Annotated in this window: 30 protein-coding genes; 24 read left to right on the plus strand and 6 right to left on the minus strand. The window is 49.4% G+C overall.

The window, feature by feature from the left end; translation table 11 throughout:
• Nucleotides 1-90 precede the first annotated feature (90 nt).
• The 11 genes from PKO02S_RS18095 (at nucleotide 91) to PKO02S_RS18145 (ending at nucleotide 14,853) form a co-directional block, all read left to right on the plus strand.
• Entirely contained in the window at nucleotides 91-1,665 is a 1,575-nt protein-coding gene (locus PKO02S_RS18095; protein WP_281280440.1) for an FAD-dependent oxidoreductase, read from the plus strand.
• A 170-nt stretch (nucleotides 1,666-1,835) separates the two neighbouring features.
• Nucleotides 1,836-2,768, plus strand: a complete 933-nt coding sequence (locus PKO02S_RS18100; protein ID WP_127585251.1) for an ABC transporter permease — start codon at nucleotides 1,836-1,838, stop codon at nucleotides 2,766-2,768.
• Between the two features lie 14 nt (nucleotides 2,769-2,782).
• The gene (locus tag PKO02S_RS18105; RefSeq protein WP_127585252.1) at nucleotides 2,783-3,697 is read left to right on the plus strand and encodes a carbohydrate ABC transporter permease; all 915 of its coding nucleotides are present in this window, start codon (nucleotides 2,783-2,785) and stop codon (nucleotides 3,695-3,697) included.
• A gap of 86 nt (nucleotides 3,698-3,783) precedes the next feature.
• On the plus strand, nucleotides 3,784-5,454 hold the full coding sequence (locus tag PKO02S_RS18110) for a type 2 periplasmic-binding domain-containing protein (RefSeq protein ID WP_127585253.1): 1,671 nt from the start codon (nucleotides 3,784-3,786) through the stop codon (nucleotides 5,452-5,454).
• Between the two features lie 92 nt (nucleotides 5,455-5,546).
• A complete protein-coding gene (locus tag PKO02S_RS18115; RefSeq protein ID WP_127585254.1) occupies nucleotides 5,547-7,304 on the plus strand; it encodes a fumarylacetoacetate hydrolase family protein in 1,758 nt (585 codons plus the stop codon).
• A gap of 29 nt (nucleotides 7,305-7,333) precedes the next feature.
• Nucleotides 7,334-7,789 carry a NanQ anomerase/TabA/YiaL family protein gene (locus PKO02S_RS18120; protein WP_127585255.1) on the plus strand — a complete coding sequence of 152 codons (456 nt, stop codon included), beginning with the start codon at nucleotides 7,334-7,336 and terminating at the stop codon, nucleotides 7,787-7,789.
• Between the two features lie 65 nt (nucleotides 7,790-7,854).
• Complete coding sequence (locus PKO02S_RS18125) at nucleotides 7,855-8,925, plus strand: SGNH/GDSL hydrolase family protein (RefSeq protein ID WP_127585256.1); 1,071 nt, start codon at nucleotides 7,855-7,857, stop codon at nucleotides 8,923-8,925.
• A gap of 123 nt (nucleotides 8,926-9,048) precedes the next feature.
• Nucleotides 9,049-10,317, plus strand: coding sequence for an alpha-L-fucosidase (locus PKO02S_RS18130; RefSeq protein ID WP_127585257.1), 1,269 nt, complete (start codon nucleotides 9,049-9,051; stop codon nucleotides 10,315-10,317).
• A gap of 11 nt (nucleotides 10,318-10,328) precedes the next feature.
• A complete protein-coding gene (locus PKO02S_RS18135; RefSeq protein WP_127585258.1) occupies nucleotides 10,329-11,237 on the plus strand; it encodes an SGNH/GDSL hydrolase family protein in 909 nt (302 codons plus the stop codon).
• Nucleotides 11,238-11,271: 34 nt separating this feature from the next.
• Nucleotides 11,272-13,662 carry a glycoside hydrolase family 95 protein gene (locus PKO02S_RS18140; protein ID WP_174819923.1) on the plus strand — a complete coding sequence of 797 codons (2,391 nt, stop codon included), beginning with the start codon at nucleotides 11,272-11,274 and terminating at the stop codon, nucleotides 13,660-13,662.
• Between the two features lie 234 nt (nucleotides 13,663-13,896).
• Nucleotides 13,897-14,853, plus strand: a complete 957-nt coding sequence (locus PKO02S_RS18145; protein ID WP_127585260.1) for a sigma-70 family RNA polymerase sigma factor — start codon at nucleotides 13,897-13,899, stop codon at nucleotides 14,851-14,853.
• Between the two features lie 142 nt (nucleotides 14,854-14,995).
• Here the strand turns inward: PKO02S_RS18145 and PKO02S_RS18150 are convergent, their stop codons facing one another.
• Together PKO02S_RS18150 and PKO02S_RS18155 are read right to left on the minus strand one after the other, a co-directional pair.
• Nucleotides 14,996-15,412 (minus strand): VOC family protein, encoded by a 417-nt coding sequence (locus PKO02S_RS18150; RefSeq protein ID WP_127585261.1) that lies wholly within the window; start codon nucleotides 15,410-15,412, stop codon nucleotides 14,996-14,998.
• 351 nt (nucleotides 15,413-15,763) lie between these two features.
• The gene (locus PKO02S_RS18155; RefSeq protein WP_127585262.1) at nucleotides 15,764-17,869 is read right to left on the minus strand and encodes a transglycosylase domain-containing protein; all 2,106 of its coding nucleotides are present in this window, start codon (nucleotides 17,867-17,869) and stop codon (nucleotides 15,764-15,766) included.
• A 259-nt stretch (nucleotides 17,870-18,128) separates the two neighbouring features.
• Here PKO02S_RS18155 and PKO02S_RS18160 point away from each other — a divergent pair, with 259 nt between their 5' ends.
• Both PKO02S_RS18160 and PKO02S_RS18165 read left to right on the plus strand, forming a co-directional pair.
• Complete coding sequence (locus PKO02S_RS18160; protein ID WP_127585263.1) at nucleotides 18,129-18,689, plus strand: dihydrofolate reductase family protein; 561 nt, start codon at nucleotides 18,129-18,131, stop codon at nucleotides 18,687-18,689.
• A gap of 253 nt (nucleotides 18,690-18,942) precedes the next feature.
• Nucleotides 18,943-19,500 carry a DUF4234 domain-containing protein gene (locus tag PKO02S_RS18165; protein ID WP_127585264.1) on the plus strand — a complete coding sequence of 186 codons (558 nt, stop codon included), beginning with the start codon at nucleotides 18,943-18,945 and terminating at the stop codon, nucleotides 19,498-19,500.
• 861 nt (nucleotides 19,501-20,361) lie between these two features.
• Here PKO02S_RS18165 and PKO02S_RS32440 read toward each other — a convergent pair.
• The gene (locus PKO02S_RS32440; protein ID WP_164821528.1) at nucleotides 20,362-20,523 is read right to left on the minus strand and encodes a hypothetical protein; all 162 of its coding nucleotides are present in this window, start codon (nucleotides 20,521-20,523) and stop codon (nucleotides 20,362-20,364) included.
• Nucleotides 20,524-20,550: 27 nt separating this feature from the next.
• Nucleotides 20,551-20,913 (minus strand): carbon-nitrogen hydrolase family protein, encoded by a 363-nt coding sequence (locus PKO02S_RS18170; RefSeq protein ID WP_164821529.1) that lies wholly within the window; start codon nucleotides 20,911-20,913, stop codon nucleotides 20,551-20,553.
• A gap of 265 nt (nucleotides 20,914-21,178) precedes the next feature.
• Here PKO02S_RS18170 and PKO02S_RS18175 point away from each other — a divergent pair, with 265 nt between their 5' ends.
• From PKO02S_RS18175 to PKO02S_RS18185, 3 genes are all read left to right on the plus strand, one after another.
• A complete protein-coding gene (locus tag PKO02S_RS18175) occupies nucleotides 21,179-24,250 on the plus strand; it encodes a LamG domain-containing protein (RefSeq protein ID WP_164821530.1) in 3,072 nt (1,023 codons plus the stop codon).
• A gap of 820 nt (nucleotides 24,251-25,070) precedes the next feature.
• A complete protein-coding gene (locus PKO02S_RS18180) occupies nucleotides 25,071-26,486 on the plus strand; it encodes a sialate O-acetylesterase (protein WP_127585267.1) in 1,416 nt (471 codons plus the stop codon).
• Nucleotides 26,487-26,567: 81 nt separating this feature from the next.
• Nucleotides 26,568-28,445, plus strand: coding sequence for an ADP-ribosylglycohydrolase family protein (locus PKO02S_RS18185; protein WP_127585268.1), 1,878 nt, complete (start codon nucleotides 26,568-26,570; stop codon nucleotides 28,443-28,445).
• Nucleotides 28,446-28,486: 41 nt separating this feature from the next.
• Here PKO02S_RS18185 and PKO02S_RS18190 read toward each other — a convergent pair whose 3' ends face one another.
• Nucleotides 28,487-29,395 (minus strand): helix-turn-helix domain-containing protein, encoded by a 909-nt coding sequence (locus tag PKO02S_RS18190; RefSeq protein ID WP_164821531.1) that lies wholly within the window; start codon nucleotides 29,393-29,395, stop codon nucleotides 28,487-28,489.
• A 20-nt stretch (nucleotides 29,396-29,415) separates the two neighbouring features.
• Nucleotides 29,416-31,671, minus strand: coding sequence for a helix-turn-helix domain-containing protein (locus PKO02S_RS18195; protein WP_127585270.1), 2,256 nt, complete (start codon nucleotides 31,669-31,671; stop codon nucleotides 29,416-29,418).
• 243 nt (nucleotides 31,672-31,914) lie between these two features.
• Between PKO02S_RS18195 and PKO02S_RS18200 the strand changes: the two genes are divergently transcribed.
• The 8 genes from PKO02S_RS18200 to PKO02S_RS18235 all read left to right on the plus strand — a co-directional run bounded on the left by PKO02S_RS18200 (nucleotide 31,915) and on the right by PKO02S_RS18235 (nucleotide 44,101).
• Entirely contained in the window at nucleotides 31,915-32,826 is a 912-nt protein-coding gene (locus tag PKO02S_RS18200; protein WP_127585271.1) for an ABC transporter permease, read from the plus strand.
• A gap of 66 nt (nucleotides 32,827-32,892) precedes the next feature.
• The gene (locus PKO02S_RS18205; RefSeq protein ID WP_127585272.1) at nucleotides 32,893-33,771 is read left to right on the plus strand and encodes a carbohydrate ABC transporter permease; all 879 of its coding nucleotides are present in this window, start codon (nucleotides 32,893-32,895) and stop codon (nucleotides 33,769-33,771) included.
• A gap of 90 nt (nucleotides 33,772-33,861) precedes the next feature.
• Nucleotides 33,862-35,451, plus strand: coding sequence for an extracellular solute-binding protein (locus tag PKO02S_RS18210; protein WP_164821532.1), 1,590 nt, complete (start codon nucleotides 33,862-33,864; stop codon nucleotides 35,449-35,451).
• 141 nt (nucleotides 35,452-35,592) lie between these two features.
• A complete protein-coding gene (locus tag PKO02S_RS18215) occupies nucleotides 35,593-39,087 on the plus strand; it encodes a polysaccharide lyase family 8 super-sandwich domain-containing protein (RefSeq protein WP_164821533.1) in 3,495 nt (1,164 codons plus the stop codon).
• Nucleotides 39,088-39,164: 77 nt separating this feature from the next.
• Nucleotides 39,165-40,766 (plus strand): DUF2961 domain-containing protein, encoded by a 1,602-nt coding sequence (locus PKO02S_RS18220; protein ID WP_127585275.1) that lies wholly within the window; start codon nucleotides 39,165-39,167, stop codon nucleotides 40,764-40,766.
• Nucleotides 40,759-41,985: a hypothetical protein gene (locus PKO02S_RS18225; protein ID WP_127585276.1), complete on the plus strand. Its 1,227-nt coding sequence runs from the start codon at nucleotides 40,759-40,761 to the stop codon at nucleotides 41,983-41,985. The genes PKO02S_RS18220 and PKO02S_RS18225 overlap by 8 nt, the downstream gene beginning before the upstream one ends.
• 49 nt (nucleotides 41,986-42,034) lie before the next feature.
• Complete coding sequence (locus tag PKO02S_RS18230; protein ID WP_127585277.1) at nucleotides 42,035-43,297, plus strand: sialidase family protein; 1,263 nt, start codon at nucleotides 42,035-42,037, stop codon at nucleotides 43,295-43,297.
• 45 nt (nucleotides 43,298-43,342) lie between these two features.
• Entirely contained in the window at nucleotides 43,343-44,101 is a 759-nt protein-coding gene (locus tag PKO02S_RS18235; RefSeq protein ID WP_164821534.1) for an SDR family oxidoreductase, read from the plus strand.
• The last annotated feature ends 301 nt before the right edge of the window (nucleotides 44,102-44,402 follow it).

The following is a 44,402-nucleotide window of genomic DNA, read 5'->3' on the forward strand; positions in this document are numbered from 1 at the left end:
AATTGTTTCAGTTTGTTTTTTGGTCTTATAATGACGACAGAAAACGATAGGGGGTAGGACACGATAATAGAATATCAAACAGACATACTGATTGTAGGCGCAAGTTTCGGAGGAGTATCCGCGGCACTGTCCGCCGTCAAGATGGGAAAACGAGTTATCTTGACAGAAGAGACCGGCTGGATCGGCGGTCAGGCAACAGGGCAGGGCGTACCGCTGGATGAGCATCCATGGATTGAAAACTTCGGCCATACCCGCAGCTACTTGACATTTCGAAGCAAGGTCAGGGATTATTACCGCAGAAATTATCCGATGAATGAAAAGGCCCGGCAGGATTTAACCTTGAATCCGGGAGCGTGTTGGGTAAGCGCCCTCGGCTTTGAACCGCGGGTAGGCGAGGCCGTGTTGGAGGAAATGCTTGCTCCATACCGGTCGGCAGGACTTCTATCCATCTTCAAAAGACTTACTCCTGTCAAAGCCATGATAACCGGCGATATCATTCATGCACTGGAATTTCAATCAATCGATGGAGAAAATGTGACAATAGCGGCCCAATATGTTCTGGACGCTACAGAATTAGGCGATCTTCTGCCCATGTGCGGGGTTGAGCATGTCATAGGTGCCGAAAGCATCAGCCAGACAGGTGAACCTTTGGCTGTGGAAGGAGATGCCCAGCCTCTCAGGCAGCAGCCGTTTACACATCTTATCGCACTATCGCATCACCCGGAAAACGACTTCACGATTCCCAAACCTCTGTCTTATGAGAAATTCCGTCCCAAATTCGCTCATATTACGGCAACAACTGAACGCAGCGGCGCGATGGCCGGGCTATTTGCGAATAATGACGAGGAAGTGTACCGACAAAGTATATGGAATTTCCGCAGGCACTTTTGCCGGGACAATTTTGACCAGACCTTATTTACAAGTGATCTTACCGTTCTGATGAACGGGAATGAATACCGTGACGGCGTACTGGCCGGTGTTTCCCAGACGGAAAAACTAACTGCGCTTAAAGAGGCAAAAGAACTTTCCCGTTCACTGGTCTATTATCTGCAGTCAGAGCTTGGGTTCAAGGGGCTCTTGCCAAGATCCGACGTTTTCGATACTAGCGATGGTCTGGCCGCTCATCCATATATCCGTGAAAGCCGCAGGATAAAAGCCGAGTTTACTATATGCGAACAGGATTTCCGTATCGACATGCACCCTGACGGACCGGTTGATTATGCGGACAGCGTAGGAGTATCCGGTTACCGGATCGACATTCATGAAAAGGGAAGAGACGGGGGGCCAAACATTACAACAGCCGTCCATGGCAAGCATTGGGTGCAGCAGATTTCCCTGGGAGCACTAATACCCGTTCGTCTTCAGAACCTGATTCCTGCCTGTAAGAACATCGGTACGACCCACGTTACCAATGGCTCCTTCCGAGTTCATTCCACCGAATGGAATATTGGAGAAGCTGCGGGAGCTTTGGCCGCATACTGCCTCAAAACGGGGGAATCTCCCCGGGCCGTACGCAATACGAATACCATGCTGGAAGATTTTCAATTCCATCTCGACAGGCTGGGCATTGAAAGAGGCTGGCCCCGTCTAAGCAATTCCTATTCATATGCTAGTTATGCGGGAAAAAGGAAAAATTGGTATTTCGGTGAAGCTAAACGGCTTTAGCGAGTAACAATCGAATGGAGCTGTCGCAATCGTCATAAAACCATAACTTGCGGCAGCTCCTTTTCTTTAAGTTGCGCATTTCCTTTTTGAAGATTGTAGGCGCTTTCACGGCGGCGTAAAATCGGCCTATACTCATTCATCATAAATAAAAGAAAGGAAACGGATTCTTAATGACAAACACAACAAGTATATCCATCGCAAAAAAAGTAAAAAAAGGCTTTTTGTCAAATTGGGAATTATATGTCATGTTGCTTCCTGCCATAGCGGTGACTTTTGTGTTCTCTTACATTCCCATGTACGGGTTGCAGATCGCCTTCAAAACCACACGTCTCGGCGCTAATTATTTGAATGGCGATTGGATCGGTTTTGATAATTTTGTCCGCTTTTTTAACTCCGGCTGGTTTGGCATTATCATGAAAAACACGGTTCTTTTAAGCATCGTAAGCTATTTGATCACATTTCCGTTTACGATATTGCTGGCGCTTATGATTTTCAACTCAGTGAACAAACGAGTGGCTAAATTTACCCAGACATTTACCTATTTGCCTCACTTGCTTTCAAGTGTTGTGGTGATCGGTATCCTTAACCTGTTTTGTAACGGAGAAACAGGGCTTATCAATATCTTGCTAAGGATATTAGGTCTGGACCCGATAAGTTTTTTTGGGAGAAACGATTTGGTGCTGCCGATGTACACGATCACGAATCTATGGCAGCACGTCGGATTTTCGGCCATTGTGTATTTGGCAGCCCTGAATTCCGTCGACGTTTCCATCATCGAGTCAGCACGTATTGATGGTGCGAATAAATTCAAAATTATGATGAAGATTCAAATCCCATGGATTTTACCTGTCATCGTTACGATGCTGATCCTGCATATGGGTCATATGTTAAATGTCTCTGTGGATAAAGTGCTGCTCATGCAGACCGATTTGAATATTTCAGCTTCTGAGGTCATCGGTACCTATGTCTATAAGGCAGGAATAAAAAGCGCGCAATATGGTTTTGCTACGGCTGTGGGTTTGTTTATCAATTGCATTAATCTGGTTATGCTGCTACTAGTCAATTGGTTGTCCAAGCGTGTCAGCGATACGTCCATTTTTTAACGGGGGTGATGAATATGAGCGATACATCACTGAAAAGAAGCTTCAAGCCAAACTCGGGTTTGGATGATCGTATTTTTGATCTTACAGTAACAGTATTTTTACTGATTTTGGGGGTTATGGCGCTGTATCCGCTTTGGTTTGTACTGATAGCGTCCATAAGCAATCCTTCGGATATTCTTTTGGGCCGTGTCGTTCTATTTCCAAGCGGACTGAATATGGAAGCCTACGTTAAGCTTCTGCATACACCCAAAATATGGACAGGATACATGAACAGTATCATTTATACCACGGTGGGTACGTTTATTAACCTTGCGGTGACATTGCCGGCAGCTTTTGCCATGTCGAAGAAAACGCTTCCGGGCCGCAAAATCATCAGTATGTTCTTTATATTTACGATGATATTCAGCGGGGGTCTTATTCCGAGCTTCATGCTGGTCCGATCGCTGCATATGGTGGACACGATCTGGGCTCTGGTAATACCCGGCGCTTTATCCGTATTCAATATGCTCATCGCCAAAAGCTTTTTTGAGGAGGGCATACCGGAAAGCATTTATGAAGCGGCCATTATAGACGGAGCTAGTAAATTCCAGTTTTTTTTCCGGTTTGCTCTGCCTTTGTCCAAAGCGATGATAGCGGTACTTTTTCTCTACTATGCTTTAAGTCATTGGAATGATTACTTCACAGCGCTAATCTACATTAGATCCCCGGAGAAACAGCCGTTGACGATCATCATATCGCAACTGGTCGCTAACGCGGATTCAACACTGCTGGAGATGATGCCAAGCGAAGAAGCGTACCACTTACTTATGGAAAAATCACTGATGAAATACGCCGTCGTGCTTGTGGGTGCAATTCCAATGATCATTTTGTATCCGTTTCTGCAGAAATATCTGATTCAAGGGGTTATGTTAGGCTCAGTAAAAGGCTAAGGGTGATCATGTTTGATCGTGTTGCTCAGACGCAGCACGGGAAAACGTCACAATATAAACAATTATTTAATGGGAGGGTTTATTGTATGAGTTTGAAACGAATGCAAAAGTTGTTACTCCTGGTCATGGTTCCGGTTATTGGGCTGTCCATGACGGCCTGTACCGCAAATTCGAAAGATCCGTCTGCCAGTTCAACAGCAGAACCAAGTCCAACCGGAACAGAGAAGGCCGGCATCACCTTTCCCCTTCCGAAAGCCTATACATTTACAATTGCAGGCGTTAACGGCACGGATGGCGAAAATCCGGAGCAAACCGCGTTTTTTAAAAAATTGGCGGAAAAAACCAACGTCAACATCAAGTATATCAGCTTAGGTGCGGATATGGCCGGAGCCACTGAAAAACTGAATGTGCTTTTGGGTACGAAAGACGCTCCGGATGCGATTATGGGCGCATCTGCCATGAATGAAACCTTTTTGGCCATGTACGCAAAAGAAGGGTTTTTGGTTCCGATGAACAAGTACCTGAAAGATCCGAAGGTTATGCCTGTATTCAACAGCAGAATCCTCAAAGAAAATCCTGATATGCTGACAGGAATCGCATCGCCGGATGGCAATATATACTCGCTGCCCTATGTAAATCAGGTTCCCGGCACCTATTTGGAAAGTCCTATATGGATCAATAAAGTATGGCTGGATAATCTTGGGCTGTCTGTACCGAAGACACTTGCCGAGTTGGAAAATGTTATGGAGGCTTTCGCCACGAAGGACGCTAATGGAAACGGCGATCCGGCGGATGAAATTCCGCTGCTGGCTCGTAACGGTGCCGGGTTTGAACACCTGGAAGCCTGGCTCTCCTTATGGGGCATACCTACAAAAGACAGCACATTTGAGAATTTTGTATACGTGAAGGACGGAAAAGTTATTTTCGCTCCTACGTCGAAAGATTACCAGGCTTATATAAAAACCATGCAAAAATGGTATGCAAAAAAATGGCTGTGGAATGAGTATTTTACAGGCTCTTCTCAGACTTTCAGCGCGATCCAAAATGATGCCAACGCAGCAAAATACGGTATACTCACGTCAAAGAACCCTGCCGGGAAGTTCGCCAATCAGTACATTGCCATTTTGCCCCCGGTTGTAGAGGGCTACAAACCGAAATCCTATTTGAATCCGGCCTATTTATCCGGAAGTAAAGGTCAGTTTGAACTGACAAGCAATAGCAAAAACGCGGATATCCTGATGGCTTTCATTGATCAGTTTTACCTTATGGAGAATACGCTGGAAGCTTACAACGGAATCGCAAATGAAGACCCGAGGCTGTCTTTGAACAACAATGTTTATACGGTTAATGCCCTGCCTGCTACCGAACTAGGAAAATATGCAACAAATACGTTTAGAAACTTCTTTACAAACAACCTTCCAGGAGCCGTGCTTGAATCGGATTATAAGAATGGAAAAGTTGCCATGAGCGCGGCTGATAAAGTAAAGGGAGAAACCTACCAGTTGTATGATAAAGCAGGCGTAATCAGCACTGAAGTATGGCCGCGCCCTTATTTGGACCCGAATGACGCGACAAAGCTGAATGAAATGAGAACGGATATTTTCAATACAGTGAGCAAGTACAGAGCTTCCTGGATAACAGGGCAATCCGATATCGACAAAGAATGGGACGCTTATTTGAATGCCTTGAAGTCAATGAAGGTAAACGATTTAGTCAGCATTATGCAGAAAACATACGATAACTATAAGTCGCACTAGAGATTGAATGAATAGCTGGCAAAACAGATAGAGTTAAATCTATCTGTTTTTGCCAAGCCCATTGTGATACCCGCAGAATTGGAGGCTTTTCTATGAAGCTCGCAAGTTTTTTAGTTGACGGTCAGGAACGATTCGGCTTTGTACTGCTTCATCCGGTAACAGGCGATGAACTGCTAGTAGAGCCCGGCAAGGCCGAAAAAGATATCATCCATTACGCAGTCAGCAAAACGTCAGGTTACCAGTTCAGTGTGCCGCGCTTTCTCTCCCCGAAGCACTGGCCTTTGACGATGCACGGGTTTCTGGAGCTTGGCGAAGAAGGAATGGACACGCTTAGAAAGCTGGTTAGCTTCACAGAAAGATTTGTTGAGCAATCAGACGGTTTTTCAGTGCTGGCCAGAGCTGGTCATCTGTTAAAAGACGTGAAGCTCTTGCCGCCGGTTCCCGAACCGAGACTTCTGCTGGGGATTGTGGGCAACTGCCCTGGATTTAGTCGCAATCACGTCAATATCAGGCACATCAACCTGATACCGCAGGCACATCAACGACATCTGGGGAGCGCGATCGGGAATGGAGAGCCATTTGTCATTAGAAGACCTAAGGGACGAAGCGTGAGTATGTCTTTTAATGCAGAACTTGGCGTGATTATCGGTAAAGCCGGCAAGGACATACCCGTGGAGGAAGCTATGTCTTATGTTGCGGGATATACGGTGGTCACGGATACCGCGCACGGGTATTACAATGTGGACTACGGCGAGATGAGCAAACATAGCGATCCGATTTCCATTATGGCTTATGGATGGACACACAAAAACACCGACATCAGCTGTGCGGTGGGACCCTATCTCGTTACAAAGGACGAAGTCGGACATCCATACGATCTAATGCTCTACTCAAGGACGAACGGTATGCTTCGGGATCGAGCCAATACTTGTTCTACGCTGGTGGGCGTTGAGCGAACAATCGCTTATTTCAGCTCATTCATGGAACTGCTGCCTGGCGATGTCATTCATATGGGAGCAAACGGCAAGGACGGCATTGGGATTGATATGGATCATCATGTTGGCTGTGAGACGATCGAGGTGGAATGTGAGATAGAAAAACTGGGTGTTCTACGAAATACGGTCACTTATCTGGATGATGAAGAAATAGAGGAGAAACGTAGCGAAATCAGCGCTTCTACGCCAATGAAGGCAGAAGAATGGAGTCTGGGGAAAGCGCGCAACTTCGTCATTACTTACGCCAACACTCAAGCAAGCGTTCTGGATCATGGCTGCCAGGCGTCGCCAATCCCGCGTTATCTTTGGAGTGTCGCTTCCGCCCTTTCCAGCAGAACGTCCTACTTGCCTGATGAAAAGGAAGAACTGTACGTAACCGCCGAAATAGCCGTGGTGATAGGTAAGACAATCAAATGGGCGGACAAGGAAAATTTGTCGGACTGTATACTTGGCTATCTTCCTCTGGTTAGCGTTACAGATAAGCGACTCTCGCAGCAGGTCATACACCCGGCGCTTGCAAGGGAGAGCGAAATGCCGGAAATTTACGCAAGATGGGCCGACGGATGTAATATGACTTGCGATGCCGTTACGCCTCTTTCGAAAGACGAGCTGGCACAGATGACTGTGTTTCTTGAAATTGACGGAGAACGGGTGATGGATGCCAAGTACGAGGATTATATCTGTAAGGCGGAAGATGTGATAGAGATGATCGGTTATGGTTCAACACTGTTTGCGGGCGACGTCATATCGCTGGGCGGGCTGTGCGCGCCAGTAGTGATTCCCTCCGGACATACTGCCGTGCGCATTGCAATGAAATCGTCGGGAATGCCTGATCTATCGCTCGCTTTACAATAATCCGAAGGACGAAAGGCAGGAGTAACAACATGATAGTGGATAGTATCAAGCAACTAAAAAGTTATGAAAGTCTGATCCCGGGAATTACAAAAATAATGGAGTTTATATCCGGCTGCTCCGACCAGACGAAAAACGGTCGTTATGATATCGATGGGGATCGTATTTACGCCAGTGTATTTGAATATGACACTGTTGCGCCGGATGAGATGAAATGGGAAAGTCATCGGGAATGTATGGATCTGCATGTACCGTTGACGGGTGAAGAATGCATTTTTTGGGCGCCTGTCGAAGAACTTGCCAGCATAGTGGATTACAACCCTGACAATGATTGCGAATTTTATAAAGGAGAATACAGACAGCTATTGAAAGCGACGTTTGGACAGTTCCTTTTCTTTTTTCCTGCGGATGGTCATAAGGTTAAATGTCATTTGAATAGTTCCAGCCATGTTAAAAAGGTTGTTATTAAGATTAGAACTACATTCTAGTGATAGGATTAAACCGTTTTAGCTGGAGGAGGTAGGCGGAAATTTAGAGAGGAAGTGGTAGAGCAATGGAAAAGCCTTTATTTAATACATTCCATGCACTGAATGAAAGAAAAAAATTGACCATAGCCTATTTCGGAGGATCGATTACAGAAGGGAGCGGCGCTTCCGAACCATCAAAGAGTAGTTGGAGGGCCATGACTACATCCTGGTTCAGGCAGAGTTATCTGAATTGCGAAATTACTGAAATACAGGCTGCTATAGGAGGTACCGGCTCGGACCTTGGGGCTTACAGATGCCGGACCGACCTCCTGGGGGGAGAGCCTGATTTGGTATTCATTGAATTTGCCGTTAATGATAATAAGAAGGATGAAGAATGGATATTGTGCTCCATGGAAGGAATTGTGCGGCAGATTTGGAATCATAATTTCAATGCAGATATAGTATTCGTATATACAATAACCAAGGAAATGGCTAAGACATATGAGTTTGATTGTGCCCCCCGTACTATAGAATTGCATCAAAAAATAGCAGACTATTATGAAATCCCGTCTGTTAATTTGGGGAAAAAATTATGGCAATATGTCGGAACCGGTTTGAGTACGTGGGAAGAGCTTTTGCCGGATGCGGTACATCCTTCGGATAAAGGTTATAAAATATATGCGGATGAAATGCAGAGATTTCTTTCGGCATGCATAGCACCGGGGCAGATAGAAAGGAGTTTAGAATATTCAGTAACCTCAAGGGCTCTTGACAAGGGGAGACTTGTTGATGCTTGGGAGCTTTACCAGGAACCATGGGAAAAGGATATTAGCTCACTGGCAAGAAGATATCCGCATATGCTCGTATGCGGTACGCCAGGCGCGGAACTTGAATATAAGTTTAAAGGCAGATCAATCGGATTATATTGGTTAATCGCACCAGATTCGGGTGACATGGAGTGGAGTGTGGATGGAAACAAGCCGAGAAGACAATCAAGCTGGGATAAACATGCTCTGAACTTTACAAGGGCTGGTTATTGCATACTTGACCCTCATCTTGAAACGGGCGAACATGTGCTAAAGATAAAAGTGCTGCAGGAGAAACAACCGCAGTCTGAAGGAAATTGGATAAGAATCGGAGCCGTTTTAGTGGATTAAAAACCAAAGGACGGAGCGACTACAATCGAAGCGAAGGTTCGAGGCGGTCCATTCGCATCGTGAATGGACGAGCCCAAAGAACGTGCGAAAGATCTGAATCATAATCCGCCGGAGGTACAAAGAATGGAACAACAAGCGCAATCAAGAGATGTTAATCACGGATTCGGTGAACGAAGATTCGGTTTGTTCATTCACTGGGGACTCTACGCGATTCCCGGCTGGCATGAACAGATTCAGATGCGGCAAGGGATAGATAAGCCGCAATACCAAGCGCTGCAAGCGCAGTTCGATCCGCAGCGCTTCGACCCGGACGAGTGGATCGACTTGGCGGAGGAAGCCGGGATGAAGTACATCTGCTTCACGACCAAACATCATGACGGTTTCTGCATGTGGGATACGCAATACACGGACTTCAAGATTACCAATACACCTTACGGGCGAGACATACTAGCCATGTTAGCAGGTGCTTGCGAGCGGAGGGGGATGGGGCTTAGCTTATACTATTCGAATCCAGATTGGCATCACCCTAACGGCTACAATCCGCTAAGCTCCCACCAAGTGCCGCCCGTGCCGGGAGACGAGCCGGATATGGACCGGTATATCGATTTTGTCAAAAGTCAGATCGCGGAGCTATGCACGAATTACGGTAAGATCATCAGCTTTTTCTGGGACATTCCTCCGAGAATCTACGATCCGTCGCTCAACGCCATTATCCGGCGCTTGCAGCCCGGCATCCTGATTAACGACAGAGGCTTTGACGAAGGCGACTATTCCACGCCGGAGCGACACGTTCCAGAAGGGTGGAAATTCGAGAAGCCGACGGAGGCCGTCCAATCGATCGGCAGGCAAAGCTGGGGATACCGGACGAACGAGGATTATTATTCGCAGCAATTCCTGACTCAGAGCATCGCCAAGATCATGGCGATGGGCGGCAATTACGTACTCAACGTCGGCCCGAAAGCCGATGGCACGATTCCTAATATAGGTGCTCACATTATCCGGGAAGTTGGACTGTGGTATCAGTCGGTTAAAGAGGCATATGAAGGCGCGAAGCCGATCTCGGCCGTATTCGGAAGAGACGATTTGATGTTTACCCGCAAAGGAAGCGCGCTGTACGTGCATCTGGTGCCGACACCCAAGAGCTCCGGAATCATTCTGAATCCCGTTTCGGTTATGCCCCAAAGCGCGATCCTGTTAAATAATGGAGTCGATGTGAACGCGGACGTAGAGAAGATGCCCACATTGGCCCACGAGAAGGATTACTTGCATTTATCCGACATTCCGGTTAACGAATTCGTCTCGCAGGTTATTGTCATTAAGCTTGTATTCGATGATCTGGACGGTATCATGGGCAGCATGGAGAGCCGCGGACAGATGGAAAATAGATTATAGGGAGCTCCACAATGAAGCCGATTTATGAGGAGCCAACACAGTTATCGAAGGCCAAGAAGATTGTGTTCCTCGGGGATAGCGTAACGGACGAAGGCACATATATCTCTTATTTAGATGCTTATTTTTTACAGAACCAGCCAGACCACCCGATTACGTTCATCAACCTTGGCGTTAGCAGTGAAACAGCCTCTGGCTTAAGCGAGCCAGAGCATCCTTTTCCACGTCCATGTATCCATGACAGATTGGAACGTGCGTTGCAAGAAAGCCGACCTGATTGTGTCGTGATTTGTTATGGCATGAACGATGGCATCTACTATCCTTTTTCCGAAGAACGATTCGCAGCCTACCAGTTAGGCATTCACAAGGTAATTCGCAGCGTGCAACAAACGGGTGCTAAGGCCATCGTAATGACACCGCCTCCGTTCGATCCGCAATCGTTGCGAGGAGCTAACTTGCTCCCTGATGGGGAGAATCAGTACAGCTACTTGGAGCCCTATGTCCACTACAATGAAGTCTTGGGTCGATATTCCGAATGGCTGATGTCTCTGGGCTCAGTCGTTGACGGGATCGTTCCTATTTATGAACCGCTTTTGGAAAATATTAATAGGCAACGCACCAAGGATTCTTCCTATATTTCCGGTGACGGCATACATCCGAATTCAGAGGGACACTGGGTTATCGCCAAGTCGTTGCTAGCGCATTTATTTCATATCACTTTGGATGGAGTTCCTGAATACGTACTTCATCCGGAGCGTTCACCATTCTACTCGTTGGTTAGGGAGCGGCATCGCCTGTTGAGTTCTTCATGGAAAGAGCATGTGGGTCATACTAATGTGCACAAAGCAGAAGCATTGCCCCTAGATATAGCGATTCAGTGCGGAGAACAATTGAAACAACAGATTCTTGAACTGTCCCCATAATTATTGGGAGGAACAATTTTTTTCTGAGATGGGAATGAAGAGAGTGAAACTATCCTATCAGCACCCGGCCAATAAATGGACGGAAGCGTTACCAATTGGTAACGGTCGACTAGGAGCGATGATTTTCGGAGGAATCGGGTCGGAAACCATTCCATTAAATGAAGATACTCTTTGGTCGGGAGGGCCGAAAGAGTGGAATAACCCTAGCGCAAAAGAAATGCTTTCAGAGGTGCGGAGGCTCGTCGCTGAAGAAAAGTACGTGGAGGCCGACCAAGCAAGCAAGGAGATGCAGGGACCCTATACACAGTCGTATTTGCCGTTTGGTGATCTTACGATCACATTCGATCATGGTGACAATGCGCACTCGTACCGCAGGGAACTGGACTTACTGCAAGGGGTTTCCCGTGTCGAGTATACGGTGGGAGATACCAGGTACGTACGTGAGTGGTTTGCTTCATATCCAGGTCAGGTCATTGTGGCTAGACTCCATGCTAGTCATGACGGCATGTTGAACTTTACTGCGCGGCTGGATACCCGATTGCAGGGACGGACTTTTCAAGAAAGTGGTCAATGGATTGTTCGAGGTAAGGCGCCCGTGTATGCTGCTCCCCTTTACTATAAAGTACATCAGCCGATTCGGTATGAAGAAGAAGACGCCGGTGAAGCTATGACGTTTGAAGGTAGGATGGTGGTTGTCTCTAATGAAGGGAGAGTTTGGGTCGACCACGAGGGTGTCCATGTCCGAAATGCAACGGAAGTAACATTGATCTTCAGTGCGGCTACGAGTTTTAATGGTTATAACCGTTCGCCGGGCAAGGAAGGCAACAATCCGGGGGATGTTGCTTCAGCGAGCTTAACAGCTGCATTGGGCTACACCTATCAAAAGCTTCTTGAAGACCATGTTCGAGACTATAAGAGCTTGTTTGACCGTGTTGATATTCGCTTGGGGGAGACCGTTAGCCCTGACGATCTGCCTACAGATCAAAGAATTACGGAATTTGGGTCTTCAGATCCGGGCTTGGTAGAGTTATTGTTCCAGTATGGCCGGTACCTCATGATCGCAAGTTCCCGTCCCGGCACGCAGCCGGCAAATCTGCAGGGCATCTGGAACAAAGAGATTCAGCCGCCATGGAGCAGCAATTATACCCTAAATATCAATACGGAAATGAATTATTGGCCCGTAGAAACTTGTAATTTGTCCGAGTGCCATCAGCCGCTGCTCGAATTTATCGGACATTTGGCGGTTACGGGCCGTTACACGGCAGCAACTAATTATGGCACTCGCGGTTGGGCCGCTCATCATAATTCTGATATTTGGGCGCATAGCGCTCCCGTTGGCGAATTCGGGCATGGAGACCCGGTTTGGGCGAACTGGCCTATGGCGGGGGCCTGGCTGAGCCAGCACCTGTGGGAGCATTATGCCTTTGGTAGAGAGGAAGATTATCTTCGTAATTATGCTTATCCTATCATGAAGGAAGCGGCGTTGTTTTGTTTGGATTGGCTCATTCCGGATCAGCAGGGGGTTCTGATCACGAGTCCGTCCACCTCGCCGGAACATAAATTTCTTACGAGAGACGGACATTTAACAGCCGTTGGCGCAGCGTCAACGATGGATTTATCGCTTATTTGGGATTTATTTACGAATTGTATGGAAGCATCTGAAGTACTTCGGTTGGATGAAGCCTTTAGGGAAGAGCTAAGGGAGGCAAGAAGGCGATTGCTCCCTCTACAGATAGGTAGACACGGTCAATTGCAAGAATGGTACAAAGACTTTGAGGACCAAGACATGCAGCATCGCCATGTCTCCCACTTGTTTGGTGTTTTTCCAGGGCGGCAACTTGACAAAGATAATACACCAGAATTATTCGATGCTGCACGTAAGTCGCTTGAACGCCGCGGAGATGGAGGAACAGGCTGGAGTCTCGGTTGGAAAATCAGCTTATGGGCTCGTTTTCAACGGGGAGAACGTGCGCTCCAGCTAATCTCAAACCTTTTGCAACTCGTAGATACAGATGACACGAGCGAGCAAGGTGGCGTCTACGCAAATTTGTTTGATGCACACCCTCCTTTTCAGATTGATGGAAATTTCGCAGCTACTGCCGGCATTGCCGAAATGCTGCTACAGTCTCATCGAGGGAAGATTCATTTATTGCCGTCACTACCCCAAGCATGGTCCTCTGGCTCGATAAGCGGTCTGCGAGCACGGGGTGGATTCGAAGTTAGCTTGCGATGGGATAACGGGAATCTATGCGAAGCAGAAATTTTATCACTTAACGGTGAGAAATGTATAGTTTTTTCAGAACTTCCTTTGGGTGTGGTGACAGTGAGTGGTGGCCCTGTAGGATCAGTAGAAGATTCTCAAATGGACTGCATTTCGTTTAGTACAGTTGCAGGGGCTAGGTACAAATTATTACCTTTAGGATAGACACGAGAGCTAAGGGATTATTGTGCGAGAACGATGAAATCGCCAGGCATATGCGCTCAGCGTCTTTGGATTTAGATTTTAAAGTTGATGCTCTTCGTTATCCCTGGCCTTCCGACGCAGGATTGTTCATGAAGTTGATCGCCCACATATGGCCATCCAAGCTATTGAGGCTGTCCGCTTCATTGCTTATAATGAAAGTACCGCCCTTCGGGGAGATTGTTAAGGGAGGCCGCGATGAACGAGACCGCATTTGACGAACCATTATTTGCAAGCTTGAAGCCGGGCTTAACCTCGTTCTGTTACCGAATGCTAGGCTCCATGGACGATGCGGATGATGCCGTTCAGGAAACGAGTATTCGGGTCTGGCAGAGCTGGAGCACGTTCAGACAGGATTCCTCGTTCAAAACTTGGGTCTATCGGATTGCCTCCAACCTGTGCTTGGACAAGCTGAGACAATCCAAACGCCGCGCGCTTCCCGTTGACCTGTTCGATCCGGCCGTCGCCATCGTCGTGCCGCGCGACACGCTGCCGGACTCTGCCTGGATCTGGCCGTCTCCCGACTTTGGGGGCAATCCGGAGGATCGGCTCGTCCGCAGAGATACCCTTCAACTGTGCTTCATCGCTCTCCTGCAGACCTTGCCTCCGCGGCAGCGCGCGGTACTCATTTTGAAGGATGTATTTGAATGGTCCTCCAAGCAGATCGCGGAAACGTTGGCGATGTCGCCGGCAGCGGTGAACAGCGCCTTGCAAAGAGCCCGAGAGACGATGGACCGGGCGCAGCTTCGCTCGGATGAGCTCAGCAGCATGGATGTTCAACCGGAGCAGCAGCTGCTGTCCCGGTATGTGGAGGCCTTCGAGCAATTCGATATTGCTGCGCTCGTCGCGTTGTTCCACGAGGAAGGCTGCATGTCGATGCCGCCCTTCGAGATGTGGATCCGCGGCAAGGAAGATTTGTCCGCCTTCTATTCGCTTACCCGTTGGCATTGCGAAGGTTCGCGATTGGTACCCATTACGGTGAATGGCGGTTATCCGGCGTTGGCCCAGTATATGCCGGGCAAACAGGGCTCTGGCCTGGTCCCCTGGGGCATCCACGTCATCGAAACCAAAGAAAATCAAATCCTGCACGTTCAAAACTTCATTCATACGCCATTATTTTCGCGATTTGGGCTGCCTGAGCGAATGGACCGATGAATTTCGTCATTGGCTTACGTCTATGCAAACCGTCATACAAGTCACTGTCGAGAAGGGACCGAATCATCGCGAAGAAGACGCCGGAGAAGATGCCCGGCGTCTTTCTTTTTGAAACCTAGTACGAGCGTGATCTCCGTTAGCCTTAACCTTGTGCCGCATCCATGTTCATGTAGTTAACGGCCCACAGATGGCCGTCCAAGTCCACGAAGCCCCAATGATACATGGACCCATAATCTTCAGGTTCAGCGTGCAATTTCCCTCCCAAGGAGACCGCGGTATTCACGATTTCATCGACCTTTTCCCGGCTCTCGAAGGCCAATGCGATCGTCATCTGCGCATACTTGCTCGTATCGACGGATTCCTTCTCCGTGAGCGTATTAAAGAATGCTTGATTGATCAGCATGACCTGCAGGTTGTTGCCGATCACGATGGCTACCGAATTCTCGTTATCGGGGAATTGCGGGTTGAGCTCGAATCCGAGTCCGGTGAAGAACACTTTCGATTGTTCTACGTTTTTTACAGGTAGGTTGAAGCTTGTGAATGCGGACGTTAATGCCATTTTCAAAACACCTCTTCGTCAAATTAGTTTGTATTCATTTATGCCTTCGTTTATATAGACGACAGCCGATCCGGGAATTCATCGGTCTCATGGATTCGGAAGCGTAAATTTTGGACGATTCGTTTGTGCGCGGCATGACTGCGCGTCAAATCGTCAAAATTCTGCGCGAAGCAGGCACGACCGAAGTACATATGCGGATTGCCTCGCCGCCTACTATGTTTCTAATTTATTTGTTACGTTAACGGGTGACGATAGTTCCATCAAACTGCCAGGACGAGGCTGCCGTTATGATCGGCGGCCTCGTCAAGCGATCGAGCTCTGGAAGGCTGCCCGCTTGCTTCGTATCGAATGTCAATCGTCTTCATCGTTGCGGTTTTTCGCTTTCTCGTTCTTCTTGCCGCGATCCTCATGCTTGTCTTCCGGTTTGCCTTTGTTTTTCTCTTTCTCTTTCTCTTTTTCTTTCTCTTTCTCTTTCACTTTCACTTTAGATGATGCGTTTCCTTGGCCTTTGGATCCGTTCGGGTTTGTCGTCACTGGCGTCTTGAACGCCGTGACCGGGCTGTCTTTCAGCGAGAGTTGCATCATTTCGCGGAACACAAGCGCCGGGTTGTAGCCGCCAGACGTCGACAAGTAGTGGGTCTTGTCGGTATGGTCGTAGCCGATCCAGACTGCTCCGGCGAGCTCCGGGGTGTAGCCCGCAAACCAAGCGTCCTTGGCTCCGTCCGCGACACCGGCGAACTCAGGGGTGTCCGGCAATTGCGTCGTACCGGTTTTCCCGGCGACCGGACGGTTCATCGCGGCGTTCGTCGCCGTCCCGCGTTTGACATTGTCCGCTAAAATTTCGGTCATCCGGTAGGCGGTGGCTTCCGACATCACCCGGACACTCTGAGGCTTCGCTTCCGCCAGCACATGTCCGTCGGCGTCGATGACTCGGGTGATCGTATGGCCGGTGTTCAAAGATCCCCCGTTCGCGAAGGCGCCATACGCTTGCGCCATCTCCAGCGGCGAGACGCCTACCTCCATCCCGCCGAGCGCCAAGCCCAGATTGGAGTCGTTCGGCGTGAACGGGATGCCCAGCTTGCCGGCGAACGACTTGCCGGTCTCGAGCCCGATTTCATTCAACAGCCATACGGCAGGAATGTTCCACGAGCGGAGGATGGCTTCCCTCAGCGACACTTGCCCTCGTGTGGAGCGATCCCAGTCCGTCGGCTTGTAGCCGTTAATATTGAGCGGTCCGTCGTACAATAGTGCTTCCGGGGTATACCCACGTTCGAGCGCCGGTCCGTACACGATAAGCGGCTTGATCGTAGAGCCGGGCTGCCGTTTCAGCTGCGTCGCGTGGTTGAACCCTCGGTATACGTGCTCTCCGCGGTTACCGACGATTCCGCGCACCCCGCCCGTAGCAGGATCCAGGATGACGGCCCCGCTCTGGATGAGCTGATCCGGTGCGCTCTTCGGGAACAGGTCGTCACGCCGGTAGACGGACTCCATCGCTTCCTGAACCTTCGGATCAAGCTCGGTCTCGATGCGCATGCCGCCGGCAAGCAGCTGCCGCTCCGTAAGCCCGTATCGTGCGATCGCCTCTTCGATCACGGCGTCCATGTACGACGGGTATTGGCCGCGTAGCCCGGGCTCGGCTTGGGTCGCGAGCAGGACGGGACTCGCCTTGGCAGCGGTCGTTTCCTCTTCGGTGACATAGCCAGCCTCCCGCATCAGGTCAAGCACGAGGTTGCGCCGTTCCACCGCCAAATCCATGTTCTTGAACGGCGAATATCGGCTCGGCGCCTTCGGCAAGGCGGCGAGCATGGCGCTCTCGGCCAAATTCAACTCGGACACCGGCTTGCCGAAATACCGTTTTGCCGCCTGCCCGATGCCCCACTGCCCCTCGCCGAAGTAAATCTGGTTCAAATACATTTCCAGGATGCGGTCCTTATCATAAGTAGCTTCGATCTTCATCGCATATGCGGCTTCCGTCAGCTTGCGGCTGAATGTTTTTTCCTTGGTCAGGAATAAGTTTTTGGCGAGCTGCTGCGTGATCGTGCTGCCGCCTTCGCTCAGTCCGCCCTCTTGCACGTTGCGAAGCGCGGCCCGCATAATGCCGAACGCATCCACACCGGAGTGGTCGTAGAACCGTCGGTCCTCGACGGCCACGACCGCTTGTCGCAGCGTCTGCGGGATGCTCTCGAGCGGGACGGGGACGATTCGCGAGGAAGACATCTCCGAGGCCGGCTTGCCGTTCCGGTCGAGCAGTTGCGTCGGGGCGAGGAGCGGGTCAGCCAACTTCCCAATGTCGAGTGACCGGATCCAGAGCCCGCCGGCCGCCAGCGTCCCCAGCAGGACCACGCCTGCGACGAGCAGAGCCAGCTTTTTGTTCACCCGTAGCTTCGGCCGGACCCGCTTCTTCAGCGATTCGAACGGGCGCAGGCCGCCGGGCAGCGCTTGCGTCGGTTTATTCATCTCTAGTTCCCCCTTGCACCACTATGCTAATCGCATTTTGGTACATAGTATTCGTGAGGCCATGTCGATAAAGGGGGGCTTTGGGATGTAGCGGGGTGGAGAGCCGTGTGCCCGGCGGCAACTGCTTCATTTTCATTAAGCTATAGGGCAGAAAACTTCTAATATGTGTTACTATAAAAAAATGGATGTTTCTTTGTTCAACTTCAGATGGGTAGGCCTTAGTTACGTTGAAAACTGAAAATTGGAGGCTGTTATTGAAATGACTAAGCTGATCTATTCTGCTAACGTATCTTTGGACGGTTACATGGAGGACGAGCGCGGCAATCTCGATTGGGGGATCTCCGATGACGAGACGTATGCGTTCTGGACTGACTTCCAGCGGACGATTGGCACTTGCCTATACGGGCGTCGAATGTACGAGTCGATGGTGTACTGGGAGACTGCGAACATCAGCGGCGGCCAACCGGGGGTAATGCGGGAATTCGCGGAGAGCTGGAGAGCGGCTGAGAAGATCGTGTATTCTCGGACGCTTCAGTCGGCCTTAAGCGCCAGAACTAGGATCGAGCGCGAATTCGATCCTGATGCGATTCGGAGGCTGAAGGAGTCTTCAGAAGCCGACATTTCGATTGGCGGCCCCGAGCTTGCTGGGCAGGCGATGAGCGAAGGACTGATTGACGAGTGTCATCTGCTTGTTAATCCGATCAGCTTAGGTGGGGGTAAGCGAGCATTGCCGAACAACCTCCGCATGCGGCTCGAGCTGCTCGGTGAGCGCCGCTTCCGAACCGGCGTGGTTCATCTTCACTACCGCGTGATCGTCTGACCGCGATGCTAGAGTGAAATTCAGGAGTTACGCTTTCGATGCAGTTTAGTACGAATGATGGCCGTCCTTATTAAGGGTTCTCCGATTGCTGCGGCGATTAGAGGATTCCTTTTTTTGTAGAATGCATTTTTTAAAAATTGAGATTGCGAGGCAGGATAATACAGTACATCGTGGAATATATTGGGGTGCCAATTTAGTATAAGAAGACGCTATTTTATTGAAATTGGTTTTTTATGATGCGGAGGAAATGCAATTGACTAACCTACAAATACAACAAGAATTATCCACTGAGAGATCATTTCAACCACCATATTCAAATGTTCAACCCGTATGGCACTTGATTTTACTTACTGTGCTTACATTTGGGTTGTATCAAATGGTATGGATTTATAAAACGTGGAAACAGTTATGTAAACATAACAATTGGAATATTAACTATGTATTTAGAACAGTATTCACATTCATTCCCATCATTGGTTTTATTATTGTACCTAGCATGTTTAAGCGTATCAAAATGCTTTTGAAACAAAAGGAAATAGAATTAAGGATCTATCCTGTTCCTTTTATGTTAACTTTTTATGTTCTAAACGCGCTGTTCAGACTGCCAAGTCAATATTGGCTTTTGGGATTTTTGTCCATTATTCCGATTGCATACACCCAATATGGACTAAATATTTATTGGAGAAAAGAACAAATGAATCATGTTGTTATTAGCAGATTCACTAAAAGACAGTGGATTCTTATAACGCTAGGTTCATTGCTTTGGATTCTTACATTAATTGGGATGTTTGGAGAGCAAGAAGGGGAATAGTGGCTGTTTAATTATTTGTCAGAATGAGAGATTTGTTACGCTAATGGAAGCCGGCATACAAGACGAATGCGTTGTCCTTAGGAAGCAATCGCAGAAATAAACGTCATTAAAGTAACGGGTGACGTACTAGTAAGGAGCGGTGTGTTTGAAGAAATCAATAATTTTTCTAAGATTGATAATGGGTGCTTTAATATTCGCTCTTTCTTTTTATATACCAGCAGAGTCACTTTTACTTAGATTACTGATATTTATTATAATTTCTTTATTAACTACACATTTCGTTGCCAATAAAACTAAAAATTTTTATGGTCAGTTTATTGGTGTAAGTGTGTTTATTGTTTTCTTTGGCATGATCCTATTTATTCCGATTGTCTTAACCAAGGCTGTCATTATTAATTTTTTTAAGTAATGAATGATAAGTATCTCAATTGCAAAAGGGGGATCATGCGACATTAGCAAGCGCTCACATTTTGTGGGCATCTGAAATCTTATCAATGAATCAGCATGCACATTTTTATACAAAGAGTGGACTTTTGACTGCGCAAATGAAAGGTTCATGGATTCAACTTAATTTTCCTACAGAACCTGTGATCGATAGTGAATATCCATCTGTACTACTCGAAGCATTAAATATTGATCCTATATATGTCGGGCGTAACAGATTCGATTAATAAATGACAGAGTTTTACTGTCAGGACAAGCAATAACGATTATGAAAAGTGAGTTATTAGTGTAGAGCCCCCCATCATTCAGTTAGCAAGTGTTAACCTAATGGAAACGATAGTTTAATCATGACAAGACGGCAGCCGATCACGCGAATGGCTGCCGTTGTCCGTTGTAGTAACGAATAACTTGAAGAGTTCAGTCCGGCAGCAGCGTACCATCGAAACGTCTCGCAAAAAGCAGCGTCGCTTGGTTTGGGTCGATTTCGTGAACGAGCAGCCCTTCTTCCCCATAGGGAACATAATCGAGCAGTCTGCTTTGCGGGTCGATGAGCGAGGTAGCCGACGCTTGATAGTCCATGGCGACGTTGACGCTAGCAAAATAGATCTAATTCTCGCCGGCTCTGCACACCATTGCCTTCTCGAAAAACAAAGTCCCCCAGTTTTCAAGCTTGACCTGTCCGTTATGTTTCCCAGTCCATTGGGGCTGGAACACGATCTTCGCCCCGCGTACAGCCGCCCATCGGACCGTTTCCGGATAACGCCAGCCCTCGTGGCAAATCGAAATTCCGAATGGGATCCCTTTCACATGAAATATGCTTCTTGTCCCATCCGGTATATATTGATCCGACTCTCCACCTGGAGGAATATGATTTTTCGTCTGGTACCCTAGCACAGCGCCTTCATCCGAGATGACATAAGCACGGTTGTGGAACTGATGTAGTAAAGAAGCGAGCGCGATTTTTAGCATGCCTCTCCCTCTTTTCAGGATATTTATTTTGTAGCGGCAATTTTCTACATATATGATTCGATCCGCTCCCAATGGACTCCTTTTGCCAACCCGACTGCAAGCTGAAAATGCAAACATGTGACAATCGTGATCAATGTGCTAACGATCGTGACATCGTGAAACCCATTATCGTGATAAGCTTGTCGTGCAATATTAAGCGCTTACATTCCGGTTGGGAGGTTTGATCATGAAAGGTTGCAGCAATAATATTAAAGGAGTGAAAAGGATGTCAGGGATTCGTTACCCAAACAGGAATACAGCCTATTTGTTCCTTTTCATCGTGTTGCTGATCGGGTTGTTTTGCTGGGGGCTGCCAGGTACGGTTCATGCGAACAATACGACGTATTACGTGAACAATGCAAGTGGTTCAAACTGCAACGACGCCGGAGCCGGCACATCAAGCTCAGCACCATGGTGCGGATTTACCCCAGTGAATGCCATGACTTTTCAACCTGGCGACCAGTTGCTTCTAGCGCGCGGAGCCGTCTGGGACGAGTTGATGGAGCTGCGTGGATCGGGAACGTCCGGTTCCTGGATCACATTGGATGCGTACGGCAGCGGCAGCAAGCCGAAAATCGAACGCAGCCATCATATGGATGACCGCACATTGCATATGTTCGACACTTCGTATTGGAAGGTCAATAATCTGGAAATCGCCAATGCCGGCGACGGCATCCGGGTCAAGTATACGACACTTGGCAACGAAGGCTTGTATTTTGACAACTTGTATATTCACGATATCGATCTGGTTGCCAACAGAAGTCCGCTTGCCTTCGACAGCATCTATTATTCGACGGGAATTCACATTATAGGCTCTTCAGCACCGTTCCCATCCCCTTCACAGTGGGTGCTTCGCGATATTCGTATTACGAACAGTGAGATCGGATACACGACAGCGCCGATTACACTGGAGAGCCAACAGAAGTCCAGCAACGAAATGAGTCCCAACGCGTTCGTCGACGTCGCCCTGCTCAACTTGAACATACATCACGCAAAGGGACCGTTGAGTCTGATGAACATAACAAACGGCAGATTGATCGATTCCGTTTTCGATTCACTGGGAACGGTGTATTTACCTCAAGGCACAACGGGGATATTCCAGTGGAAAACCGAAAATTTCACTTATGCCAACAATACGTTCAATCATGTACCGAACACCGGCTCGTCGGATGAAACGATGATCGATTTGGAGGGGTATACGAACAACACGCAATTTTATAGCAATTACCTCTCCAATACGGACGGCCCGGGTATCGAATTTCTCCAGCTTGGGAGCGGTAACCCTCCGCGCAATCCGGCACTCGACCATAACACGAACAATACGCTGACCGGCAATGTATTCGTCTCCAACAACTACGCGCTCAAGACGATCAGCACTTCGAGCGTGCCAACCGGGACTTTGACGGATAATTTCTACTACGAGCCGGGAACGGGGCTGACGACAGGCACATTCACCGGATTCACGCAAACGAACAATCGGAGTGTCGCGAGCAGCAATGATCTTTTCAACGCCGCCAAACAGTTCGGAACAACGCAAGGGACGAATGGGTGGTCCTACCAGTTGTACAACGGTTCGAGCTATTCGAACCTGTCGTACGATGCAGCGAACGGCTGGTGGGGAACCTCCGGGGGCTATGTAACGCGCTTCAACACGTTCCCGAATGCGACGTCGTCGAACTGGCTCGCAAGGGCTTGGACTGCACCTGATCAGGGCACGATCAGCATTCGCGGGCGCGTGCTCAAAAACGATGTCGGTGGCGGAGACGGCGTATTGGCGCGCATTACGAAGAACGGAACGGTTATTTGGCCCACTGGCGGTACGCCGCAAACCATCGCCTATAATGACGCTTCCGGCTACAATACGAACCTCGATACGATTTCGGTCGGGTCAGGTGATGTGATTCGCTTCGAAATAAACAACGGCGGCAGCGGCGGCATCGTTTCGGATGCCACCAGCTGGATGCCCAGCATCGTCTACACGTCGCGTATCAGTAGTACGAGCGGCCTGATGCTTCACTGGAAAATGAATGAATCGAGCGGCACAACCGCGGCGGACGCATCCGGCAACGGTTATACGGGAACAGTCGCGAATGGAGCACTTTGGGCTAGCGGTGTAGTTGGCAACGCGATTAGCTTGGACGGTACGAACGACTACGTATCCCGGGCGGACAGCTCATCGCAACCGCTGGACGGCATGAGCGCGATGACACTGTCGGCGTGGGTCAACTTCGCGCAGCTGCCGCCGACCGGCAAGTATGCGGTGGTGGCCGGCAAGGACATCTCCGGTGCTTCCTATCGGCTGACCGTAAATGCGAGCGGATCGCTCACATTTGCTGTAGCTACGGTGAACAACGGCTGGTATACGACAGGGACGACGGCCACAGCATCGACGCGACTTGCAGCCAACGCCTGGTATCTCGTCTCGGGCTCATACGATGGCACGGTTGTGCGGATTTACGTTAACGGTAAATTGGACGGTACTGGATCCTCCGCTATCTCAGGCGCCATTTTCAATAGCGCCTCCGATTTTCATGTCGGCAGAAGCTCAGCTGCCAATATCGATTATTTGAACGGTAAGGTTGACGAAGTGCGGCTCTATAACCGGGCGCTCTTGGAGAGCGAGCTGCTGCAATTGTACCGCAATGAGGGAGGCGTCGTCGGCGAGTGGAATTTGAACGAAACTAGCGGCACGGTAGCAGCCGATAAGGCGGTGGCCGGTAATAACGGTGCACTGATTGGCGGTCCGTCATGGACGGCCGGAAAAAGCGGCAATGCGATCCAGCTCGATGGCGTCAATAATTATGTGACTATCGCAGATCAAGCCGCTCTAGACGGTATGGCGGCGCTGACGATTTCGGCATGGGTTCATTTATCGCAAATGCCGGTTACCGGGAAGTACTTCGTACCTGTAGGGAAAGATTCGGCGGGAAGCAGTGAATCGTACCGGCTAGCGATCAGTCCGGGAGGAAGCGCCAGCTTAGCTGTCAAAACCGCGAATAACGGTTGGTATACGGCAGGGACCACCGCATCCTCACCGGCGGTAATCGGCACCGGTACATGGGTTCATCTAGTTGGCACCTATGACGGCACGACGGTAAAAATTTATCTCAACGGATCCTTGGCAGGAACCGGCGCGTCGGCGATTTCGGGCGTGATCTACAACGGAACTTCGCCGCTCCGTTTCGGTTATGGGTCTTCTTTCAACATCGCCTATACGAACGGCACTGTCGACGAAGTTCGAATTTACAACCGCGCCTTAAATGCGACGGAAGTGCTGGCGCTGTACGCGAGTTATTGATTGGCTTGGATGGAAAGTAATCTCAGCCTGAACGAACCTAATGGTAAACTGTCTTCATGAGGGGAAAAGCGGTTGCGCTTCGGCGCACCCGCTTTTTTTAATTCCAACAGCTGCCGTAACCCTCTTCCTACCATCCTCGCGCGCCAACTGTACTCTTTCGCAAGAGGACCTTATCGGATCGACTTCTGCCTCGTACTGACGAGTGATCCAACAAGATTTGTATGATAAGTAGGCTGAATGGTCGCCAGATGTAAGCTATCCTACAAGATTTGTATGATTACAGGGTAAATCGGTCTCCCCCTGCGTGCTATCCAACTATATTTGTATGATAACGAAGAAAAACGGTCGCCTTCTGCGTGCTATCCAACAAAAATTGTAAGGTGACGATTTAGGATATACGAATCATCGATTGGGTGTGTGGGAGCAGATGAGAATGAGATGATCAAGGTATCCATGACCTGGAGTAGTGACTCGCCCGATAAATAGCGATATGAAAACACCTTATTTGCTCGTCCGGCAGAATATTCGAAAGAATAACGATATAGGCATAGCGTTATTCTGACCTAGACGGCCAAATTCCGCTTCTTTTGATCGAAATAGCGATATTTTCTAGCGTTATTTTGAGCTGGGAAAGGCATTTGGGGCAAATAGCGTTATGGCAACCCCTTATTGGAACGGCATCGCGTACACTTGGCTCCATAATCAAAATTCTAATATTTTATTCGCTTCCTTCTTAGAATCTTGCATGGTATTGGTCGGCATGTATGCACTAGAATGACCCTATCGCACTTATTAAATTATCATTTACGAGGTGTCTCAAATGAATAGGAATCCGTTAGGTGTAATCATTACGTTGGGTCCGCAGTCTTGGGCCGTCGTGCAGCATGAGAACGGTTACGGCAGCATATCGCTTGCAGGTCGTTGGTCGCCGGTCGATCAGGAGGAACCGGAAGAGCCTATGGTTTACGTACGCATCGTGCGTGAAAACGACGGCGGGACAATCGTGCCGTGGCAGCGCTGCGACGAGATGCTGCCGGAGCGAGGCTGGCGCACGGAGTTGCGCGGCATACCGGTTGGCGGACTCTACCGGATCGAAACGAGTCTGCAGCCTGACAACCGCGTGAAGGACAACACATGGGCGCTGCGCGGCGACATGGTGCATCACGTCGCCGTTGGCGACTTGTATGTGATTGCTGGACAGAGCAATGCTGCAGGGTACGGCCGGGGACCGCACAACGACGCGCCGGAGCTCGGCATTCATCTGCTGCGGCACAGCGGCCGCTGGGATCTCGCGACCCATCCGTTCAACGAATCGACGAATTCGGTTCATCCCTTGAACCGGGAGACGCCGAACCCCGGACATTCCCCCTATCTCGCCTTCGCGAAGCAGGTGAAGCGTGAGACGGGCATGCCGATCGGGCTGCTCGTGACGGCGCTCGGCGGTTCGCCGCTGCGCAGGTGGAATACGGAAGAAGAGGGCGACTTGTACGACAACATGCTGCGCATTATCGGGGCCGCTGGAGGCAAAGTCAGGGGCATGCTGTGGTACCAGGGCGAAACCGATTGCATGAAAACGGATTGCTCTCAGACGTATTATGCGCGTTTTGTCCGTACAGTTGAACGGATGCGGTGCGATCTCGGCGACACGCTGCCAATATTCACCGTGCAGCTCAATCGATATACAGGGGCGCCTGGAACCGACGAGGACGACCGTGCGTGGGGTAGGGTGCGTGAGGCACAACGACATGTCGCCGCATCGATCGACAGGATCTACGTGGTACCGGCGCTCGATTGCATGCTGTCGGATCCGATTCACAACGGGCCCGAGGGCAATATGGTGCTCGGGGAACGATTGGCGAACGCGGCGTTGGCGGCGGTGTACGGGCGGCATGTTTCGCATCGTGCGCCTGATATCGCCGAGGCGACGTACGGCGAAACTGACCGCGAAGGCCTGCACACGATACGGCTGCGTTTTGCTAACGTAGGCGGCTGCTTGCAGCTGATCGGTGCTCAGCAGGAACGAGTATTCACAGTCGATGATGAGCAAGGCGCGGTGGAAGTAAAACGATGGCAAATGATCGGCCGCGACGAAATTGAGCTGACACTCGGCCGGGAAACAGTCGGAGCGGCTTATGTGAATGCGGCGTACGAAGCGAACCCGCCGGTTACCAAGCTGCCGGTCGATACGGCGACGTATTTGCCGATGCTTGCCTTTTACGGCGTGGCGGTGAGGTAACAGGACCGCGGCGGTTCCCGCCACCGGTATGGCCGGGCGGGAGGGCTTGGGGCGGTTTAAAAATATGAAGGAGGAGAACCGATGTCAACCGGGAAAACGAGTATTTTGAACGAGAAGGATTATTATAGAACGGTATATGGCGGGTGGTTGGGTAAAAACATAGGAGGTACGCTGGGAGAGCCGGTAGAGGGGCAGATGAAGCTCCTGAATCTGAGCTTTTACCCGAAACTGGGAGAGGGTCCGCTCCCTAATGATGATTTGGACCTGCAGCTCGTCAATCTTCACGCGCTAGAGCAGTATGGCCCTCTCCTAAACGCGCAGAAGTTAGGGCAGGAGTGGCTGGATCATGTGTTTTTTCCATTTGATGAATACGGCTACGCACTTACGAACATGAGAAGAGGGCTGATCCCTCCGGTGTCAGGCTGGTTCGGGAATCCCTTTACGAATTGCATGGGTTCGCCGATTCGCTCGGAAATTTGGGCCATGGTAGCGCCGGGTGCTCCTGAGGTGGCTGCCTATTACGCCTATCAGGATGCGATCGTGGATCATGCCGGTGGGGAAGGCGTATACGGAGAAGTGTTCTTTGCTACGATCGAGAGCGCTATTTTTGTAGAGAAGGACCGGGATAGGCTAATCCAAATCGGACTACGGAGTATTCCTGAACAATGTCGCACGGCTAAAGCGGTAAACGATTTATTGAGGTGGCATCGAGAAGGGCACGAATGGATAGAGGCCAGAAAGTTAATCCTGCAGCATCACGGTCATCCCAATTTTACGGATGCTCCGCAAAATATTGCTTTTACGATTCTCGGCTGGCTGTATGGGGAAGATTTCGAAGATGCCATCTTAAAGGCGGTCAATTGCGGTTACGATACGGACTGTACGGCAGCTACTCTTGGGGCAATACTCGGAATGCTTCACGGCGCGGAGGCCCTTCCAGCGAAGTGGGTAGAGCCGGTAGGGGATAGAATCGCGGTTAGCGCGGCTGTCAATGGTTTTCCTGCTCCTCTGCATCTGGAAGAATTGACTCGTCGGACGATCCGGATGGGAAAGCAAGTCCTGGCCGCATGGGATACAAGCATAATTGTCCACGATCAGCAGTCGACCGCTTGGAATCGGAGCGATCTCATGGAGCTGGTACAGCCTTGTTCAATAGAAGTTGCTGCTACTGAGAACAAGTATCTACTCCCGCCTCAATCTACGGCAGATCCGATGTTGGGATTAGCTATCGATTACGGGTACGAAGGTCCGGCTATCGGGTATGAAGCATCCAAAGAGCTTGCGATAACCTTGACTAACCGATCGAATGTTGCCTTGAGCGGGTCTATTTCACTTGAGCTTCCTGCGAACTGGACAGGGCCAAGGCCTGAAGAGGTTGAGATCGAGCTGAAGCCAGGTCAAAGTCAAGTCTGGAAGCCTACCATCCGGAATACTGGAGCTCTCGAGCCCTATTATCGCTTCGCTGCGGTATGGAGACGGCATCATGATGGCTCCTTCTGGTCGGAACATAGCACACCGTTCACACTCGTTTTGGCCTCAAAATGGACAATATGGGTTCCGGAAAATTCGGAGGCCAACCCTCTATTTTGTCCAACTAACCGGATTGCATGGGACAAACTATCGACAGTCCCAGGCGTTTACCGTGCCTCTACACGACTCTTGAATCCAACTGAACGCACGATTAAGCTTATCGCGGCATCCAACTCACCGATCACAGTAAGGCTTAACGGCGATATACTCATCCAGTGCGAGGAAACGATTGATTTTATGCCGGCTTATCATCGGGCCCCGCAGAGTCAATTTGCTCAGGTCGTAATTCCAGCCGGCGAACATATACTGGAGATCGAAGCGGTGAAGGGGGATACGAGTAGTCTCGAGGTTTATGTTTTGCCGGTTTCCACTAAGGAAACCAAGGCTCCGGGACCTAATTATTACATCACGGATATTCTGTTCTGCTAGGTGTAGAAACGAAAAACGGAAGCCGCTCCATCATGGAGCGGCTATTCGTCTTTCCGGTGAGCTTGACGATATCGGGAAGGGCTAACACCCTCCAGTTTCTTGAATACTTTACTGAAGTAATAAGGATCTTTGTAGCCCACATCGATCGCAATCTCATGGATATCCGTCGATCGATGGGCTAATAAATATTTGGCTCGTTGATTCCTTAACTGCTGTACATAGGTGATCATCGAGATGCCGGCATTTTTCTTGAACAATTGACACAAATACTCGTAACTGCGGTTCATCGCTTGCTCGATATCAGGTTTGCTGATCTCTCTATTGTAATGTTCATTTAAATAATTCACTAAGTGACGGTAAGTAAAATAGGAAGTGGAGAAAGAATCCATAACCTTATTCTGATATAAGAAGTCATCGGCGAGTTTCTCTATAATATGACCGAGATTCAACGATAATCGATAACGGAAATACCCTTTCGGTTGATCCATCTCCTGTAGCAGCTTCTCGAACATACTCAGCAGCTCGTAACATCTTCGAGGTTGAAACCGCTGAGGCAGGATCAGATGCTCTACATCCTCTTCGTCGGCGATCCGGAGCTCAGGATGCTTCACATCAATGCCGGATAGAGGCAATGGATTGGAGGAAACCGCTTGGAAACCTGGATGCGGGGTGAACTGAACCCAGAAGAACCCTGTCGAAGCGTTCAATTCCTGCCAGTTCTTGTGCCAGTCCCACGGCTCCAATAGCAAACACTCGCCTGACGACAGCAGCAGCTTTTGATTGGCAACCTGCAAATAAATAGGCCCCTCTGTAACCATGATCAGCTCATAATTGGGATTGCTGTTGCCCCATTCATGAAACTGATGGTTGCCGCCCTGGTGGAATCCAACCCATTTTACATCAAGCTTGGTTAATCTCGACATTCGAAAATATCGCATATAGCTCCCCATTTCACGATGCCTCATCCGGCTCAGCTGTCCCCGTCCAACATCCCTTTGCGATAGTCGCCGGGCGTCAGGCCGGTATGCTTGCGGAACATGCGGATAAACGGAGTGATGTTCGGATAACCGACCAGCTCCGAGATCTCCTGAATTTTTTTGTCCGTTTGCTTGAGCATCTCCTTCGCTTTGCGCATGCGGATCTCGGTGAGATAATCCTTGAAATTGACGCCCGACTTCTCCTTGAAATGCGCCGAAAGATGCCCGCTTGTCAATTTCATCGTATCGGCAACCTTATCCAGTGAAATATCCTCGTGATAATGCGATTCCAAATATTGAATCACATAAGCGACCAATGCATCCTGTTCTTCTCTGCGGGCTTGAATTCTGTCCATGGTCTGTTCGAGCAGTCGGGTCAGCAAGTCCTCGCAATCGTCCATGCTGTAGCAGAACGGCAATTCGCGGATCATGGGCTCCAACAGCTGTTCGTCCAGCTTCATCACGCGCAACGCCTGTTTCGCCTTGTTCAACAGATGATGGGCAAATGCTCGGACATCTTCCGCGAATGGACCTTCAGCCCGCAATTGGTTCATGATACGCTGCAGCAGCTGCAACGCATCCTTGCGGTTGGCCGCAAGCAAGGAGCCGTACAAGTCCAGCTCTTGTTGGGGGCTGACCATAAAGTCGGTTCGGGGCGAACGCGCTTCGATGATTTGCATCGTATCGTTCATTAGCCGGTACCGGATCAATTCTGAAGCTTCTTCATAGGCAGTCGTCAGTTTGGAGGATTGGGCATGCATCGAGCTGACGCCCAGAGTAGCCAAACAATAACGGGCATCCAGCTCCAGCACGCGTAACAACTTCGACAGGGACAGCAGCAGTTGCTCCCTGCCGGAGCCCCCTAGGAACACAAGCGAGGCAATTTGATCCTTTTCCAGTTGGAAGGTGATGGAATTCGGGAAGTCCTGAATCAACGTGAGATGAATGAACTCGCGGATATAGGAGGCCGCCCTGCCCGGGTCCAACTCCGCATAGTCATCGGACTGCTTGCGGAAATGCAGTTGAGTGAGCACGAATACGAACGGGTTGTGCTCGAATTCGGGATTGATCATTTTCGGGAAATGTTCTTTGATGGCCTTGATTTTATTGATGTACGTGTAATAGCGCAGAATCGACTTGGATTCGGATAAATCCTGATCGTCGCGTTTCTTCTTATTGGCCACATGCTGAAGATGCTCGTTAATGGCTTGAAATTCCCGGATGCCGCTCGATTCCTTGTCCTGTTTCCCCGCACTCTGCAAGGAATGGACGAAGCGTTTGACCGGATTGTAGATGGACAGGCTCATCGCGACGGAAACACCGATTCCGATTAGCAGCGAAATGAGTAGGGCAGGAAGAAATATCCAACTGAACCTGTCAATTTCCGTCTGGATGATGGCGCCGGGGATGCGGCTCGTATAGATCAGACCGGAAAACTGCCCTTGCTGATATAGATAATAACTGCTGTCGACATGTTTCAATTGCTTCTGCGGCTCGGGGAGCACCAATCCAGTTGCCGCCTCGGCATTCATGTTATAGATTCGGTTTTCCGCATCCGTGATCCAGAAGCCGTTATCGTAGGCATGATGAAGGGCGGCGGACGCTTTGTCCGTATTAATGAAAGCAACCAAATAAAAGTTCGGCGCCAGCTGATTTTTGACGATGAGCGCAACCGTATGCGTCTGCTTCGTATGTGGAAGCGTAAACATACTGTCCACATAGGCGGGAACTGTCCGGTTCCAATAGGACGTCTCGAATTGGCCGCTCCAGAAATCGGGCTCTATGTAATCGCTGCCTACATATTTGGAGAATATGAGATTGGCATCGGAAGTGCCTTCTTTCGTAATGGCGATGGAAGGCTTCTTCACATACACCACAATATTTTCGAGAAACAGGCTCGAATTGGATTGTACGGTTTGGATGAGAAGCTCAACGATTTCCTTCATATTGATTGCGGATAGGTCGGCATTACCCGTCTCCAGCTCGGCGGCCAAATAGGCGAAAGGGGCATTGTTGTATAAACCGATCATGGCATCGCGAGCGGACTGGATCACATTCTCATAGCTTTTGACGGTAAATTGCAAGTTCGACTGATTAAAGCTGATCAGCCTGTCCTGGTATTGCCCCCGCAACGAATAAATGGACAGGAAGTGGAAGGACAGCAGCAGGGCGATCACAATGGCATAACCGAATAGCAGCCGTTTGAACAACGACCCCGAAAATAGCTTGTACCACTCTTTCCATCGCATAGGCAAGTCTCCTTCCGGTTATTGTACAAAATCGTGGTTTTCGCCTTTCTTGCGGGTAACCCCGAAAATGATGCACAATCCCCAGTATTGCATGTATATCAGCCGGACTGCAGTTGCTATACTCAAGTGTGTCAGGGGGGGATGCAAGTTGGATTATAGAGGGATTCCGATCGGAATGCAATCGGAAATGATCGGGGTCGCAACCATTCACATTCATCAGCATGAAGGGAGGTAAACAAACAAATGATACAAACGCATCGCAAGAAAGCCGGCTTCCAACATGCGGGATTATTACTTATGCTGCTGCCTGGTGTCGTATTCGTCTTTATTTTCAGTTACATTCCGCTATACGGCATCTTGCTGGCGTTCAAAAATTACAACTATTCCATGGGCATTTGGGGGAGTCCGTGGGCCGGGCTCGAGCACTTCCGCACCTTTTTGACCAATCCGGATTTTTTCCGGTTAATGCGCAACACCTTGCTGCTGAATATATACTCGCTGCTCTTCTACTTCCCCATGCCGATTGTGCTGGCGATTCTGCTGTATGAGGTGCGCGGGCGTTTCTTCAAACGGTTCGTGCAAACGGTTTCTTATGTGCCTCATTTTCTATCGACAGTAGCAATTGTAACTTTGATGGGTGTCTTGTTGTCGCCGGAAAGCGGAATTGTCAATCTCATTCTCAAATCAACGGGTGCCGAACCGATTTACTTTATGGCCAAGCCGGAATGGTTTCGCACCTTGTATATCGGTTCGACTATTTGGCAAAATGCCGGATTTTCAGCAATCATTTATTTGGCTGCGTTAAGCAGCATCGACACGGAGCAGTACGATGCCGCTTATATTGACGGCGCTTCACGATTACAGCGCATTCGTTATATTTCCCTTCCGGGAATTGGGCCGACCATTATCATTATGTTGCTGCTGCGTCTTGGCGATTTGTTGGAGCTTGGGTTCGAGAAGGCATTTTTGATGCAAAATCCGTTGACATACGACACTTCCGATGTGGTTTCAACTTATGTGTACCGTGTTGGGCTTATGGGAGGAGAGTTCTCCTATGCGACAGCCGTTGGCATATTCAATATGGTGCTTTCTCTCATTCTGATAGGCATCTTTAATCAGATCAGTCGCAAAGCTAGCAGCGTGTCACTGTGGTAATTATTGTAATTTCAAGTCGCTTACGCTAACCTGCATGAATGTTCATGCAGAAGAAAGAGAGTGATTGTGCTGAGAAAGCTGGAAGGTTTCGATATTGTGGTGTATGTTCTTCTCGGTTTTGTTGGGATTGTCACATTGCTGCCATTGCTCCATCTGCTTTTCATTTCATTTGCCGATCCTGCAGTGCTGAGTCGTGGCATGTATTTGGTGCCAACCAGCTTTTCTACTGTAGCGTATCGGTTTGTGTTCGAGCACACGGATATGCTGACAGGGTATCGGAATTCAATCTTGTATACGCTTGCATATGTAACGCTTGCACTCCTATTGACAGTCATGACCGCGTATCCGCTCTCCAAAAAAGTGCTGCCTGCCCGCAAGTATTTAACCTTCTACTTTGTGCTTACCATGTTTGTCAGCGGAGGGCTGATTCCCTTTTTTCTCGTGGTAAAATCGCTAGGGTTGGTCAATACGGTTTGGGCAATGGTCATTCCGGGTTCATTATCGATTTTCAATATGATCCTGATGCGCACCTATTTTCAATCGTTGCCCCAGGAAATGGAGGAAGCGGCTATTATCGATGGAGCCGGGCTGATGAGGACATTGCTTTCGGTCATACTGCCTGTATCGAAACCGATGTTGATGACGATTGGATTGTTTTATGCCGTATCGAAATGGAATGACTATTTCAATGGATTGATTTTTCTCAATGATCAGAAACTGTTTCCGCTACAGTTGATGGTTCGCCAGACGAATGCCATTATTGACGCCGCGCTTTTTGAGATGTCCCGGCAAAACAATACCTTATACGGCTATAGCCTCATGGATTTGTCCAGACCGATCAGTTACGCCGCTTTATTCGCCTCGATCTTCCCGATTCTTGCCGTATATCCGTTTATTCAAAAATATTTCGTGAAAGGGGTGATGATCGGTTCTTTGAAAGGGTGAAAAGTAAGGCATTTTAGTAGGCTGGCTTCATAAGAATCGACTAAAAATCAAGGAGGGCATTCAATGCACACACAGAGAGGTTTGTCTGACATGATCAGAAAGTTGTCGCTTGTTGGAGTTCCCGCCGTGTTGCTGTTCGTAGCGGCTTGTTCCGGTTCGCCAACGAAAAATTCGGACAGCAGTTCATCACCCGCAGCGGGAAACAGTTCGCCTGCGGCAAGCACGGCACCGAGCACACCCAAAGAGAGGATTGCCTACACGGTGTGGGTGGAAGGCACGGAAAGCGATGCGAGTCTCGCGCTTGCGTTCAAGAAACTTGGCGACAAGTTCAATTTGGATTTGAAAATGGTTTATACGCCTTTGACGGATCTGCCGACCAAAATCAACCTTGCTGCTTCGACGGGTGATTTCCCGGACATCATCTTCAAGATTCCAAATGGGATCGATACGAAAAAGATGGGAGTTCAAGGCATCCTGTTGCCGTTGAAGGAATTATCGAAGAAGTACGCTCCGAATTTTCTCAAGGCGTTGAATGAAACTACCGATGCGGAAAAAGTGATCACCGTTCAGAACGATTTCTACCAGATGCCTGTATTGGCCGAAAAAGGGATGGCAAACAACAATCGCAACGGTACCATCTATCGCAAAGATATTCTCGATAAAAACGGAATCAAATCTCCGACGACAACTGAGGAGTTCTACAACGTATTGAAGCAATTGAAGCAATTGTATCCGGATAGCGCTCCGATCTCGAACAGAACGCCTGGGCTTGCCAAATCAACGTTCTTCTCCGTTTTCGGGGTATACAGCACACCGGTGGAACAATACATTTTGGCATCGGACGCTTACAAAGAATCCATTGCCTATATGGCCAAATTGTATAAAGAAAAGCTGCTTGACAACGAATTTCTGACCATCACTCAACAGCAGTTCAATGAAAAGGTATACGCAAACAAAGTCTTTTTCTTCTACGACAATGAACAAACCTATGAGCAGATGGGAACACAACTGGCGGGAATTAACACGCAGGAGTTGACTCAGGCGATGGCGGATTCCGATCCGAAGAAAAAAGAAGATTTGTCCAAGAAGCTGTTATCCGTAGTCGATGTAATGCCGAATATTCAAGCGCCAGGCAGAGAGTTTAGCAAAGGCTCACCCGATCTTGTCAACTTGCGTGGTGTCGTATTCAGCAAGAAAATCAAAAATCCGGAACGCGCGCTTGAGATGGTCGATTACTTGTTCAGCAAGGAAGGCAGCCGGTTCGGTGCGCTTGGCGATGAAGGGGTTGCTTACACAATTGGCAGCGACGGAAAGCTGAGAGTGAGAAACATGACGGATGAGGAAAAGAAAAAAAATCCGCTGGCAGCTGCGCTTCAATTGGGTTCGCGCCGAACGCTGGAGGTTTACCGAGATACGCGTTTGGTTGGATACCGGGAAACGACTGTCAATGGTGCGTCATTCAAAGAAAGACCGATGGAAATTTACGAAATGAACGATGAACAAACGCAGCGCTATGCCGTACTGAACGCACAGATTACGAAGAAGCAGCAGGAGTACGAGAGCAAGTTTATCACCGGAGCATTGGAGGTTGAAAAAGGCTGGAACGATTACATCAATGATCTGAAGAAGCTGGGTCTGGATGAAATGCTGAAGCTGCAAAACGACACGCGGGTAAAATAGACGATAATTTCACATGGCTACTGAGGGTGGACGGCGTTTGAGAGTAACAATATCAGACGATGGTGTCCACCCCCATTATTGGCGAGGCGACGATAGATAAGGCAGAAACGTAAGCATACTCTTTTATTTATGGAGGCTTTGATGACAGGGATGGGTCCGATAAGAATCAACAAAAAATGGTCTACGTTGATATTCATGATGGCGTTATGTTTATTTTGCTTGAGTATTGCCGCGTATTGCAGCGGTACGACGGTTTCAGCTTCGGATGAATATGATGGCCTGCGTTTGAAGCTGCTGGAGCAACTGGATGGGGGGGACGTGAATTCGTCCGACTCCGACATCGCGGCGGCAGTGACGACAGTAACGGCAAGAGCCCAAACGTATTGGGACAGTTTAAATACCGCAACAGGACGAACTTATTTATGGAGCAATCTGCAAAGTGTAACCCTTTCCAGTCATATTACATCAGCTTACGGGCGATTGAGGGCTATGGCTCTGGCCTACCAGACGAAGGGCTCTTCCTTGGAAAATGATGCTGCGCTCGCTGCAGACATCGTAAGCGCTTTGGATTGGATGTATGCCAACCGCTACAGCGAAAGCACCACGCGTTACAACAATTGGTGGGATTGGGAAATTGGTGCGCCACTCGCGTTAAATGACACGGTAGTGCTAATGTACGACCAACTCAACAATACCCAAATTGCGAACTATATGAAAGCGGTCAATCAATTTTCTCCAGACCCGACGAAATTGCAAGGCAATACTAATGCTACGGGAGCTAACCGGGTATGGAAAGCAACGGTTGTGGGAACCCGGGGTATCTTGATAAAGGACTCCGCCAAAATCGCGGCAGCCCGCGATGCTTTGACCGATGTATTCAGCTATAGTACAAGTGGCGACGGATTTTACACCGATGGGTCCTTTATCCAGCATAAATATTTCCCTTATACCGGGGGATATGGCAAGGATTTATTGTCCGACATGGCCAGCCTGATGTACCTCCTGGATGGATCAACCTGGGCTGTAACCCATGTGAACCAACAAAATGTATTTAAATGGGTGTACGATTCCTATGAGCCATTGATCTATAAAGGTGCCATGATGGACATGACGAGAGGCAGGGTAATATCCTGGGGTTCCTCCTCGGACCATAAGGCGGGGCATGAAGTGATGGCTTCCATCGTCTTGCTGTCGCAATTCGCCCCAACAACGGATGCGCTTGCCTATAAGCAAATGTTCAAGGCGTGGATGGAGAGCGAGGCAGGCTCCGGCATCAACTTCTATGCGGACGTACCGCTCCGTTCCATCGAATTGGGCAAATCGATCATGAACGATTCGGGCATTACATCCAGAAGCGAATTGGTGATGACGAAAATATTCCCTGCGATGACGCAGGCTGTCCATTTGCAGCCCGGCTTCGGCTTTGCTGTCAGCATGCATTCCAATAAAATCAAAAATTTTGAAAGCATCAACCAGGAAAATCTAAAGGGCTGGCATACCTCCGACGGCATGACTTATCTATATAACGATGACCTCGAACAGTTTGGCGGTAATTTCTGGGCGACAGTCGACCCTTACCGGCTTCCGGGAACGACCGTACAGAGCAATACATCGGTTGTTTCCGGGTTCAGTGATAAAAATGCGGTTGGCGGTGTCTCAATGGGAAGCTATGGAACGGCGCAAATGGCGCTGCATCCGAGCAACTCCACCCTGTCGGCACTAAAATCGTGGTTTATGTTCGATAACGAAATTGTCGCGTTGGGCAGCGGGGTTACGAGCACAGGCGGCAAAGCCGTTGAGACCATTATCGAGAACCGCAAGCTAACATCAGCAGGCGACAACGTTTTTAAGGTAAACGATGAAACCGCGGAATCCACCTCGCTTGCCTTGGGCACCCAAACGTATGCGGGCACCAATTGGATGAACCTTGAGGGGAATGTACCAGGCAGTGAGATCGGCTACTATTTTCCTGACGCACCCACCATCAAGACCATCCGGGAATCGCGCACCGGCACGTGGAATGCGATTAATACGAACAACGGCTCGACCGATCCGAAAACCAACTCTTACCTGACTTTGTGGTTGGAGCATGGGACGAACCCTACAAACAGTAATTATGCTTATGTACTGCTGCCTAACAAGACGAGTACACAAACAAGCAGCTACGCAGCCAACCCGGATGTGGAGATTTTGGCGAACACTACCAGTGTCCAGGCGGTAAGAGAAAAGCAGCTCCATGTTACCGGCGCTAATTTCTGGACCAATGTGACACAGACAGTGTATGCCGACAGCGCACCTTATTTGACCAGCAATAAAATTGCTGCCGTGATGGTGCATGAATCCGGCAATGAGCTGACGGTTGCCGTATCCGACCCGACCCAGGCCTACAACGGAAGTATCACCCTTGAGATCCACCAGCCTGACTTTCAACTGTTATCCAAAGATTCCCAAATTACCGTACTGCAGCAAAGTCCAACCCTCAAGCTTTCAATAAATGTCAATGCGGCGAAAGGAAAGACGTTCAAGGCAACTTTCCAAAAATCGATCCAACCGACCCTGAAAGGGAAGTGGAGCTTCAATGAAACAAGCGGAACAACCGCCGCCGACCTATCCGGGAATGGCAATACGGCAACACTCGTGAATGGGGCGGCCTGGGCACCAGGTATAAGCTTCAATGCGTTGGAGCTGGATGGCATCGATGATTATGCAACCGTTGCTGATAGCAGCACCTTAGATGGGATGGGCTCGCTAACCGTATCCGCTTGGGTGTACCTCGCGCAGCTTCCTGTGCAAAATTATGTTCCGGTTGGCAAAGATTCTGTCTCCAGCAGCCCATCTTATCGGATAGCCATCGGTTCGACAGGGGCAGGACATTTTGCCATCCGTACAACGAATGATGCATGGAATGCCACAGGAACAAAGGCTAGCTTTGGCGCCATTCTTGCTTTGAACCAATGGCATCATATTGTAGGTACTTATGACGGAACTACGGTCAAGGTATATGTAGACGGAGTCCTTCAGGGAAGCGGATTACAGCCCATTTCCGGGAGTGTTTACAACGGTACTTCGCCGCTTAGGTTCGGTTATAAGTCTGCTACCAATATCGATTATATGAAGGGCAATGTGGATGAGGTGAACATTTATAGCACGGCTTTGAGTGCAGCCGAAGTATTGGAGCTATACCAATCGTATACGGGCTATACAAGCGCAAAAGATTGGAACTTTAATACAAGCGGCTCATCCGAAGGGTGGACGGCGTTTTACCAAGTCAGCATGGCGGTGTCGGCAGGCGCAATGAACCTAACTTCAAGCGGCACGGATCCGCAGGTGAAGTCGCCTGACAATTTGGCAATTGACCCAGTCAACAATACCAAAATCCGCATCCGAATGAAAAACAATACGAGCCAGACTACTGGCGGCATCTATTTTATAACCAATTCGGATACCACCTGGAATGCTGCGAAAAAAGTGAACTTTACGCTTGTGCCCAATAGCGACTATACGGATTACGTTGTAGATATGTCGACCAATGCGGCATGGGCCGGAACGATCAAGCAGTTGAGGCTGGATGCTCTGAATCCCGCAGCAGGAAGTGGTCAAATCGTCAATATTGATTATGTACGTGTCACCGATTAACCAATTCCGGAGAGCGCAATATTGGGGAGTGTAATAGAGGTAATAGAGGTAATCGAGGTAATAGAGGAGAGAAACCAATGAATTTGAATTTACCAGAGCGCGCGGTTGCTGACCGCGTAAGCCTCAAGCAGCATCTTAAAGCAGGGGAACGATGCAGCTTTGCCCAGCTTGAAGGTCCAGGCTGCATCCAACATCTTTGGATAACGCCAACGCGCGAGGAAAATGGCAACAGGGATACCATTATTCGCATATATTTCGATGATGAGCCGATTCCTTATGTGGAAGCGCCTATAGGTGATTTCTTTGGTGTAATGCATGGCAAGAAGTTTTATCCAATAAATACTCCTTACCTTGCAGTTTCAGCAGAGTCCGGGTACAGCTGTTACTTTAAAATGCCGTTTGCTCGCTCGGCGCGTATCGAACTGGAAGGTGGGGAGAAGTCAAAGACGGTCTACTTGATGGTGGATTGGCATCGTTATCCCGGCCAGGAGTTGAAGGAAGCGAGAAGATTCGCGGCCAGATGGCGCAGGGAGATGCCTACCCAAAGTTATGGCGAAGATTACTTGATTTTGGATGCCGACGGTCCAGGCCAACTGCTCGGCTTTGTGTATGGCGTCCGGCTGATCGATAATGAAGACCGTTGGAGCCATGGAGGTGGAGACAATATTTATATAGACGGGTTGGGCCAATATCCTGCCTATATTCGCGGTATTGGCGGCGAGGATACGTTTGGGGCCGGTTTTGGAGGAGCCTTGCACAATCCGCCGGAATCCTATTTGTATCAAGGAATCCCGTATTATGTCCATGAGGATACCGGAGAAGCCCGACCCGCGCAACGTCTCGTCGGGTACCGATTTTATGAAAACGAATCGATCCATTTTGAGGAATCGATTCATGTGCGCTTTGGCTCTATGAGCAATGATATATGCTCCACTGTGTATTGGTACCAGGAGAAGCCTGTGCGACCCTTTTTCAAAATGCCGTCTTTTACTTATTTGCAGCCGCATGCCTTAACCGGCAATGCATCAATGCCAAACTCGAGAGGCATGAACCTCACGATGCCCCTCGGCACCAATGATTTGGAGTTGCCCGCTTCTGGGCAATGGTGGGTATGCGGACCGTTCTTCAATCGGAGCAATAAGGCGATGGATACGACGCTAGCTGCCGAGATCGAGTTTTTCCCGGATCAATTATACGATGGCATGCATAACGAGGATTCCTTATGGTTGACAGCGGGTTCCGTGAACAGCGGCAAACATCAGGCAAGATGGCTGCGGCGGAACGCTTTACATGGTTTTGTCGATTTTCGGCATGTATTCCGGCCCAATGCCAAGAGTGTAGCTCCGACTGAAGCCGGGGTGGCGCTTGCCCGCTGTACATTGTACGCCGAGAGAGAGACGACCGTGTCGCTCCGGGTGGCATGGGATGACGAATTGGTTATTCGGTTGAACGAGGTTGTTTATCCGATGGGCAAGCATACCGCGTTTCGAGACAAAACGATTCAAGTGAAGCTGAAGGCAGGTGCAAATACGCTGCTGCTGAAGCTGTCCAATGAGCTAGGCGCCAACCACGGCGGATGGGCATTTTGCTGTAAGGTAACAGATGAATCAGGCTCGGTTCTGGTAGCAGCAGCAGAAGAGGCACCGCGAACTAACGGAGAGGAACCTTACAATGACTGAAACTAGCAGCAAGGTTCAACCAATGGCTCAGGATTACACTATAGTGTGGCATAACCCCGATGTAGAGCGCTACGTGGAAGGATGCGGATTAGTTCGTCTGGACAATGGCGATTTGGTTGCAGCAGTGCCAGTTGTACCGCGCTTTATATGGAGCAAAGAAAGGCGTGCAGATCAAAGTCGTTCACATATTCTGAAAAGCGCCGATGGCGGGAAGGAATGGCAGAAAATTGCGGAATTCAATTTTTATTCGGCTATTCCTTGGGTATACGAGGGAGCGCTTTATTTATTTGCCAACAAGGGGGGCACGGAATACCGAAATGATGATCTGCTGTTACTAAGAAGCGATGACGGCGGCAGCACCTGGACGGAGCCGGTGACATTGTTCGAAGGGCATTTCTGGAATTGCCACACAGGCATGGTCATCCGGGATCATCGCCTTTATTGGGCTATTGACGATCTTGGACTCGGCAGCGCTTATGAACAGCCTGACGATATTCGCCATGGCGCTTGTCGCGCTCCCCGGGCGATCACGGGAGACCTGCGCCGCGGTCCTATGGATCCCGGGTCTTGGCGTATGTCGAATCCGGTGTTTTTTCCGGAGCATACGGACGCGTTGTTCAATGTTCGGTTTGCTGAGAATGCCAGCCATTACCTGGAGCCTAACCTCATCGATGTCAACGGCCAATTACGCATGCTTGCCACAGTCAAGCTCAAAGGCCAAACTACGGCAAATCTATGCGCAGTTGCCGATATAGCCGATGACGGCAGCAAGCTTGATGCGACATTTGTACAGTTCTCTCCGATGCCCGGCGGACATCTGAAGTTTTGCGTGATTTGGGATGAGGTGTCCTGCATGTTCTGGGCTACGGCCAACCTTACGGTCGATAGCCAGAAAGTGTTTAATTGGAAAATAAAGGAGCAAGGCACTGAGCCTGACCGTGTTTTTGCTCCTCTGCCTGGCGGAGACGATCGGCGTTTTCTGATGCTTTTCTATGGTCTGGACGGTATGAATTGGTTCCAGGCCGGTTGTGTGGCACGGGCCGGTCAGTTGACCCAGTCGTTCATGTATGCGAAGCCGGTCATCGATGGAGATGATCTGGTGATCATTTCCCGATCAAGCGTTCAGGCACCGAATCGTCATGATGCGGATTTCGCCGCGCTCCATCGCGTGCACCATTTTCGCCGGCTGGCGCTGGACTTGTATCCGGACCCGAATTGAAGCCGATCAATAGACAACAGACCTGAGTGCGGAAAGGGAGTATTGACTAATGCAACAGTCTCATATGGCATTGCCGTTGGCCCAAGATTACACCACGATCCTTCGTGTGCCGGAAAGCGAGCAGGAGGGAGCATACTACATGATTATCGATCCTGCGTTCATCATGCTTCCGGATGGGAAATATTTGACGACTGTTCCGGTGTATTACAAGCAAACGATACCGCACAAAAGAAGAGAACCATACCAATTGCATATTCTTCTTAGTGAAGACAAGGGATCGACGTGGCATACGGTGAACGACAATTTGCCCTATACGGATAACATTCCGTTTTATTTCGAGGGCAGGCTTTACTTGTTTTTCATGGCTGTTCCGTATCGAGAAGCGGACCATCAGAAGATGGATGCCCATACCGATTTGGAGGCCACTCTGGCTACGGACGACAGAGTAGATCTCTACAAGGGATTGCGTTATGTAGGCATACATGCCATAGCCAGCGACGATCACGGAAAAACATGGACGGAGCCGGTTGAAGTTATTAAAGGGACCCATAAATACTCCACGTGTCAAATGCCGATGGTAGTCAAGGATGGTACGCTGTATTGGGCGATCAGTGAAGGACCGTTCAGAAAAATGGCGGTCGCCTCCTGCAATTTGCAGGAGGGAGTGCTTAATCCCGCCGCATGGAGAATTACCGAAGGAGCGGAAATGGTCATTCCCAAGGAGTTGAATCCGGGATTGTTTCCAGGTCCTTCCATGCACTGTCTGGAAGGAAATGTTGTAGAAGTGGGAGGACGTCTGCGCGTTCTCGCCCGTGCCGTTATTGATCGTCAAGGCACTGCCAATATTGCAGCCGCATTCGATATTGCGTTGCATGCAGAGGGAGCATCGATTTCCTTTACCCAATTCGTGTCCTTGCCGGGAGGACAATGCAAGTTTTATATCGTTTACGACGATATTTCCAAACTATATTGGATGGCCTCCAACGTTCCCTCCAACTCGCAAAATTTAATTGAGATTTCTTCCAAACTCGAAGAAACTGCCTATCAGGGAACCGTGGGGAACGATAGACGCTATATGATGCTATGGTACGCTTGCGACGCGCTCAACTGGTTTCCTGCCGGTTGTATTGCAAAGGCGGAGAAGTTGACACAATCTTTCATGTACCCGTCGGTTGTTATCGATGGTGACGATCTTGTGATCACATCACGGACTTCGCATCACGCTGTCGACCAGCATGATGCGGATCTCGTTACGTTACATCGTGTTCGTGATTTTCGAGCATTGGCGATGGACATTTGGCCAGTCGTGTGAGCGATCAGCATTTCACAGAACGAACCCATAATAAGGAGCAGCCTGATGCAATCATTGTTTGATCTTACAGGCAAAGTAGCGGCAATTACGGGTGGCACACGCGGGATCGGACGGACGGTTGCGCTTGCATTGGCTCGTCAGGGAGCGGATATTGCCCTGTTGCAGCGCAACGTAGAACTAACCGAGGTAAGGGATGAAATCCAAGAATTGGGACGAAATTGCGCTATTATTGCTTGCGATCTTATGCAGGAGGAACAAGTGAAGGCGGCCGTTCCGACTGTGGTTGAGCATTTTTCGAAAATGGATGTACTGGTTAATATTGCGGGTATTCAGCGACGCTCCCCGGCAGTGGATTTTGCGGATATAGATTGGGAGGATGTGCTTCAAGTCAATCTCAAAACAGTATGGTTATTATGCCAGCAGGCCGGGAGAGTGATGATTCCGCAGAAGAGAGGGAAGATTATCAATTTTGCTTCGCTGCTATCCTTTCAAGGGGGAATCAATGTGCCGGCATACGCGGCGGCGAAGGGCGGCATCGCGCAATTGACTAAAGCTTTATCCAATGAGTGGGCGAAATACCAAATAAACGTAAATGCCCTTGTTCCCGGGTATATCGACACGGATATGAATGCGGCATTGATAGCAGATGAAGTGCGGAACAGGCAGATTATTGAAAGAATCCCTGCGGGACGTTGGGGAAGACCGGAAGATTTGAACGGGGCTGTTATTTTTCTTGCCTCCGATGCCTCCGATTATATCAACGGACATCTGCTTGCGGTGGACGGAGGATGGCTCGGGCGGTAAGATAACCCCCGCATTTCGAATGGACTTGCATGGCGCAAGTTCTTCGAGAGCGGCTGGCGTTATTCGGCATCGAACTCTAGGACGTTTTCTTGGCGACAGAAACTCGATTTGGGGGATTTAAAATGAAGCCGTATGTGTTCGTAGACAAACCGATTCCGGCCGAAGTGGAGCAATATTTGGAGGGTTTCGTGCGAGTCGGCAAGTGGGAGGCGGGCGAGCCGAAAGACCGGGAAGCGCTGTTTCGCAAGCTGGAGCAGGCGGACGGTTTTCTCACGGCGGGAACGCCAATCGACGAAGCTCT

It is taken from the genome of Paenibacillus koleovorans NBRC 103111 (assembly GCF_004000845.1).
GTDB lineage: Bacteria > Bacillota > Bacilli > Paenibacillales > NBRC-103111 > Paenibacillus_AA > Paenibacillus_AA koleovorans.

Coding starts and splice junctions, on each gene's coding strand:
- PKO02S_RS18100 (WP_127585251.1), top strand. CDS start 1,836: ATGACAAACACAACAAGTATATCCATCGCAAAAAAAGTAAAAAAAGGC.
- PKO02S_RS18105 (WP_127585252.1), top strand. CDS start 2,783: ATGAGCGATACATCACTGAAAAGAAGCTTCAAGCCAAACTCGGGTTTG.
- PKO02S_RS18110 (WP_127585253.1), top strand. CDS start 3,784: ATGAGTTTGAAACGAATGCAAAAGTTGTTACTCCTGGTCATGGTTCCG.
- PKO02S_RS18115 (WP_127585254.1), top strand. CDS start 5,547: ATGAAGCTCGCAAGTTTTTTAGTTGACGGTCAGGAACGATTCGGCTTT.
- PKO02S_RS18120 (WP_127585255.1), top strand. CDS start 7,334: ATGATAGTGGATAGTATCAAGCAACTAAAAAGTTATGAAAGTCTGATC.
- PKO02S_RS18125 (WP_127585256.1), top strand. CDS start 7,855: ATGGAAAAGCCTTTATTTAATACATTCCATGCACTGAATGAAAGAAAA.
- PKO02S_RS18130 (WP_127585257.1), top strand. CDS start 9,049: ATGGAACAACAAGCGCAATCAAGAGATGTTAATCACGGATTCGGTGAA.
- PKO02S_RS18135 (WP_127585258.1), top strand. CDS start 10,329: ATGAAGCCGATTTATGAGGAGCCAACACAGTTATCGAAGGCCAAGAAG.
- PKO02S_RS18140 (WP_174819923.1), top strand. CDS start 11,272: ATGAAGAGAGTGAAACTATCCTATCAGCACCCGGCCAATAAATGGACG.
- PKO02S_RS18145 (WP_127585260.1), top strand. CDS start 13,897: ATGAACGAGACCGCATTTGACGAACCATTATTTGCAAGCTTGAAGCCG.
- PKO02S_RS18150 (WP_127585261.1), bottom strand. CDS start 15,412: ATGGCATTAACGTCCGCATTCACAAGCTTCAACCTACCTGTAAAAAAC.
- PKO02S_RS18155 (WP_127585262.1), bottom strand. CDS start 17,869: ATGAATAAACCGACGCAAGCGCTGCCCGGCGGCCTGCGCCCGTTCGAA.
- PKO02S_RS18160 (WP_127585263.1), top strand. CDS start 18,129: ATGACTAAGCTGATCTATTCTGCTAACGTATCTTTGGACGGTTACATG.
- PKO02S_RS32440 (WP_164821528.1), bottom strand. CDS start 20,523: ATGGACTATCAAGCGTCGGCTACCTCGCTCATCGACCCGCAAAGCAGA.
- PKO02S_RS18170 (WP_164821529.1), bottom strand. CDS start 20,913: ATGCTAAAAATCGCGCTCGCTTCTTTACTACATCAGTTCCACAACCGT.
- PKO02S_RS18175 (WP_164821530.1), top strand. CDS start 21,179: ATGTCAGGGATTCGTTACCCAAACAGGAATACAGCCTATTTGTTCCTT.
- PKO02S_RS18180 (WP_127585267.1), top strand. CDS start 25,071: ATGAATAGGAATCCGTTAGGTGTAATCATTACGTTGGGTCCGCAGTCT.
- PKO02S_RS18185 (WP_127585268.1), top strand. CDS start 26,568: ATGTCAACCGGGAAAACGAGTATTTTGAACGAGAAGGATTATTATAGA.
- PKO02S_RS18190 (WP_164821531.1), bottom strand. CDS start 29,395: ATGGGGAGCTATATGCGATATTTTCGAATGTCGAGATTAACCAAGCTT.
- PKO02S_RS18195 (WP_127585270.1), bottom strand. CDS start 31,671: ATGCGATGGAAAGAGTGGTACAAGCTATTTTCGGGGTCGTTGTTCAAA.
- PKO02S_RS18200 (WP_127585271.1), top strand. CDS start 31,915: ATGATACAAACGCATCGCAAGAAAGCCGGCTTCCAACATGCGGGATTA.
- PKO02S_RS18210 (WP_164821532.1), top strand. CDS start 33,862: ATGATCAGAAAGTTGTCGCTTGTTGGAGTTCCCGCCGTGTTGCTGTTC.
- PKO02S_RS18215 (WP_164821533.1), top strand. CDS start 35,593: ATGACAGGGATGGGTCCGATAAGAATCAACAAAAAATGGTCTACGTTG.
- PKO02S_RS18220 (WP_127585275.1), top strand. CDS start 39,165: ATGAATTTGAATTTACCAGAGCGCGCGGTTGCTGACCGCGTAAGCCTC.
- PKO02S_RS18225 (WP_127585276.1), top strand. CDS start 40,759: ATGACTGAAACTAGCAGCAAGGTTCAACCAATGGCTCAGGATTACACT.
- PKO02S_RS18230 (WP_127585277.1), top strand. CDS start 42,035: ATGCAACAGTCTCATATGGCATTGCCGTTGGCCCAAGATTACACCACG.
- PKO02S_RS18235 (WP_164821534.1), top strand. CDS start 43,343: ATGCAATCATTGTTTGATCTTACAGGCAAAGTAGCGGCAATTACGGGT.